Source organism: Pararhizobium polonicum (assembly GCF_001687365.1).
Lineage (GTDB): Bacteria > Pseudomonadota > Alphaproteobacteria > Rhizobiales > Rhizobiaceae > Pararhizobium > Pararhizobium polonicum.
In genome coordinates this window covers 114024-171694 of sequence record NZ_LGLV01000004.1, presented here as the reverse complement: position 1 = coordinate 171694, position 57671 = coordinate 114024, and the positions used below count along the sequence as shown (strand labels likewise).

The window sequence follows — 57671 nt, the reverse complement described above, 5'->3', positions numbered from 1 at the left end:
GATGGAAGCATGGCGCATCGCCGAGCCGGTTATTGATGATGAGAAGTGATTTTCGACGGCCTTTTTCTCGGAGGCGGATCGACGAAGGCACCGGGTTGATTGACCGAACGATTGTGTAGTCTTTCGGCAATCGCATCCGCGCCGGCATCCGTGCCGGCAGCCGAATAGAAATTTCCCCTGACCTGGATTGCTGCGGCGAGCAAGCGGAAGAAGGCCGCGCGGACCGATTTCTCCGGCGGTGTTGGATGACTCCAGAATTGGTCGAGCCCGGCCTGGTCGCTGAGGCCCGCGATATCGAAGATCGCGGCTCCCAGCACCTTCACGGGCGTGTCCAGCTGCAAGGCATGCAGCCCCACGGTGGAATTGACAGTAACAACGCCCGCCCCTTTGTTGAGCAAGGCGTTGAGGTCGCCACCGTCGAGAAACCGCAGGCGTTGGCTTATATCGAGCCGAGTGGCCAGATTCTCGACAACGGTGCGCCAATTGATCAGACCGTTGTCGAGAGGATGTATCTTGACGACGAGATCGGCCTCGCGCGGTGCGTGGCTGGCAAACGAGGTTAGAATCTGGCGGATCGCCTCGCGCTGGTCGTCGTAGGGTGAGTGCGCGCGCAGTTGAAAATCGGTTTGCAGTTGCAGCGGGAAAACGAAAAACGGGGCATTCCCCGCCAGCAATTCGTCGATGAGGGCTGTTGCGGCCGCGTTCCTTTTCCTGCTGCCTGCCAGGCGCATCACCCAGCCGGCATATTCGGCCAGCGGGTGGAACAGGGCATGGCGGCGGTAATGCGGAAAGAGGAACCACAGAAAGACGTTCGGCAGATTGTAGAGGAGGTCATAGGCGGCTTCGGCGGTAAAGCTCTGCGTGTAGTGCCTGTTCCAGTCCGGTTCAGGGAGTGTACGCGCCGCGTCGACAATCTGCCCGGGATCGGTGGGAAAATGCGAATTGGATGACATGCCATCGCGTTCGATGGTCAGCCAGTCCGGCCGCAGATACCCCATCTCGACAACCGAAACGGTCACATTGCGGTCCCTGGCGACCTCGATCGCAATCTGATGGTAAGGCCGTTCCTCGCCCAGCAGAATGAGGTCGGTGACGGTATGCCTGTCCATGAAAGAGGCGGCATAGTTGCGCCAGTTGTCTCCGCCACGGCCACGATAATTGTATCCGCCCCTGCGCCGCCAGAAGATCTGGTCGCCCGGATTGAGGTTGATCCTGAGGCAGCGGTGGCCCTTTGCCTCCAGCCGGTCGGCGATCTTGGCAAAGATCGGGGAGGATGGTCCCTGTAGAAAAAGGAAGACGCGCCGCTCCGGCCTGTTTTGCAAAGCCATCGTCACAGACCCTCAAGGAACAGCGCAGTCACTATCGCAAGTCGTCCTTTTGCAGGTTGGCATGCTTGAGCATCGCTTCCAGCAGTTTCCAGGGCTCCTCGTTGCGTGGAAAAACGGGGCCATGGTGCGGCTTGCGGGCCGCAGCCAGGGGCACGATGAAATAATCGGTGCGAGGATCGGGGAAGGGGTCGGCGAAGGATTTCAGCAGAGGTGCATGGTCGCCATAGAATACCAGCCACACGGGGCGATCGAGCTTGTTCAGATGGTCCACAAGTGTGCCGAGAGCTTTGTCGGACCGCTGCAGGATTTCGAGATAGATCGATACGGGATCGGTCATTCCCTCGACACGGTTGGGCTCCCAGGGGCCATGGTTGGCCATCGACGCGACAAAGAGAAAACTGCCCTTGGTATCCGTCTGGCTTTCCACATCGGCGATGACCCTGCGGGTCAATGCGGCGTCCGAGACATAGGGGCCGTTGCGTGTCGGATCGTGACCGAATTCGTCGAGCATGGTCATCTTCTCGAAGCCGAGCTGCGGCATGGCCTTGTGGCGCAGGAAGAATGTCCGGTCGTAAGGATGCATGAAATGCGTACTCCAGCCCGCATTCTTCAGCTTCGTCGGCCAGACCACATTGGTGTAATGGCTCGCCCGCAGATAGGGATAGCTCGCATCGATGTGGAGATCGTCGGGAACAAGTCCGCTCAACACCGCGAATTCCGTTCGCAGCGTATAGCCGCCCTCGAAGACTGTTGCGAGGCGTCCCCATTGCACGGCAAGTTTCTGCAGCCGATCGATCGTTGGTAGCTTCACGTCGTTCACGCCGCAATGGCGCATGTCGATAAAGGATTCCGACTGCCAAACGATGACGAGCGGTGCCTTGTTGTCGGCATCATGGCCGATCAGGTCCTTCACCGCGGCGAAAAAGCGCCCGGACAGTTCTGCAACGATTTTCTCGCGCCGGCGGCCGAGCCAGAGAATGAAATGGAAGACCACGGACGCGAAGGTGCCGAAGCGGATTGTGCTCACCTTGACGTTCGGCTTGCCGACAAGCTGTTGCACTGCGTCCGCGACCGGCCTGTTGACCGGGCCGTAGAACAGGAGAATCCAGGGAAGATCGGCCACCATGAGCATGACGGCGATCCAGAAGAGCTTGTCGCGCGACGGCAGGATGCTCGGTTCGAAATACATGTAGAGAGCCGAGACGCCGAACACATACAGGAATGCGACGATCCAGAAGACGATGTTGAGCGAGTTCGCGTAGAAGATCGATTTGTATTTGAAGACATCGGCCACCAGGGCGATGTCGGAAAACACCAGAGGTTCGCGAATGAACTTGTACTTCGCCCGCGATATGCCGGTGAAGATGATGAAGAAGCTCATCGATCCGGCGCCGGCATAGAGCGGACGCCAGGAGATCGAAAAGAAACCCGCAAAGACCAGGGCAATGATCGGAAGCCGCGCCACAATATCCACGGCGGCCCGCCTGCGGCTGAATGGAGGCCGGTTTTTCCGTTGCTCACGCTTGGGCAGCGCAAATCTGTCCGTGAACAAAATGACCGAGCAGGCCAAGGCGTAGCAGAAGACGGTCAGCGGCACGGGATGGTCATGGATGTTGAGTGACGTCAACGCCAAACGGATACCTTCACGATCTTTGGTCTGCCGACGGCCCTTATGGACGACCGCGACTGAGCGACACTTAAATCCTATTGGCGGCGGATACAAGCAGACTATGCCCGTTCAGGGGTGGCGGCTGATCCGCTGGATGGCACGGTCGAACCACCAGTTGAGAAAGGGCTTCACGGTCGAGCCGAAACGCCCCAGCGCACGCAGCGTCCAGCCGAAAAACACCTCGAATTCGCCCCCATCAATGGCACGAACGATGCGGCTTGCGACGGCATCGGCAGGCCAGGGAGCGACACGTCCCATGATGACCGCCGCTTCGGGCGGACGGTGCTCCAGTTCGCGGGTGAACTGCGGTGTTTCGGTATCGGGCGGAAAGCAGACGGAGATGCGGATGCCGTGCGGCCTGGCTTCCGAGCGTAGCGCTTCGGCAAAGCCATGCAGGGCGAATTTCGAGGCGCAATAGGCGGTATAGCCGTGAATGCCGATGAGCCCGGCGCCGGAGGAAACCAGCATGATCCTGCCGGAACGCCGCGCCTTCATGCCGGCATAGACAGCGCGGACGGCATGAATACTGCCGGAAAAATTTGTCTGGAGCTGGCGGTCGAATGCATCCGATGAAAGTGCCTCGAACAGGCCGGGTTCGACAACGCCGGCGCAGGTGATCAGGATATCACAGGGGCCGAAGGCCTCTTCGCACCTGTGGATTGCCGCCACAGTCTGGCTTTCGTCGGCAACGTCGGTGCTTTCGATGCGGACAGTGCTTGCGCCATGGTCTTTGGCAAGTTCGCCTTGCACGGCCTCAAGGACCGACAGCGTTCGTGCAAGAAGCGAGATACGGGCACCCCGGCCGGCATAGATCCGGGCGAGTGCCAGACCGATCCCGCTTGAGCCGCCGGTAATGATCACATGAGTCATGCCGCAAGACCGGTTCGGTTCATGGAAATTTGCCTGGCTGCTTCAGGATTATCGATTTATCGGGAGGCGAGCATCTTCATCATCTGCTGGACATCGATCGATGCGAGACCGAAATTCCGCTCGGTGAGGTCTTTCAGTTTTTCCGCCGTCATCGCCATGGTCTGACGGATCTGCTCTTCGGTATGCTCGCTGGTGATGAAGAACCGCAAACGCGCCATGCCTTCCGGTACCGCCGGGTGAATGATCGGCAGGGCGTTGATGCCGGCGGCAAGAAGATCGTTCGACAGCTGAACGGCGCGCAGCGAATCCCCGACCAGCACCGGAACAACCGAGAAGCCGGCGCTCAAACCCGTATCGAGCCCAGCTTCCTGGGCAAGCTTCAGGAACAGCGCCCCATTGCGCTTCAATGCCGCTACCCGTTCCGGTTCGCTTTCCAGAATGTCGAGGCTCGCGATCGCCGACGCCGTCAGCACCGGAGCAAGGCCGACGCTGTAGACGAAGCCGCCGGCAGTTGCCTTGAGAACCGCAGCCAGTGCAGCGCTGCCGGCAATATAGCCGCCGCAACTCGACGTCGTCTTGGAGAGCGTTCCCATCCAGATATCGACCTGGCGCGGATCGATGCCGAAATGCTCGAACGTGCCTTTGCCGCGCCTTCCAAGAATGCCAAGGGCATGGGCTTCGTCGACCATCAGCCAGAAACCGTATTCGGCCTTCAGCTTCACGATCGCCGGCAGGTTGGCGATGTCGCCGTCCATCGAATAGACGCCTTCGACGATCACGAGGATACGGCGGTAGTCACCGGCCACGGTGCGCAGCACATGCTCCAGATCGTTCGCATCATTGTGCTTGAAGAGGCGCCGCGTCGCCCCGGACAGCTTGATGCCGGCCAGTGCGCTGTTGTGGATGAACTCGTCATGCACCACCAGGTCTTTCGGACCCATGAGGCAGCTGATCGCCGCGACATTGGTCAGGTAGCCGCTGACGAAGCAGACGGAAGCATCGACGCCGTAGAAGGCGGCGATGCGCTCTTCCAGTTCGGCATGTGCGGGGCGCTCGCCCGCCACCAGCCGGCTGGCGGATGCCGAGATGCCGAAGGTGTTGATGGTGTCGCGCGCCTGGGCAAGCACATGCGGATGCCGGTTGAGGCCGAGATAGTCATAGGAGGCAAAGTTGATCAGCTTGCGTCCGTCGATGACGGTCGTCGCACCGGCTGCCGTCTGGTGGGCCCGGTAGAAGGGGTTGGCGATGCCCAGCTGTTCGCTCGCGATTTGCTGTGTCTGGACCTGCTTGTATTCCGGCAGATCCTCGAACCTGGTCTGCTTGCGTCTGACCGGAGGAGGAACGTCACGCTCGGAGCGAGCCATGCGGTTTCGCTCTGAAGACTGATGCGCGTTGCGCATCCGGTCCAGCAGATTTTCCTTCAGGCTGCTGTTCATCTTCGAAACGCTGTGACGCTCGTCGTCCTTGCTCATTGGCTGGCTGCCTTCTCCGTGCCGGTGTGGCGCTGGGTGAGCTCGGTGACGATCTTGTTGTCGGCTGGCTCGCAGTCTTCTTCGCTGCCGTGATCCCGCTTGCTGACCTTGTCGTAAAGCTTGCGGGCGACATCGCCGACGGTCGTATTGTCGGCAACCCCGCTCAACGGCATGTCGAAGCCGGTATTCTGCTGGAAACTGATCCCGAGTTCCACCGCCATCAGGCTGTCGAGACCGATTTCCTTGAGAATCTTGTTGCGTGAAACCGTGTCCTTCGACACGCGCAGGATAGCGGCAATTTCGCCGGCCACCAGATCATAGAGGATGTCTTCGGCCTCCTGCGGCGATTTTCCATCGATCATCGCCACGAGGTTCATGGTCTTGCCGTCGCTGCCTGGCGAATGCTGGTCAGCCGTTCGCAGGATAACCTCGAACAGGGCATTGCGAACGACCGGCAGATTGCGCGCCGCCGCCCAGTCGAGTTCCGAGATCATGGCCACCGCGGCATCGACCGTGCCCGGATCGGATCGGATGTAGCTCTCGACCTGATTGAGGGCGGACTGTGCCTTCAGCGCAGTCTTGCCGATACGCTTGGAGAGCAGGTCGTTGACGTCGGTGTTCTGCGCCAGATAGCCCTTGTCGGCGATAGCGCCGAAGCCGATCGCGAGACCCGGCAGGCCTTCCAGCCGGCGTGCCCGGGCAAGTCCTTCGAGATAGCCGTTGGCGGCCACGTAGTTGGCCTGACCCGGATTGCCGACCAGCGTCGTCGCCGACGAGAACATGATGAAATGTTCGAGTGTATCCGCGCGCGTCAGCCGATCGAGGACGGCGGCACCCTGGACCTTTACGTCGATGACCGGACGGTTGCGTTCGCGGCTAAGATTGTTGATCAGCGCGTCATCGAGAACCATGGCCGCGTGAATGACGGTTTTCAGCGGGCCGACCTGCCGGAGCGTTTCCAGCAGCTTGCCGGTTGCGGCTTCGTCGGTCACGTCGCAGGCATGAACGGTCGCCGAGACGCCTCTGTTCTCCCAACGCTTGATGGCCTCGAGGGTCTCGATATCGGCAATGCCGCGGCGCGTGGCAAGCGCGATGTTACGCGCGCCCTTGTCCACCAGCCAGTTGGCCGCTGCAAGACCAAAGCCGCCGATACCGCCGACGACTAGGTGAACGCCGAGGCTATCGATCGTCATGCGGCCGGTTGGCCGGTTGGCGACTTCATCGCGTCCGGAAACGGGCGGCAAGACGACGATCTTGCCGATGTGGCCGGCATTCTGCATCAGGCGGAAGGCGTTGCCGATTTCGTCGAAGCCGAAGGCGCGGTAGGGCAGGGGCACAAGCTTGCCCTCTTCGAACAGCGCGCCGATCTCGGTGAAAATCCGTTTTGTCAGATCCGGGGCGTTGACCAGCAGCTGGTCGGCATCGATGCCGAAGTAGCTGATGTTGCGGCGGAACGGGCGAAGGCCGATCTTGCTGTCGGCATAGTAGTCGCGTTTTCCCAGTTCCAGGAAACGGCCGAACGGCTTCACCAGCGACAGGCTCTGCTCCATGGCTTCCGCAAACAGTGAGTTGAGGACAAGGTCCACGCCTTCGCCGCCGGTGACGCCAAGAATGTCGTTGACGAAGGCCAGTGAGCGGGAATCAAAGACGTGATCGGCTCCGAGCATCTTCAGGAAGCGGCGTTTCTCGTGCGTTCCTGCGGTGGCGATGACTTTGGCACCAGCAAGTTTTGCAACCTGCAGGGCTGCCAGACCGACACCGCCGGCAGCGCCATGGATGAGGATCGTTTCACCGGCGCGAATGCGGCCAAGTTCCACCATCGCGTAATAGGCGGTGAGGAAGGCAACCGGGACAGTCGCCGCGGCAACCGGGCTGACGGTTTCCGGCAGTCTGGCAACGCCCGACCGCGAAACGACGGCATGGGTGGAGAACGCCGCCGGCGCAATCGCCATCACCGCGTCGCCGACCGAAAGGTCCTTGACGCCGCTGCCGATGGCCACGACATGACCGGAAAGCTCCATGCCGATCGTCGCTCCGGCAAAGCCGTCTTCCAGCGCTTCTTCCGGCAGAAGGCCCATTGCCCACATGACATCGCGGAAGTTCAAGCCGGTCGCGGCAACCGCAACGACAACGTCATCGGGGCCAGCCTGCGGAATCTCGGATGCTTCCCAGGCAATACTCCCGACCTGGGAGCTGACGCGCTGGCGGATGGTTGCAGCCCTGAATTCGGTGGTCTTGCGCAGGCCATGATCGACCGGACCGGGAACGGCACGAATTTCCGAGAGGATGCCGCTCGTTCCGTCGAGCAGCCATTCGCGGTTTGCATTTTCGTCGCCGAGTATCGAGATCGCCGCAGCAAGCTGGTTGCCGGCGCCGGCCTTCGGACCGGTGAAATCGAGCGAATGGATATCGAGGATATCATATTCATTCTGCAGCACGCGGGCGAACGCCCACAGACCGCTGTTGATGCTGGAGCCCGGCGCATCCTTGCTGCGCGTTCCCGCCGTCACCGGAGCACCGCCCGGCGCTGCGATCACAAGGCGTGGACGATGATCGGCTGCCGGCTCGCCATTGGAATAATACTGGCGCAGGGCCTCGGCAAAGGCACTCAGCGAGAGCACGCGATTTTGCAACACAGCCGAATCCTGGCCGCGGTCGGCGGAGGTTACGGATGACAGATAGACTGCGCGTACCGGTTTCTCGTTGAGCCCTCCGATAGCCTCGGCAATCTTTTCCTTGTCAGTATCGAAATCGCCGGTCAGTTGAACCGGGACAAGGGGCGCCTGGATGGCATCCTTGCCCGAAGGCAAGACGTTGTGCAGGCTTGAAGCACTGCCTTCGTGCAGGACAAGAACCGGGTTCGAGATGTCAGAAGGCTGTATGTCTGCCGCTTGCGCAGTATCGGTAAACTGGCCACCCTGCGCTTCGACCGTGATGATATTGCCGTGCGACAGTTCGCGGTCTTCGACAGAAATATGGCGCAAACCGAGATCGGTCAGGTCCTTCTGCCATTGCGTGACGGTCGCGAGCTTGCCGATCGGGAATTCGACGGCCTGGGTGCGGGCAAACCAGCCCTCGGTCAATCCGAAGGCAAAGTCGCTGAATACGGTCGGTGCATTGGTGGCGGCAACAAGAGCGCCATTTTCCTGCAGGCAGACGCGCAGCGCGTTGCGGATAGCTCCATCTTCGTCGATCAGCGTGAAAATCGTATCGGAAGCGCTGACGACGAGATCGAAAGCCGGAAGGGTTGCGAAAGTATCCTTCTTCAGGACACGCACATGGGCATCTTCCTCGAAGGCGATTTCGAGATTGCGCTGGGCGTTTTCGCGCGGTTCGACGACGATCAGGCTGGCATTGTGTTTCGCAGCCAGCGTCGCGAGCTTCCGGGTGAAGCCGGGAGATACCGTGCCGGCCTCGACGATCCGAAGATCGGCTTTTCTATCGTCGCTTGTCAGCGCCTTTTCAACCGCGGCCAGCACCAGGTCCATTCTTTGGCGCGTCGATTCGGAATGAACGGTCTGATGGTCGAGCGTTGCGTCGCTGATGAAGCCTTGCGGTTTGGCTGCTGCTTCAGTCTCGTTGCCCGAGATTTCGGAGGCAAAGAGAGTGTCGATGCGATTGAGCGCTTCCGCGTAGGAGTTGTTGATCAGCACGGCTTCGACGGCGCGCTCGGCGCGTTCGCCGTAGAGTTCCTTGAGGATATCGCCGACGGGAGGAAGCGAAAACTCGGTTGCGATTTTCCAGCTGCCGGCCTTGTGTTCGCACAGGCCCGCATCTTCCAGGACGTAGAGGCAGTTGGCCAGGAAGCATCGGAAGGCGAAATCGCCGGGAAGCGACCGTGTATCGATCCTGGCGGTTCCCTTGCCGAGCTTGAGCGCGATTTCATGGCAGGCACGATAGATCGCCGCGTTGAACAGAAGCGTCGTGTTGTCGATGCCATTCTCTTCCGTGATGGCAATCAGCGGCAGTGGCAGTGCACGTGCGTGCGCCACTGCGGCGAGTGGCGCGGCACGGTCGGACGGGACGGCCTCGTAGTGGAAGGACAGCATGTCCAGCGTCTTGTGCTGGCGCAGATAGGTCCGGCGGAAACGACAGTCGTCGAAGGCGGCGATGACCTCGCCACCCTTGCCGAAGAAGCGGAATTTCGCCTTGATCGAATTGGCGCTGATGCGTTCGATCTCGACCAGTGCCCGCTTGACGGTCATTCCTGAATTGGTGACGCGCACCGATCCGAAGCGCACGGGGATATAGGGTGCGCCGCCGGCTTCGCCGGTAAAGCGGTCGAACAGGGCAACCAGTCCATGGAAGGTCGCATCCACGGAAATCGGATTGAGGCTGTAGGCAACGAAGGGATTGCCCGCCTGTTCGGGGTCTTTCAGCTCGACTTCGATGAACCGGTCGCCATAGGAGACGGCCTTGGACATCAGCTGGAAGCGCGGACCGTAGTCGAGGCCGAATTGACGCGCAGTCTCATAGGCTTTCGCCGGGGTCGCCGTTGCCGTTTTTTCAAGGCCGGCGAAGAAATTGCCGGAGAGAGTCTCGGCTGCGGGGACAGGTTTGCGGCTGCGTGCCACCGCATGCACGGCCCAGTCGTCTTCGGAGAGACGCTCACGCGAGCGGATCTCGATATCGCCGGTTTCGGGCGACAGGATGGTCGAAAGTTCCATCATCCTGTTGTCGGCAAGCTCCAGCGGTCGCACGATCTCCAGGTTGGTGATGTCGACCTCGGTGGTGCCGTAATATTGCTGGGCGGCGCAGATGGCGATTTCGATGAAACCGCTGCCGGGCAAGATGGCCTTGCCATCGACGACATGTTCCGCCAGATCGGGGAAGAGATGTGCGTCGATATGGTTCTTCCAGCTGCCGCTATTGAGGTCAGAGCGCCAGCCCGTCAGGGTATAAGGCGTCTTGGCGCCGCGGCCGAACAGATCGGTCGCATCGCTGGTCGATGGCGGGCGCAGTTCGCTCTGCTCGAATGGCAGGTTCGGCAGGCGAACGAAAGCGTTGCGCTTGCCGAACAGGCGCGCTTCGTCGAAGGCAGCCCCATGAGCAATAGCACGCGCCATGGCGCGCGAGATGGGATCCTGGCCCTTGTCGCCGGTATCGCGCAGCAAGGTCGGAACGACCATGCCGGGGATGGATGCCTGCTTGACCGTTTCCTTCAGGTAGGACGACAGGATCGGGCGAGGCGAAATTTCAATGAACAGGCTGCAGCCGAGTTCGATGGCGGCCTCTGTGGCGGCCTGGAAGCGGACCGGTTCGCGGACGTTCTTCCACCAGTAGTCCGGATCGAGCTGCGTGCCATCCATCCGTTCGCCGGTGACGGTGGACAGATAGGCGAGTTCGGATTTGCGCGGCGCAATGTCCGGGATGTCAGCGAGGAAAGCCTTCTTGGCCCGGTCGATGATCGGGTGATGGAACGGATAATTGATGTCGAGAATCTGGACGGGAATTTTCGCCCTGCGCGCGGCGTCGCGGAAGGCGGAAACCTCGTGCGCCGGGCCCGAAATCGTCACCGAGTTATGCGCGTTGATAGCCGCGACGCAGATCTGTTCGAGACCACGGGCTTTGGCAAAAGCGTTTGCCGCCTCTTCGCTGAGCATGGCCGCAGCCATCGTGCCCTGTCCGGCCAGCAAATCCTGATGCAGCGAACGCTTGGCGACGATCGAAACCGCGTCGACGAGCGAAAGGGCGCCGGCAGCATAGGCGGCGGCGATTTCGCCGACGGAATGGCCGAAGACCGCCGTCGGCTTGATGCCCATGGCAACGAGTGAATCCGACAGGGCTGCCTGAACGGCAAACAGCAGCGGCTGGGCAAACTTGGTATCGGAAAGCTTCTTGTCCAGATCGGGATCGGTGAGCAGGTCCGTCAGCACGATATCCGAGTGGAACTTGAACAGTGCGCTGACCGACGTGAAACACTGGCGGAAATGCAGGTTCTCGCGGAAGGCCTCGACACCCATGCCGGCCCATTGCGAGCCGTTTCCGGAGAAGACGAAGGCAACCTTTGCGTCCTTGGTCACCGCTTCGCCGGTTTCACCGATATCGGACGCCGGCTTTTCGAGATGGCTGGCAATGGCGCGGATGATGTCTTCGGGATGGTCGCTGCGCGCGGCAAAGCGGTGGCGCATCTGCGTGCGGTTGGCGCCGGAAGCGGCAATCACGGCCCGCGCTTCATCCTTGGAAGCCTTGGCGAAGGTCGACTTGTACGACTTCAGCAGCTCTTCAAGGCTGCTGACCGTATGGGCGCTGGCCATGAAGACATGGCCGGTGGCGTTGTTGCGGTTACGCTCGTCCTGAACGGGGTCCGGATCGCTGATGACGACATGGGCATTGGCACCGCCGAAGCCGAAGGAGTTGATGCCGGCAAGGCGCGCGCGCTTGCCGCGCAAGAGTTCGATCGGGTTCGCGGTGACGCGGACGTTCAGCCCGTCGAAATCGATGTTCTCATTCGGCGTGTCGAAATGCAGCGATGCCGGCAGGTAGTTGTTCTCAAGCGCCATGACGGCCTTGAGCATGCCGAACAGGCCGGACGCCGGCTCCGTATGGCCGATATTCGACTTGATCGAACCGATCGGGACCGGTGCGCGGCGGTTGGCGCCGATGACCGTGCCGATCGACCAGACTTCGGAAGGGTCGCCCACTTTGGTGCCGGTGCCGTGGCCTTCGACGAAGGCAACCTGGTTGGAATCGATATTGTTGCCTTCATAGATCGAGCGCAGCAGATTGGCCTGGGCCTCGCGCGAAGGCAGCGAAATGCCGTTGGTGCGCCCGGCTGAATTGACGCCGGTCGCGACAATCTTGGCGTAGCTGCGGTCCTTCTCCTGGCGTGCCCTGTCAGAGCGGCGCAGGACGAAAACGACGCCGCCTTCGGCACGCACGTACCCGGCTCCATCATTGTCATAGGCGCGGCACAGGCCTTCCGGCGAGAGCATGCGCGCCTGGGCGAAGCCGACGAAGGGGAGCGGATGCGCAAGGATATTGACACCGCCGACGATGGCCGTGTCGATTTCACCGGCGTTCAGTGCGCGCATCGCCTGATCGAGGGCGACCAGCGATGAGGAGCAGGCGGTATCGACCGTCATGCTTGGGCCGCTCAGGCCGAAAATATGGGAAATGCGGTTGGAAACGATCGAAAGCGTATTTCCGGTCATGAAATACGGGCCTGCCGCGGCCGGATCCTCGACGGTCAGGTTGGCATGGTCGAGGCTTGAGGCGCCGACGTAGACGCCGACATTTTCCCCATGCAGTGACGGGATGGAAATATTCGCATCCTCAAGCGCGCGCCAGGCCAGCTGCAGGAGAACGCGCTGCTGCGGATCCATGTACATGGCTTCGCGTTGCGACATGCCGAAGACGGCCGGGTCGAAATCATAGATACTGTCGAGCACGCCGGCGGCAAAGGAATAGGTCTTGCCCGGGTTGCCAATGACAGGATGCCAAAAGCGAGCAAGGTCCCAACGATCCGAAGGTATGCGTGTGACGGTGCATTTGCCTTGGCGTAGAATTCGAAACAACGCCTGCGGCGAATTCGCCCCGGGGGCCTGACATGCGCGCCCTATGATTTCAACTGTCATGTTTATTCGAACGCTCTAAACTGCTTTGAGTTGTCTTGCTGATTGCACTTGATACGCGAAAAAAGCAATCGGAACCTCATTTTTCCCGATCTATGAGATCACCTCGTCCCAACGTTGACGCCGGTATATTAGCGTCCTTTTAACCCATGTTCACTAGCTTTCAACCCTATTGGCGAACATACACGGGGTGTGTGGCTGTCCAAAACACTTATGGAAACACGCCGTAACCCTTGTGGAGAACCTATTGCCGGAAAGGCGCACTGCAAATTATTTGAGCGGATGTGACCTTGAATGGCTTGTTGTGGGACAATGATTGTGCTTTTCAAGGGCGATCGGGATTCCGGTTACTAGAATGCAGCGGCACCGATGGTATTGCAAATACCATTATGCGCCGATTTCGGAGTGCTTTAATTGAACCGTTTGAATGCAGTCCTGATATGCGCCCTACTGACGGGATGTCAGGCAGTTCCGGGCGAAGGCCCGCTCTCTTCGACGATCACCAAGGACGCAGGCCTTTCAGGGCAGGAGCTCGGCCGGAAGAACACGGTCGCCTATGATATCATCGACGTCGATGCGCGCTCGGCGCGTCTTGTTTCCGACTATGTGGCAACCGCGCTCAATCGGCGGTTCGGAATCGGCGGCGGCGGCGTTGGCCGGGTCGTTATCGGTGTCGGTGACGCGTTGAAGGTCACGATCTTCGAAGCCGGCAGCGACGGACTGTTTTCCACAACAGATTCCAAGCAGACCAACCTGGAGCTCGTGGTTCAACCCAACGGCAAGGCCTCGATTCCCTATGTCGGCTCGGTCCAGTTTGCCGGCAAGACCCTGGAGCAGGCACGTCAGACTATTCTCGATGCACTCGTCAAGAAGGCCGTCGAACCGGATGTAATCGTCACCAGCATGGCGACCGCATCACGCAACGTTACTGTTTCTGGTGCCGTCGGCCACTCTTCCGTCGTGCCTCTCAGCCTGGTCAGCGAAACCATCAACGAGGTGATCGCCAAGGCCGGCGGCCCGTCGGCGCAGCCATACGAGACCTATGTCACGCTGGTTCGCGGCAAGAAGACCGGCACCGCGTTGTTGAAGTCGATCATCGAAAACCCGTCGGAAAACGTCAACGTCCAGCCCGGCGACCAGATTTTCGTGACCCGCGACCCGCGCACCTTCACCGTTCTGGGGTCGACCAAGCTCAACAAGCGGGTCGATTTCGGTGCGAACGATCTAAACTTGCTTGAGGCTGTGGCGCTTGCCGGTGGCGGCAATGACAACACGATCGACGCGAAGGGCTATTTCGTCTTCCGCTACGAAGAGCCTGATGTCGTTATGAGCCTGCTTGGCAATCAACGTTTCAACGCCATGCTGAACAAGGGCATGGCCCCGGACAGGCAGGGACGTTACCCGATCGTCTACCGTCTCGACATGACCCACCCGGACAGCCTGATCGTCGGTCAGACCTTCCCGGTCAAGAGCCGCGACGTCATCTACGCGTCGCGCCATCCATCCGTCGATTTCGTCAAGTTCCTGTCGATCGTCGCACGCCCGATCGGTGCGGCAAGCAGCGCAGCGAGCGCGGCACGCAATATCGAACGGCTCGGCGAGTAATCCTTCGACAGCGCAACGCCTTGCGGCGGTGCCCAATACGCATCGAAAAGCCAGCATCCGAAAGGAGCGCTGGCTTTTTCTTTTTGCCTGCTCAGAAGGAGAGATCGAGGACGCGGTCTTCGAAGAGGCGATTGCGGGAGCCCTCGAGATGAAGCCGCATGGCCTTCTGCGCATCCTCGGCGCGGCCATCCGCGATCGCCTGATAAATGGCGTTGTGTTCTTCGAAGACCTTTTCCAGCCCAAGCCGAGGTCCCATCAGCGACAGGCCATGCAGATGCATGCCGACGGCGATGTGTGGCTTCAGCGCCTCGATGGAGGCGGTGTAGTAGTGGTTGTTGGCCGCTTCGGTGACGCATCTGTGGAACACGAAATCGGCGTCGGTACGGTGAAGCTGGTGGCTGGTCGCCTCGCGCAGATCGGCAAGGGCGGCAGCGATCTTCTGGATGGCGGCATCGTCGCGTCGCTGCGCGGCAAAGAAGGCCGCAACCGGCTCGATCGTCAGGCGGAATTCGTAGCAGCGCTGGATATCGGCGATGGTCTTGACCGGGGAATAGGCAAGATGAGTGGCAGGCGATGCCTGAGCGCTGACGAAAGTGCCTGCTCCCTGCCGGGAATAGACCATGCCTTCTTCACGCAGGCGGCCAAGCGCATCGCGCACGATGGGGCGGGAGACGCCCATGATCGATGCCAGCTCATGTTCGCCCGGCAGGCGGGAGTCCGGCGGATAATTGCCGGAACGGATGCGTTCGCGCAGCTGATCGAAAACGCGATCGACCAGTCTCACCGATTTGACGCGCTCTGGTTTGGCGCCCGGGCCGGGCTCTCCGATTGAGGGGGCGTCTTGCGCCATTTTCTTCACCACGCCTGTTTTTCGATCCTTGTCCTGTTGGACGTCGTTTGACTTAGCAGATTCTCAGGAACGAGTTTTAGCAAAGAATCGACATTGCCGAAGCCCCCCGATTTGACGGCGCAGCAGAACGTCCTGCCATCAGCGTCTTCAATCTCGAACCAGGGAATGCCGGCCTCGATTTCACCGCCCGGGATCAGGACGTTCACTCCCAGCTGTTGCAGAATAGCCAGGGCCGTGTCGCCGCCGCCCATCATCACGATGTCCGGCCGGGTTTGCTTTACCGCCTGGCGAATGCCCTCTGCGAAACGGGCAGCGACCCGTTCCGGCCGGGCCGTCTCCTCGCCGGTGCATCGCGCCACTGCGGGAAGCTTTGCGATGGAGTGTGCCGGAAGATCGCCGGCGGCCGCATCCACGAGGGTAGCGATGTGCCGGTTCTCGCGGAGATGCTGGATCTGGGCCATCGTGATGGGATCGCGCGATCCGAAAGCCAAGAGGGTCTCCGTCGAGGGCGAGAAGGCCGGGCGAGCGGTTACGGACCGTGCCAGCGAACGGGCAAAGGCACTGCCGAGGCCGCGTGCGCCAACGGCAATCACTTCCGGCCAATCGGTGGTACGGACCAGATCGTCCAGCTCGGCATCGGTGCAGGCGTCGTAAACATTGATCGGCACGGCGGTCGCCGGAAACAGGGCCCGGATAGGCAATGGGATGTCCACGCCGCGGCCGGTGACGGCGCCATTGACGGTAAAGCGCTGCTGATCGGGAATGGCGGGAGCGACGATGATCCGGTTGCGGTCCGCAGCCTTGGCAAGCGCCATGCTCTCTGCTGCGATATTGCCCTTGAGCCGGGAATCGATCTTCTTGAACAGAATGCGCGGCCTTGCCGGTCCGAGTATGGCAAGAGCCGCCTCGACCCGTTCCGCCGCCTCATCAGCGGAAAGCGCCCGTGACGCGGTGTTGACCACGACGACATCAGGATCGCGTGCGAGCGCCTCGGTCAGTGCCTCCACGTCGATTGCCACCGCCACCGTCAGGCCGGCTTCCACGAAAGGGGTGCCGGTATCGAGCGCGCCCGTCAGGTCGTCGGCGATGATGGCGGCTTGCAATGTCATCCGGGCAGGCCCTCGGTCACGGCGTGACAGGCGACCATGTGTCCGGGCCGTGCCTCGCGCCATTCCGGTACGACCTTGGAGCAGACGCCCATGGCGATCGGGCAGCGGGTGTGGAAGCGGCAGCCGGAGGGGGGTGACAGCGGGCTCGGTACGTCACCCTGCAGGATCTGCCGCTTGCGGCTGCGCTCGTGCGCGGGATCGGCTTCCGGCACGGCGGAGAGCAGCGCCTTGGTATAGGGATGCAAAGGATGCTCGAACAGCTCCTCGCGCGTGGCAAGCTCCGCCAGGCGGCCGAGATACATGACACCGACGCGGTCGCTGATATGGCGCACCACTGCAAGGTCATGGGCGATAAACAGATAGGTCAGTCCGTATTTCTGCTGCAGGTCGAGCAGCAGATTGATGATCTGTGCCTGCACCGAAACGTCGAGTGCCGAGATCGCCTCGTCGCAGACGATGAACTTCGGCTGGCAGGCGAGCGCCCGGGCAATCGCCACGCGCTGGCGCTGGCCGCCGGACAGCTCATGCGGATAGCGCGAGGCAAAGCGCGGCGGCAGGCCGACATCGGCGAGCAGCTCGGAAATCTTCTGGGGTAGCTCCGCCTTGGTCGCAAGTTTGTGGAACAGGATCGGCTCACCGACGGCCTCGCCGATGGTCATGCGCGGATTGAGCGTCGAATAGGGGTCCTGAAAGACGATCTGCAATTGGCGCCGATAGGGCCGCATTGCCTTTTCGTCGAGCTCGACGATGTTCTTGCCCTGATAGATCACCTTGCCTTCGGTCGCCCGGTGCAGGTTGAGAATGGTGAAGCCGGTGGTGGACTTGCCGCACCCGGATTCACCGACCAGGCTGAGAGTTTCGCCTTCGAAAATATCGAAATTGACGTCATCCAGCGCGTGTACGGTGGCGGCACGCTCGCCAAAGGCGCCGAGCCGGACGTGAAAATGCTTGACCAGATTTTCGATGCGCATCAGCGGTTGGGCACCCATCACGCAGCCTCCAGTTTTCGTTGCGCGACAAAACAGGCGACACGGTGTGCACCGTCCTGATGGAGACCTTCGAGCGAGGGAACGCGTTCGTGGCAGATGGATTCCGCCAGTGGACAACGCGGCGCGAAAGGACAGCCCTTCGGGCGGCGGCCGGGTTCCGGCGGCGTGCCGCCGATCGAGCTGAGGCGCGATGAGCGTTCGTCGGAGAGTTTCGGGATCGAGGCGAGAAGTCCCCGGGTGTAGGGATGGCTCGGATTGGCAAACAGCGCATCGACCGGCGCATCCTCGACGACGGTGCCGGCGTAGAGCACATTGATGCGATCGACGAGGCCGGCGATCAGTGCCAGATCATGGGTGATCCAGACGACGGACATGCCGAGCTTGTTGCGCAGGTCCTTTACCAGATCGACGATCTGCGCCTGGATTGTCACGTCGAGCGCGGTCGTCGGTTCATCGGCAATCAGAAGCTGCGGATTGCAGGCAAGGCCGATGGCGATCATCACGCGCTGGCGCATGCCGCCCGACAATTCGTGCGGATAGGCGTCGAGACGATCTTCGGCGCCGGGAATGCCGACCAGCTTTAGCAGTTCACCGGCCCGCTTGCGGGCGTCAGCCTTTGACATGCCGCGATGATAGATCAGCGGCTCGGCCAGTTGCTGGCCGATGCGCATCACCGGGTTGAGTGAGGTCATTGGATCCTGGAAGATGAAGCCGACCTCGCCGCCGCGCACCTTGCGCAACTCCGAGTTCGACATTTTCTGCAGGTCGCGGCCGGCAAAGTTGGCCTCGCCCTTGGTGACGCGGATCTTGTTGGGCAGGAGCCGCATCATGCTGAGCATTGTCAGGCTCTTGCCGCAGCCGGATTCGCCAACGATGCCGAGGGTTTCGCCCTTGTCGACATGCAGGTCGATACCATCGACGATGGTGGCCGGACCGTTGCGGGTCTCGATCTCGATCGTCAGGCCCTTGACGTCAAGCAGGCGCTCGCGGGTCTTGGGCGTCGGTTCAGGACGGATGTCGTTGGCCATCATCATCACTTGGCTCCGCGCGGATTGAGGGCATCGTTGAGACCGTCGCCGAGAAACGAGAAGGCGACGGAGGCAAGGCCGAGAACGGCGGCGGGGGCGGCCAGGAGATGCGGATAATGCTGCCAGACGCGCAGGCCGTCGGAGATCATGTTGCCCCAGCTTGGCGTCGGCGGATTGACCCCGACGCCGAGGAACGAGAAGGCGCTTTCCAGCACCATGGCGGTGCCGAGGCCGGCGCTGACAGCGACGATCAGCGGGCCCAGCGCATTCGGCACGACATAGCGCATCAGGATGATGCGGTTGGTCAGCCCCAGCGCCTGTGCCGCGGTGATATAGGGCCGCGAGCGGATGGACAGCACCTGCGCGCGGACGAGACGCGCATAGGGCGGCCAGGAGATCAGCGCCATCGAGCCGAAGACCAGCAGGAAATCCACCCAGATGGTTTCGCGGTAGAACGGGTTGAGTGTTGCCAGATAGCGGCTCTCCATCCACATCGAGATCGGTGACTTGAGCGAAGCGTTGATGACGACGACGAGCAGAAGGTTCGGGATCGACATCGTCATGTCGGTCAGCCACATGACGATCCGGTCGAGCCAGCCGCCGAAGAAACCGGCCAGGGCGCCGAGCGTCACGCCGATCAGGACGGCGATGAAGGTGACGACGATGGCGACGAGGAAAGCGGTGCGTGTGCCGTAGATCACGCGGCTGAACACATCGCGGCCAAGGTCGTCGGTGCCGAAGAGATGCGACAGCGATGGCGCCAGGTTACGCGAATTGAGATCCTGGCTGAGGAAGTCATAGGGCGTCAGGTAGGGTCCGAAGACGGCGGTGAAGGCAAGGATGACGGCGACGGCAAGGCCGAAGACGGCAAGCCTGTTGCGGCGCAGCCGATGCCAGGCATCGCGCCACAGGCTGACGGGCGGCTCGATTTCGAGGGGAGTGGTGATGGGAACGACGGACACGGTCAGCGGCTCCTTCTGGTGTCGTTGGCACGCGGGTCGAGCAGCGGATAGAGCACATCGACCAGCAGATTGGAGATCATCACCAGGAACGAGCCGATCAGCGTGATGGCAAGGATGACGGGGTAGTCGGTGTTGATCAGTGCCTGCACCGTCAGGCGCCCAAGGCCGGGCAGGCCAAAGACCAGCTCGACGAAGATGGCGCCGTTGACGATGGTGATCATGATCAGGCCGAGCTGGGTGACCACGGGCGTCAGCACCGGGCGCAGGATATGGCGCAGCGCGACAATCACCTCCGGCACACCCTTGGCCCGCGCCGTGCGGACGAAATCTTCCGACAACACCTCGATGACGGCCGCGCGTGTCTGGCGCACGATCAGCGCGATCGGCTGGAAGGAAAGCACGAAGAGGGGCAGCAGGATGCGCACGTCGAAAACGCCACCCCAGCCATAAGGCACGGCCGAACCGGGCAAGATCATGATGAGCAAGACCATCAGCATCGGGCCGGCGACATAGGCAGGGATCGCCCAGAGAAACAGGGCCGAGCCGAGGATGGCATAATCGGTGCGGGTATTCTGGTTCAGCGCTGCGATCAATCCCAGGGGAATGGCGACGACGGCGGTGAGGATGACGGAACAGAGTGCCAGCTTGAAAGAAACGGGGGCTGCGGCGGAAATCATCGCCCAGACCGAGCGGCCGGAACTCAGCGAGTTGCCGAAATTGCCGTGCAGCAGGTTCCAGATATAGCTGCCGAACTGGATGAGGAACGGCCTGTTGAGGCCCGCACTTTCACGGATAGCCTCGATGCGCTCAGGATTGTAGGCGACGTCGCCCGGCGCACGCAGGAAGATCAGTTTGATCGGGTCGCCGGCGCCGTAATAGGCCAGGGCATAGACGCCGAGCATGACGAGCAGGACGGATGGGATCCAGACAAGGAAACGGGTCGTTATGTAACGCAGCATGGCAGTCTCCCACCCATAGTTTCAGAAGATGATGCTTCGAGCTTTGCCCTGCGGCAAAGATCCGCAATCATACTCCAGCATTGGCAATCCGTGCGAAGCGTTTCGGCCCCGCACGGAGTTGGTTGTCGTGTCGGCTCAGGCGACCGAGATGTCCCAGGGGGCGACAACCTGCCAGTCGAGGTTCTTGTCCATCCCGGACACCTTGTCGGTGGCCCAGCGGGACATGGCCTGGGCGTACCAGGGGATGAAGCTCCAGTCCTCGCGGAAGGCCTTCTGGGCTTCCAGAGCAAGCGCCACGCGCTGCGGATCGTCCGCCGCCTTCGTCGCTGCCTCTGCCAGCAGGCTGTCAACCTTGTCGTTCTTGTATCCGCCAAGCTTGTTCTGTGCGTTCGACGATGTGGACGCGATGGAGCCGGCGAGGTAGGACACGGCATCCGGAACACGCGTGCCGACGTCGTCGCGGAAGATCTGCACCGCGTTCTGGTCGGGGCCGGCATAGGCATCCTGCTGCGGCTTCATGTCGACGGCGGTGATGCCGAGGTTCTGGCGCCACTGCTCGGCGATAAACTGTGCCGCAGCCTCGATCGCCGGGCCGGAAACGCCGACGAAGAGGAGCTTAGGCAGACGTTCCGGACCGCCATAGCTCGATTCGGCCAGCAATTTCTTGGCGCCTTCCGGATCATACGGATAGGGCTCGAAGCCGGACTTGTCGGCACCGGGAACGGAGTTGATGACCTGGTCGGTCTTCTTGTGCGGGCCATCCGGGAAGGAGGCCTTCATCAGGCCTTCGCGGTCGACGGCCATGATCAGCGCCTGGCGAACCTTGGGGTCATCCATTGGCGCGCGGGCGGCATTGAACCAGAAATGCTGGCTGGTCGGGATCAGCGGGCCTTCGGCAAAGCTGGTGCCGAGATCCTGCACGATGGTCGAGGTGACAAGCTCGGTATGGGCGTTGTACTCGCCGGATTTCAGCAGCGATGTCGCGGTGACGTTGTCCTCGATCGAGTCGATTTCGATGCGGGCCAGCTTCGGCTTCGGACCAAAGAAGTTCTCGTTGGGCTCGAACACCAGCTTGCCGGCGTCAAGGTCGATGCTGGTCAGCTTGAAGGGGCCGGAATAGACGGCGTTGCTCGCCGGTGTGTACCAGTCGGCGACCTCCTCGCCATCTTCGCCTCGCGACTGCGAGGCTTTGGTGATCGGGGCGATATGATTGCCCAGCCGCATGAAGAAGATCGGATCGGCTTCCGACAGGGTGACAACGACGGTGCCTTCGTCCGGTGTTGCGATGCCGGAGATTTCCTTGGCCTTGCCGGCGCTGACATCGGCGTAGCCGGCGACCTTGCTCAGGACCTGATCGGCGCGCTGGTTCTTGGTGTTCGGCATCGCCGAAACGTTCCAGGAGCCCTTGACGTCCTCCGCGGTGATCTTGCTGCCATCCGAGAAGACGGCCTTCGGGTCGATCTTGAAGGTCCAAGTCTTGTTGTCGGCATCATGCTCCCAGCTTGTAAAGACGTAAGGGTGCAATTCGCCTTTGCTGTCGAAATACATCGGCGATGCCCACCAGGCGGAATTCCAGCGATACGGTACGCCGCCGCCGCGCAACGGCGACCAATCCTGGTTAAAGGCGGGGTTCGCGACTTTGAGTACCTGGCCCTCCTCGGCCATGACGATGCGAGCGTTCAGGCCGAACAGGCCAAGGGCCACACTCGTGCCGAGGCCAAGTTTCAGGGCGTTGCGGCGTGTCATCTGCGGCTGCGACGAGCCGGATACGTTGTTCTGATTAGACATCTGATCCTCCCAAAGATGCTGTCATCGCGCCCTCCGTCTGTCCGGTTCCTGACAGGTTGCCGCGCCATGATGAGAGCGGACACTGGATCGATATTGTAAATATGTCAACATTAAATCTTTGGCGCATTCTCGGGCGTGGGGCTTCGTAGAATAAAGATCATATTTATCAATGGGATATTTTATTGCCGAAATTCCACCTGCTGATTTTTTCTTGACAACTTGTCATGATTGAGGAAAAAGCGGGAAACGGTGGTGGCATCAGTCGCCGGCCGGCGGCGGGAGGAGTTCGCAGAATGACGATTCACAGGATAACCGGCGTTTACAGCGCCGCCACGACGCCGCTCAATGCCGACGACAGCCCGGATCTCGGCCTGTTTACGGCCCATTGCCAGCGTCTTCTCGATGAGGGATGCCACGGTGTGGCGCTGCTCGGTACGACGGGCGAGGCGAACTCGTTTTCATCGACCGAACGCCGCGGCATTCTGGAGGCTGCTTTGAAGGCCGGCATCGCGCCGGATCAGTTGATGCCGGGGACGGGTGTTGCGGCCATTCCGGATACCGTCGAGCTGACGCGGCATGCGCTATCTGTTGGCGTCACCCGCGTCGTCATGCTGCCGCCCTTCTACTACAAGGGCGTATCGGACGATGGCCTGTTTTCGGCCTATGCGCGGATCATCGAGACGATCGCCGACGACCGGCTGCGCGTCGTCCTCTATCATATTCCGCAGGTTTCCGGCATTCCGCTGACCCTGCCGCTGATCGGCCGGTTGATCGCGGCGTTTCCGGATACGGTGGTCGGCATCAAGGATTCCGCCGGCGATTTTGCCAATATGCAGGCGCTTTTGGCTGCTTTCCCGGGCTTTTCCGTGCTTGCAGGCGCCGATCCGCTGCTGCTGCCGCTGATCAAGGCGGGTGGCGCGGGCTGCATCACAGCAACGTCCAATCTGGTCGCCGATTCCCTGCGCACCGTCTACGATCATGCCAGCGATCCGACCCGTGCGGCCGAGGTTGACGCAGCGCAGGCGCGTATCAACGCCTACCGATCGCTGTCCAATTCTTACGTCCAGATCCCGACGATCAAGGCAATGGTCGGATTGAAGAATGGCAATTCCGCTTGGGCGCGGCCTCGCCCGCCGCTGATGGCGCTGAGTGCGGCCGATCAGGCGGATCTGGCGGTCAAGTTTGCGCAGCTGCCGTGAGGGTGTGAGCCATGACATTCGGTTCCGGGCTGAAACCTGAGGAAATTCCGCCGCTTATGAGCGGTGTTATCCTGTCGCACGGCACGGAAAAGCAGCGTTTCGATGCCTTTCTGCCGTCGCCCTGCGTACAGAACCACGCCGCCAATCTCGCCTTTCTGCCCGATGGTGCGCTGGCCTGTGTCTGGTTCGGCGGCACGATGGAGGGCATGGGCGATATCTCGATTTACATGTCGCGGCTGGCGCCCGGTTCCACGCAATGGTCGGAGCCGGAAAAAATGTCGGACGATCCGCAGAAATCGGAACAGAACCCGCTTCTCTTCACCGCGCCGAATGGCAAGGTCTGGCTGATCTTCACGTCACAGACATCGGGCAATCAGGACGGCGCCGTCGTCAAGCGGCGGATCTCCGCGGATGGCGGGCGCACATTCGGCGCGGTCGAGATTCTCTGCGATATCCCGGGCACATTCGTACGCCAGCCCATCGTCGTCAACCGGTCGGGACATTGGCTGCTGCCGGTGTTTCGCTGTGTCGGCGAACCCGGTCTGCGCTGGACCGGCGATGTCGATACGGCGGCGGTCCTGCTGTCGCGCGACGCCGGCGCCAGCTGGCAGATGGTCGATGTACCGGATAGTGTCGGTGCCGTGCACATGAACATTGTTGCTCGGAATAAGGGGCGGATGGTGGCCTTCTTCCGCAACCGGTTCGCCACGCAGATACTGCGTAGCGTTTCGCTTGATGACGGGATGAGCTGGAGTGCGCCCGAACCCACCGCGCTGCCGAACAACAATTCGTCGATCCAGGCGACCGCGCTCTCGGATGGCCGGATTGCAATAATCTACAATCATTCCAATGCCCTGACGTCCAGCGACCGGCGCCATTCGCTCTATGACGAGATCGAGGCGGAGGAGGGTGCGCAGGTGCCGCCGTCCGAGGTCGAAGCCGCGTTGCCGGATGGCCGCCCCAAGGCCATATGGGGTGTTCCGCGTGCGCCGATGAGCCTGGTTTTTTCCGGCGACGGCGGAGAAAGCTTTGCCGCTTCCCGCAATCTCGAGACCGGCGACGGCTATTGCCTGACCAACAATTCCAAGGACGCGCTCAACCGGGAATATTCCTACCCATCGATCATTGAAGGTCCGGATGGCGCCCTGCATGTCGCCTATACCTATTATCGCCGCGCCATCAAATATGTGCGGCTGGAGCCCGGCTGCGCGGCTTGAATGCCGGCGGGACGGTCTGGCGGTTTTTACAAGTGGATGAGTGGGCTGCTGATGGGGTCAGTTTTTGACAAATTGGCGCCAATTGCGTGCTAATCAGGTCGTTGCGTGTCGATTTGGTTTAGATTTATACAAGTCGTGATCGAGGCGCATTCGCTGTTTTTCATCCGTCCTTCAGTCGAGATCTTCTGGAAAGGGCCACGGGTGGAAAAAAATATAGCAATATATTCAAATATATACACGAATTGTGCTCGTGATTCCGCTTGTTTTAAACGTCCGAAGATCAGAAAAGGGGAATAGGTATGGCCTTCGCTCTTGCCAAGATAAGTGGATTTATGTAACAAATTTACATGTTTGCTGCGGCCGGCTACGGATGCAGGAGCGGAAACGATGAGGACATGTCCATGACCAGCTTGAGCGCACCCATCACGATCGTCCGTCCGGAGATCATCGAGTTCGGCGTCGGCGTGGCCGGCAGGCTGGGAAAATGGGCGGCGGGCCAGGGATTTGCGCGCGTCCTTGTGGTGTCCGATGCCTTCAATGCGTCGCGCGTCGGCATTCTCGAATTGCCGGGTGAGGTCACTGTTTTTTCGCAGGTAAAGCCTGAGCCGGATACGGACAATCTCGATCTGGTGCTGGAGGCAGCCGATGCGGCGCAGGCCGATCTGATCGTCGGCTTCGGTGGCGGCAGCGCCATGGATCTGGCCAAGCTCGCCTCCGTTCTTTCCGGTTCAGCGCAGACATTGCGCGATGTCGTTGGTGCGGGCAAGGTTGCCCATCGCCGCCGGGCGGGGCTTGCGCAGGTGCCGACGACGTCCGGCACCGGAAGCGAGGCTGGTATCCGCGCGCTGGTCACCGACCCGCTCACGCAGGCCAAGCTCGCGGTCGAAAGCATCCATATGCTCGCCGACATCGCCGTCATCGATCCCGGCCTGACCTTCACCGTTCCGGCCGCAACCACGGCTGCGACGGGCGTCGATGCCATGGCCCATTGCGTCGAGGCCTTCACCAATCGCAAGGCCCATCCGATGATCGATCTCTATGCGATCGAAGGCGTCCGGCTGGTCGGCCGTTATCTCGCCCGCGCTGTCGCCGATGGTGCCGATGCCGAAGCGCGGGCAGGGCTGTCGCTCGCCTCGCTCTATGGCGGCTTCTGCCTCGGCCCGGTCAATACCGCCGGCGGCCATGCGCTTGCCTATCCGCTGGGGACGCGCTGGCATGTGGCGCATGGCGCCGCCAACGCGCTGATCTTTCCGCATGTGCTGGCCTTCAATACCCCCGCCGTCACGCAAAAGACCACGCAGGTGATCGAGGCGCTCAATCTCAAGGCCGGTGCCGACCAGGCTTCCGTATTCGACGCGACATTCGGCTTCTGCGCCGGGCTTGGCATCGAGATGCGCCTTTCGGCCCTCGGTGTGCCCGAAACCGATCTCGGTGTGATGGCCGACGACGCCTTCGCCATCCGCCGTCTTCTCGACAACAATCCGCGCGACCTTGGCCGGGGCGATATTCTTTCGATCTACCAAGCCGCATATTGACTGGAACAGGCCTGCGGCTATGCCACCTGACCGCAGGAGAGGCCGCAAGGCCGCCACGGAGGACAACAAGCCATGAGCACATCGCGCGTAGCCGTCACGCTGGGAGATCCCGCCGGCGTCGGCCCGGAAGTCATCGTCAAGGCTCTGGCGGCATTGCCGCAAGCCGACAGGGCGAATTTTGTCATCGTCGGCAATGTCGAAGCGCTGGAGCGGGCAAACCGGATGACGGGAACGGAATTGCGGTTTTCGGCAACGCCGGTTGCAGGCGCCATTGCTGTCGATGAGGTGGCCATCGATGGCAGCCTGCCCGAGATCGGCAAGGTCAGCCCCGTCGCCGGCGATGCCTCGGTGCGCTATATCAAGCGTGCGGTCGAACTGGCCATGTCCGGCGCTGTCGATTGCATCGTCACGGCCCCGATCAACAAGGAGGCGATGAACCTCGCCGGTCATCATTTTGACGGCCATACCGGTCTTCTCGCCCATCTGACCGGATCGAAAAGCTCCTTCATGCTGCTGGCATCCGAGCGGCTGAACACCATCCATGTGTCCACGCATGTGTCACTGCGCACGGCGATCGACCGGGCAACCGTCGAGCGGGTGCTGGCGACCATCGAGGCCGGGCACAGGCATTTCCTGCGCCTTGGCCGCAAGGCGCGCATCGCGGTTGCCGGCATCAATCCGCATTGCGGCGAGGGTGGCCTGTTCGGCGACGAGGATACCAAGTTTCTGGCCCCGGCCGTCGAGCTGGCACGGGCGAAGGGGATCGACGTGGTCGGCCCGATTTCCGCCGATACGGTCTATGCCCGCGCCTATGGCGGTGCCTTCGATCTGGTGGTGGCGCAATATCACGACCAGGGACATATCCCGATCAAGCTGGTCGCCTTCGAGACCGCCGTCAACGTCTCGCTCGGATTGCCGATCGACCGTGTTTCGGTCGATCACGGCACGGCGTTCGATATTGCCGGCACGGGCAAGGCCAACCACGCCAACATGCTGTCGGCGATCGACTACGCACGGATGGTTGCCGCGGCGCCAAGAAACGTGGCCGCCTGACCAACAGGCGCCCGGCTAGTTCTGATCGAAAAAGTCGCTGCGGATATCGCGCCGGACAAGCTTTAGCGAGCGGTCCGGCTGGAGGATGTAGGTCTCATAGGCAACGCCGGTAACGGTGCGGAACGAATTGTGCACGACACTGCCGATCGGCGACTTCATCAGCCTGGTTCGCGGCTGGCCGCCATAGGTGATGCTGCCGGGGATCGGCTCGACCTCCGGCGTGGTGCAGGATGCAAGCATCAAGGCCGCGGCACTGAGGACAACAAAAGATTTCATCGGGGTTTACTCCGCAAGGACGCGTATCTGAAGCATTTAGCGTGACCGGTGGCGCGTTCAAGGCTGCGCCAGCGTGCGGCCCCTGCCATTGTCTTATGATCGGCAGATCGGTGAACCCGCCGAGAGAATTCACTTCGATTCGGCATCCTGCTGGAAATGCTTGACGCTGAGCGCGGCAATGCAGAGCGCCAGGGCAGGCGTGGTGGCCGTGAAATAGGGGCCGTCGTCGATCCTGGCCGTTCCACCGCGCGAATCCCAGCTGACGCCGCCGACGCAGCCCGGTACCAGGCTTTGAGCGAGGAAATAGGCATCGTCGAGCTTGGCCGTAAAAGCGGGCAGGCTGCTTTCGTTACCATTGTTGGGATAGAGCCAGACGACCTTCCGTTCCTTCTGGCTGCCGTCTTCCTTTTCCACGGTCTTCACATGACGCTTGTAGCCCATGACGATCCCGATGGAGATATCGAGTTCCTTGCTGGGTTCTTTGGCGTGCTGGAGTTGCAGGATCAGATCGGAAATTGCCATTATCGGAACTCGGAGTCTCGTTTCAATGCGGCCTAAGTAAACCGCCACAGGCGCGCAATCAACACCGATGCACCATATCATGGGTGTCTCGCGCAAGTAGCGCCGCGGTTTGCTCCGATGCAACCCCGGTTCAGGCTGCAAGAAACGTCACGTGGCCCTTCTTGCGGCAGGGCGAGGGGCGCGGGATGGTGCCACGCAACGACGACCCTTTAGTGCTTGGCGCTGTCGGAGCTGGAAGAGGGAAACACGAAGTGAAGCTGGCCGGACTTGATCGAGGCGCGCTCGATCAGAGCCTTGTGCTCTTCCCGCATGGCCTGCGAGCGCTCCCGGAACGCTCTTGAACGTGCCAGAATTGCCTGCGTCCGCGCGGTAATTTCATCAACATGGCTCATGTCTTACCTCAAAGGTTGGGCGGCGGAGTGATCGTGTCGTTACGGATACAAAGGCTTTTCCGGCCTGTATTGTTCCATTTGTTCACTTTATGTTCTTGTTTTGATGAAAAGTCAAGAGCCCGAAGGGCCGGATGCTGTCATCCGGTTCGGAGCAGATTAAATTACATGCGGGGAATAAAATGGTGCTGCTAGAGAGATTTGAACTCTCGGCCTCTCCCTTACCAAGGGAGTGCTCTACCCCTGAGCTATAGCAGCATCGTGCGGCACGGATCGTTGTTTGTCCGGCGCGAGCGAGGGCCTATTGCCATAGCTTGTTGCGGAGCGCAAGCCGCAAATCGAAGTTTTCGTTGGACGGCGTGCCGGAAAGACGAGTGACCCTTCCGGACAGCGCGGTTTTGCGGTATTTGAGCCTCCATGCAAGATGAGAACGATCAGACAGGGAAAGAGGCTGCGGCGCATGCTGCGTCCGGCAGGCTTGAGCCGGGGGGCGAGGCGGCGCGGCAGGCCGAAGCCCGCAGGGAGCGGGCGGCAAAGACCCTGCGCGACAATCTTTTGCGGCGCAAGCAGCAGGGGCGGGCGCGGCGTGCGGGTGCTGCAGATGAAACATCCGGCCTGCCTGCCGCAAAAACGGACGAATCAGCAGAGTAATCTGTGGCAGCACCATCGATCGGATCCGGGGGCGGGTCGCACATGGTTGACAACGTCATCGTTTCACGTTCGCTGTCTTGATCCAGAGTGATGGGTGGGGTTGCGGCGAGCCATCAGTCGGATTGCGCCGGCGTTCTCCTCCCTCATCCGGATGCGCGTCGTCGGTCATTGTTCAATTTGCTTCTCATTTCACGGTGCATCCTTTATGGAGGCGCCAATCTCTTAAAGTCCGGACTATCAGGAAAGGCGGGCGGCGCCCGTAAGGTACCCTATGGATCGCATCAGAATTACCGGCGGCAACGAGCTTCGCGGCATCATCCCGATTTCCGGCGCCAAGAATGCGGCCCTGCCGCTCATGATCGCGTCGCTTTTGACGGACGATACCCTGACGCTGGAAAATGTGCCGCATCTGGCCGATGTCGAGCAGCTGATCCGCATTCTCGGCAATCATGGCGCCGACATCTCCGTCAACGGCCGCCGCGAGCGCCAGGGCGAGGGCTATTCGCGCACCATCCATTTCACCTCGCGCAATATCGTCGATACCACGGCGCCCTATGAGCTGGTCTCCAAGATGCGCGCCAGCTTCTGGGTCATCGCGCCGCTTCTGGCGCGTGAGGGCAAGGCCCGCGTCTCGCTGCCGGGCGGCTGCGCCATCGGCACGCGGCCGGTCGACCTGTTCATCGAAGGCCTGACGGCGCTCGGCGCCACGATCGAGATCGACAGCGGCTATATCAATGCGACGGCCCCCAAGGGCGGCCTGGTCGGCGCGCGCTATGTTTTCCCGAAAGTTTCGGTCGGCGCCACCCATGTGATGATGATGGCGGCAACGCTTGCCAACGGCACGACGGTGATCGGCAATGCCGCGCGTGAGCCGGAAGTGGTCGATCTGGCCAACTGCCTCAATGCCATGGGCGCCAAGGTCAGCGGTGCCGGCACTTCGACGATCACCATCGAAGGTGTCACCTCGCTCTCGGGTGCGCGCCACCGTGTCCTGCCTGACCGGATCGAGACCGGCACCTATGCCATGGCCGTTGCCATGACCGGCGGCGACGTCGTGCTCGAAGGCACGAATGCCAAGCTGCTCGACACCGCCATCGAGGCGATCCGCCGCGCCGGTGCCGAAATCACCGAAACCGAAAGCGGCCTGCGCGTCGTGCGCAACGGCGGCGGCATCAAGCCGGTGGATGTGGTGACCGATCCTTTCCCGGGCTTCCCGACCGATCTGCAGGCACAGTTCATGGGCCTGATGACCAAATCATCCGGGGTTTCGCACATCACCGAAACGATCTTCGAAAACCGCTTCATGCACGTGCAGGAATTGGCCCGCCTTGGCGCCAAGATTACGCTGTCCGGCCAGACGGCCAAGATCGAAGGCGTCGAGCGGCTGAAGGGTGCACCGGTCATGGCGACCGACCTGCGTGCCTCGGTATCGCTTGTCATCGCCGGTCTGGTGGCCGAAGGCGAGACCATGGTGTCGCGTGTCTATCACCTCGATCGCGGTTTTGAGCGGCTGGAAGAAAAGCTGAACAATTGCGGCGCCAATGTCGAGCGCGTCAGCGACTGACGAATGGCCCGCCGCAGCGCTACGGTTGCGGATTCGATGCCGGCGTCCTATGTCCTTTGTCATGATGACGGCAGCCCCTTTGGCTGCCGCAGGCAAGGGATGGATGGCATGGACGCATTGAAGCTGATGGCGCTGGACAGCCAGGACCTGGAGATCGTCTCCGCTCATGTGCAGGACGCGGTCTTCAAGGTTTCCGGCCTCGACTATGCGCCGCGTGTCCGGCAATTGTCGCTGGTTATCAACCGTTTCGTCTGGGAGACGGCCGAAGGGCGGGGCAAGTCTTTCGAGCGCCGCCGCAGCCTGCTTGCTTTCAAGCGCGTCAATTCCGTCCGATCTATCGGCTTTGACCGGAAGGACGATGAAAAGGTGCTATCGCTGCTGGCGATCCAGTTCGAGCAGAACGGCGAGGGACCGGACGGAACCGTCGAGTTCGTGCTGTCAGGCGGCGCCTCAATCATGCTCGATGTGGAATGTATAGAGGTTCAGCTTGCAGATACCGGTGGCGCATGGGAAACCGGCTTCAAGCCCCGCCACCCCGCTGGCGCCTGACTGTCTGACCGCTGGCCTTTGCGGCCATGCGCTTTTGCCGATTACCGATAAGGACGTTTTCCATTGGCCATCCGTCTGGACTATCTCACCCCCGGCTTCGAAGAAGCGTTTGCAGCCTTTCTGACGACCAAGCGGGAAGTTTCCGAAGATGTGAACGCAGTGGTGCGCCAGATCATCGATGACGTGCGCCAGCGCGGCGATGTGGCGCTGGCCGAGTATACCCGGAAATTCGACGGCCTTGATTTTTCGGTCACCGGCATGGCTGTCACGGCAGACGAGATCGACGCGGCGATCGAAGCGGTGCCGTCCGAAGTGCTCGGCGCGCTGAAAGTCGCCGCCGTGCGTATCGAGGCGCATCATGCCCGCCAGCGCCCGAAAGACGATATCTACGAGGATTCGATGGGCGTCGGCCTCGGCTCGCGCTGGACGGCAATCGATGCCGTCGGCCTCTATGTGCCGGGCGGTACAGCGAGCTATCCAAGCTCGGTGCTGATGAATGCGCTGCCGGCCAAGGTGGCCGGTGTCGAGCGGATCGTCATGGTCGTGCCGGCCAATGGCGGCGTCATCAATCCGGCGGTTCTGGCCGCCGCGCGCATGGCGGGCGTCGAGGAGATTTACCGCATCGGCGGCGCCCAGGCGATCGCCGCTTTGGCCTATGGCACCGCAACGATCGCGCCTGTTGCCAAGATCATGGGGCCGGGCAATGCCTATGTCGCCGCCGCCAAGCGCCAGGTGTTCGGCACTGTCGGCATCGACATGATCGCTGGCCCCTCCGAAGTGCTCGTCATCGCCGACCGCGACAACGATCCGGACTGGATCGCCGCCGATCTCCTGGCCCAGGCCGAACATGACGTCGGTGCTCAGTCGATCCTGATCACCGATGATGCGGCCTTTGCTGCTGCGGTCGAGGCGGCCGTCGAGCGTCAGCTGCGGACCTTGCCACGGGCAGAAACGGCCAGCGCCAGCTGGCGCGATTTCGGCGCGGTCATTCTCGTGCCCGATTTTGACGTGGCTGTACCGCTGGCCAACCGCATCGCCGCCGAACATCTGGAACTGGCCCTTGCCGATGCCGATGCGATGATCCCGAAGATCCGCAATGCCGGCGCCATCTTCGTCGGCCGCCACACACCGGAAGTCATCGGCGATTATGTCGGCGGCTCCAACCATGTGCTGCCGACGGCGCGCTCCGCCCGGTTTTCCTCCGGCCTCGGCGTGCTCGACTATATGAAGCGCACCTCGATCCTGCGCCTTGGTGCCGATCAGCTGCGCGATCTGGGGCCTGCCGCCATCGCACTTGCACGCTCAGAAGGTCTTGAGGCGCATGCGCGCTCGGTCGCCATCCGCCTCAATCTCGGGGGCGAGGGATGACGAACGGCTACCGCCTCTGCGATGTCGTGCTGGATGAGACCATCGGCCGCTCGACGCCCGATGTCGAGCACGAGCGGGCGGTGGCGATCTTCGATCTGATCGAGGAGAATTTTTTCGAACCGTCCGGCCATGCCGGCGGCCCCTACAGGCTCAATCTGTCGCTGATCGATTCGAAACTGGTCTTTGTCATCACCACGGAAGCGGGCGTGGGCGTTGCCACCCATATTCTGTCGCTGACGCCGTTCCGGCGGATCGTCAAGGATTACTTCCTGATCTGCGAAAGCTATTACGAGGCGATCCGCTCCTCGACGCCGAGCCAGATCGAGGCGATCGACATGGGACGGCGCGGCATCCACAACGAGGGTTCGCAGACGTTGATGGACAGGCTTTCGGGCAAGATCAAGCTCGATTTCGATACGGCGCGGCGTCTGTTCACGCTGGTCTGCGTTCTCTATTGGCGGGGATGAGCGTGGCGGTCGCGGCTTCTCCCAACCTGCCGCAGCGGACCGGGCAATCGCCGCGGTCGGTGCTGTTCATGTGCGGGATGAACGCGATCCGCTCGCCGATGGCCGAGGTTCTGGCAAGGGCGATGCTGCCGCCCGGCACCTATGTCGCTTCGGCCGGGGTGAGGCCCGGGGAGCGCGATCCCTTCGTCGATGTGGTGCTGGAAGAAATCGGGCTGACGGCGGGGCGGCATCAGCCGCATACGCTGGATGAGCTGGAAGACGATTATTTCGACCTGATCGTGACCTTGGCGCCGGAGGCCCATCACGCGGCCCTGGAGCTGACACGGTCGATGGCGATCGACGTGGTCTATTGGCCGACGCCGGACCCGACGGTCGCGACCGGCACGCGCGAACAGATCGTTTCGGCCTATCGCGAGGTTCGAAATCACATTGCAAGCCTGCTTGAGCATCGTTTGCTTGGACAAATGCCGGATAAGATGGCATAGGGCCCTGACAAAACCGGAAAATGTGGCAAAACCGGAAAATGAAGTCGCTGCTGTTCACAAAACCGCGGCGATTGTGTAGTTTCCGCCAAATTTTTAAAAGACGCGACACGCGCCTCTACCGAAACACAGAAAGACATACCCTACATGGCGAAAGAAGAAGTCCTCGAATTCCCGGGCGTCGTTACCGAATTGCTGCCGAATGCGACATTCCGCGTCCAGCTTGAAAATCAGCATGAAATCATTGCCCACACGGCAGGCCGCATGCGCAAGAACCGGATCCGCGTTCTCGCAGGCGACAAGGTGCTTGTCGAAATGACGCCGTACGACCTGACCAAGGGCCGTATCACCTATCGCTTCAAGTAAGCGTTGCGGCGCGTTCCGCTGCAAAACTCGAGATCGATGGCCTTGTTGCGATGGCACTGACACATAAGCTGATCCTGGCCTCCGGTTCGCCGCGGCGTGTCGAGCTGCTCGCGCAGGCGGGCATCGAACCGGCGCGCCTGATGCCGATGGATCTCGACGAGACGCCGAAGCGCACCGAGCATCCGCGCTCGCTGGCCTGGCGGCTATCCGCCGAAAAGGCCCGCGCGGCGCTTGCGGCCATCAAGGGAGAACCCGGCTGGGAGGGAAGCTATATCCTTGCGGCCGATACCGTCGTCTCCGTCGGCCGCCGTATCCTCGGCAAACCGGAACTGGTGAGCGAAGCCTCAAGCGCGCTGCATCTCCTGTCCGGCCGCAGCCACCGTGTCTATACCGGCGTCTGCCTGATCACGCCCGATCGCACGGTGCGCCAGAAGGTCGTCGACACCAAGGTGCGTTTCAAGCGCCTCTCCAGCCACGATATCGACAGCTACCTTGCGTCCGGCCAGTGGCGGGGCAAGGCGGGCGCCTATGGCATCCAGGGCATTGCCGGCAGCTTCGTGGTCAAGCTGGTGGGTTCCTACACCAATGTCGTCGGACTGCCGCTGTACGAGACCGTGAGCCTGCTGGCCGGCGAGGGCTATGACGTGCATGACAGCTGGACAAAGGGCTGACCATGAGTTCGGAAGACAACAAGGGCGCATCCAACGTGGCGCCGCTGCGCAAGACTGTGCCGTGCCCCGAGTGCAAGCGCCCGTCGCACCGCGAGCATTACCCCTTCTGCTCGGACCGTTGCCGCAACGTCGATCTCAACAGATGGCTGACCGGTTCCTATGCCATTCCGGTGGCGGATGACGAATCGAAGGCGGACGACGAGGATTGATTGCCTCTGATTTTCACGGATATCCGTTGTTTTTCAGATATTTGCGTTGATTGACATTTTCCTGTCGAAAAAACGTCATTTGGTGCTGGACACCGCCGAACAAGATGTTATAACCCCGCTCGCTTCCGGGGCGCAACCAACCGCCCCACGGTTCTTCAAACGGAACCACCGCCTAACGGCAAGGATGCCCGGATAGCTCAGTTGGTAGAGCAGCGGATTGAAAATCCGCGTGTCGGTGGTTCAAATCCGCCTCCGGGCACCATTAACTTCTACTTCTTCCCTTTAAAGCTCGTCGTGTTTGCGTTGGTTGCAGATTGGCGCAGCCAGCCTCAGACCCCAGCCATCGCATGCGCGCGCATCGTGTGGAACGGGTCGGCGCGGGCTTCCATGCCGATCTTGTGCGCGCTGCGTCTATATTCCGATGGCGTGCGGTGGCAGATCTTGAAGAACTGCCGGTTGAAATTGGCAATGTTGTTGAAGCCGACCTCGAAGCAGATGTCGGTGATCGGACGATAGGTCTGGGTGAGCAGCGAGCATGCCGCGTAGATGCGTGCTAAAATCACATACCTGCCGAACGTGTGCCCCGTATGGCGCTTGAAAAAGCGGGAAAAGGCCTGTGGCTCCATTCCGCAAAGGGCCGCCACCAGGGTGATGTCGATCTGGTCGTTGTAGTGCTCCAGGACATAGCGCATGGCGGCATCCAGTTCGCTTGGAAGCGGTGCCGGTTCGCTGGTGGGCGCCAGCCTGGACAAAGTCCGGCGCTCGGCCGGATTGCGCGACAGTGTGATCATCAGCTGCAGGAAAAGAACGATGCGATCCGCCCCCTGTGCCTCGCCGATCTGGCCCAGCAGCCGCGTGCCCGCAGCCGCCGTCACGCCGGAAAATTCCACGCCGTAGATGGCATCGTCGAACAGCGGCTTGATCGTGCCGAGCTCGGAGCAGAGCCCGGTCACGCGGTCGGCCCATTCCGGGCTGAACTGGATCAGCATGTCGCGGTTGCGGATCAGCTTTCCCGGCTCGATGTCGCTGACCCAGTTGTGCGGCACATTGGGACCGGCCAGCACCAGGCAGCCCGGGCTGAACTCGCCGATATAGTCGCCGACCATCATCATGCCGCTGGTCGATCGGGTCAGGTGCAGTTCATATTCAGGATGATAGTGCCATTTCGCGCCGAAAAAGGGATAGTCATGCGTGTTCCAGCGGAAGGACTCCGCCGGCGGGCAAATAATCATCTCGAAATCGGGTACGATTTTCAAATCGGCCTTCATCGAATTTTCCTCCTCCCAAAGGTGCGGCCCTGCCGCAGAGTCTGCGTTCTCCATTTCCTTGTGTTGACGGCGTGAGCTCCTCAACCCGTGCCGCTGAAACCCTATACTTTACACGCCAGCGGCCCTTACGCCACTGTCTCCATCGGCAGTGAAAACGACGAAAGCATCCTTGATGCTTTCGCCCGCCGGCGTTCATGCGTGATGGATGCGGACCGGGCCGCGGTCCTGCCGGATCATCCGGCCATCAGGACCTTTTCCGTCACCTCGCTGTCCTTTGCCAGATCGCGGATCGGCGTGATGCCGTTCTTCTGCAGCGCGCCGTGATAGGCCTTGACCGCCTCGGCGGGCTGCAGCGTACCGTTGGCGACTTCGCGCATGAAGGAGACCATGGCCAGCGGATCTTCCGCCAGATTGATCTTGCGGCCGAACAGGGCAACGCGCGCGCCGTAGCGTTCGGCTTGGGAAAGCAGCTCGAAGCAGTCACGCGTCGTTCCCGCTCCGCCGCCAAGCACGCCGACGATCACCGAGGGATCATAGGAGGCAAGCTCCTCGAGCGCCCTGGGGCCGTTATAGGCGATCTTCAGGAACTGCGGCCGATCAGCCTTCATGACGCCGGCGAGCGAGCGCATCATGCTGTCGTTGATATAGTGCGGCAGCACGTCCGCCTCGACGCCGCAGGGCACGTTCGGATTGAAGACTTCGAGGAAATATTTGAAATTGTTGCGGGCCGCGTCGTCGCGGAAGTCCGCGAAGGCATCGAGTGCCGCATAGTCATGGTCGATGTCGTTGTTGAAAGTGATCGAGTAGAGGCCAAGGTCGGTGCCGGTGATCGGCGCGCCGGGGGCGGGATCGATGGTGCCGGTGGCGACGCGCGACAGCGATGCGGTGCGGAAGGCGCGCGAGGGATGCTTGACATAGGTTGCGCCGCGGCCGACCCAGACGTCCGTCGTATCGTTGGCGCGGATCGCCGGCTTGACCGCGCTGTTGCGGTAGACGCCCATCTCGATCAGCGCCTCCATGTTCGACGCCGATGTCAGCATGATGTCGACGATGTCCTGTTCGACGACGGCGCGAATATTCTCGAGAAATTCGGGGCGGGTGTAATAGCGCTCCCAGCTTCCGTTCTTTGCCCGTTTCGGGCCGCAGGATGTGATGCTCGGCCCCATGTCGCCGTCCTTTGCATCGGCGATGATGAAATCGCTGCGGGTATATTGGCCGGCGCGGATACGGGCGAGTTTCTGGTCAAGACGGTACATGATGGTCTCCATTGTCAAAAAATGATCCCGGCCAAGGCCGGCGTTCGAAATTCAGGCCTGTGCCGCACCGGTCATGATGGCGACGACATCGGCCATGGAATGGGTTTTGGGAGTGACGACCGCAGCCCGGCGGCCAAGCCGCATGATATGGATGCGATCGGCCAGTTCGAAGACGTTCGGCATGTTGTGGCTGATCAGCACGACCGGCAGGCCGCGCTCGCGGATCGTGCGGATCAGTTCGAGCACCTGGCCGGTCTCGCGCACGCCGAGCGCTGCCGTCGGTTCGTCCATGATCGCCAGTTTCTTGGCAAAAAGCGCTGCCCGTGCCACCGCCACGCCCTGACGCTGTCCGCCCGACAGCGTCTCGACCGCGCTGGTGATCGACGGCAGACGGAACTTGAGCTCGGCCATGCTGCGCTCGGCCTCTTCGCGCATGCCCTTCTTGTCGAGGCGGCGGAACAGGCTGCCCATGATGCCGGCCCGCCGGCGCTCGCGGCCGAGGAAGAGATTGCTGGCAATGTCGAGCGCGGGTGCCACAGCCAGATCCTGATAGACCGTCTCGATGCCGAGATGGCGGGCGTCGAGCGGCCCCTTGAAGTGAACGGGCTTGCCATCCAGCAGGATCTCGCCGCTGTCGGGCCGCACAGCCCCGGTCAGGGCCTTGATGAGCGAACTCTTGCCCGCGCCGTTGTCGCCGACGACGGCGAGGATTTCGCCGGCGCGCAATTCGAAATCGACACCGTCGAGGGCGGTCACGTGCCCGTAATGCTTGATAAGGTTTCGCGCCTCGAGCACCGGGGGCTGGGCTGCGGTCATTGGAGTGTCCACCGGCATCAGCGTCTCCTCCGCGACAATTGATCGAGCGCTACGGCAACGATGACGAGAACCCCGGTGACCAGATCCTGCCAGAGCGGATCGATGCCGGCGAGCGTCAGCCCGTTGCGCAATACACCGACGATCAGCGCGCCGATCAGGGTGCCGACGAGGCCGCCGCGACCGCCGAACAGGCTGGTGCCACCGATGACGACAGCGGTGATGGAATCGAGATTGGCGGTCTGCAGCGCGTTGGGATCGGCATTGGGAATGCGCCCGAGCGCCAGCCAGGCGGCAATGCCATAAATGAACCCGGCCAGTAGATAGACTGACATCAGATGACGGCGCACGGGAATGCCGACCAGCCGCGCGGCTTCCGGATTGTTGCCCGTGGCATAGACGTGCCGGCCCCATTTGGTCTCGTTCAGGAGATACCAGACGACGACGTAGAGCAGCAGCATGATGACGACGCCGAAGGTCAGCACGAAACCGCCGAGCTTGAAGGTATTGCCGGTCCATCCGAGAAACGCGTCGCGCACCGGAAAGGCGCCGCCCTGGGAAATCAGCCGGAGGGCCGCGGTCAAGATACCGAGAATGCCGAGCGTGACGATGAAGGGCGGCAGCCGCAGACCGCTGATGAGGCCGCCGGCGGCAAAGCCTGCGATGGTGCAGACGAGCACGGCGAAGGCCATCGAGAGAACCGGATCATAGCCGAGATTCACCAGCTTTCCGGCCAGGATCGTGCCCAAAACGCAGATCGCGCCGACGGCAAGGTCGATGCCGGCCGTCAGGATCACCAGCGTCTGGCCGATGGCCAGGGTACCGATGATCACGGTCTGCTGAAGAATGATGGATATGTTGTGGGTCGCCAGGAAGCGCGGGTTCGTCAGCGAAAAGATCACGCAGAACGCAATCAGGACAAGCAAGGGCCCGGCCGATGGCGTGCCGATGATTTTCAGGGCGATCCCTGACCGTGTCGCGGGCGCGGAAACAGGAGGTGCACTCATCTGAGCCTCTAAAACTGCGTGGACTTACAAGTCGAAGCCTTCCCGACAGCCTCGCCGCCTGAAAGACCGCATTTTCGGCGATCCTTCGAGGGTGGGCTATTCCGCCGGGACGGTGGACCGGCAGAGCCCCCGGGCTTCCATCGCCCGGGAACTCGCGCCGTCTTGTAAAAGGGGTGGTACCGTCACATTGCGTCCGTCAGGACGCCTTGCGCATCAATCACCCCAGCAGTTTTCCAGACCCCAGGCAGTATCCTTGGAATCGATGCCGTCAACCGGCTTGTCGGTGATCAGGAACGACCCGGTGTTGACGAAACCGCTCGGCTTCTTGCCGCTCGCGGCATATTCCGCCACCGCATCGACGCCCATTGCGGCCATCTTGTAGGGGAACTGCATGACGGTCGCGGCGATCTTGCCGTCCTTCACGTCGCGCACGCCGGCGCAGCCGCCGTCGATCGACGTCAGCATGACATCGCTTTCCTTGCCGAAGGATTTGAGCGCGGCATAGGCGCCCGCTGCCGCCGGTTCGTTGATGGTGTAGACGGCGTTGATGTCGCCATTCTTGGAGAGAAGGTTCTCCATGCCGATCTGGCCCTTGTCCTGCGCGCCGTTGGTGATGGCGGCCCCGGCAATCGCCGGATCGCCTTCGGCGATGCCGAAGCCCTTCAGGTAACCGTCATGGCGGAAGGTATCGACCGTGCCGCCCGGCGTTCCATCAAGCATGGCAACGATCGGCGCCTTGTCGCCCATCGCCTTGCGGGCATAGGCACCTTGCTGGACGCCGGCCTCGAAGTTGTCGGTGGCGAATGTTGCATCGACCGCATCGGCCGGATCGGTGGCGGTATCGAGCGCGATCACCAGAACGCCCGCATCGCGCGCCTTCTTGATGATGGTCAGCATGCCCGACGAGTTGTTCGGCGTGACCAGAATACCCTTGGCGCCGGCGCTGATCAGATCCTCGATCGCCGAGACCTGACCCTCGTTGTCACCGTCGAACTTGCCGGCGCGCGCGATCAACTTCACGCCCTTTGCCTTGGCCTGTTCCTCGGCCGCCTGGCGCATCTTGACGAAAAACGGATTGACTTCGGTCTTGGTCACGAGGCCGACGATGACCTCTTCCGCCGAAGCGGTATTGGCCATGCCAAGGCCGGCCACGCTGAGCGCCAATGCGAGCGTGACGGATTTCAGGCTCGCGCCGGCTCCCGCAGGCATGAGATTGCGACGATAATGTAAGAACATGTTTCCTCCTCCTAGGAATATCCCGTCCACGACAGAACCCCGCGCAATGCTCTCTCCCACGCGCCGGGTTCATGTTTTCAGTAAATAATACTGTAAAAACAAACGGTTGTTTTTTTATCCACCCGAACAGGTTATGAGACTTATGAGGGGACCGCCACGCGCGGTTTAAGGTTGACATGTACTTTTTCGCCATGCCTCGTTGGCCCACCCTCTTCTTCGGCGGTGTCCTGGCCCGGCTTTGAGCATGGCACGTTTGAGAGCTTGAGAATCACAGCCGGCGAAAAAGTATGGATCGGTTGAAATGCGCGCGTAGCGCAGCCATCCGGAGCCGCATAGTCTTCGCCGACGGTCATCGGAATTGGCCGGAGGAACCAGACCATAAGTCTTCATGAGACGTGAAACCGGCGGCGCGGAGGAGAGCTTCGCTGCCGGGATCGGGAGGCGCTGGCATGTCATGTCAGCGCAATGGGAGCGGCTTGCCGGCATTCGGCCGCGGGCCAGTGTTCATCGAGGGAGGAAGTGACATGTTCAGGAAGCGTACAATCGGCATGGCCGCGCTTGCGGTCAGCCTTATGGCCGGCACCATGCCGGCGCGGGCCGACTTCTGGTCCGATGCGGGTGCCAAGCTCAACGGCGCGACGATCCGCGGCATTTCGGAAAGCTCGCCGCCGTCGCAATATGTCCGCGACGTTCTGGCCCCGGCCTTCTCGAAAGCGACCGGCGTCAAGGTCGAATTCGAGGCCACATCCTGGGACCAGATGTATGACAAGGCGATCAAGGACATGGAGGCGAATACCGGCGTCTATGACTTCGTCTATATCGAGCAGGACATTATCTACAGCTACCTTGCCCGCAATTTTCTGGTCGACATCACCAAGACGCTGGTCGACAAGCCGGATCTGAAAGCGCCGAACTTCGACACCAGCAAATTCACCAGCTTCATCGATAATTTCAAGGGCTCGGACGGCGACCTTTTCGGCGTGCCGATGGAGGCCTTCATCAAGGTCTATCTCTACCGCAAGGACCTGTTTGAGGACGAAGCCAACAAGGCCGCGTTCAAGGCCAAGTACAGCTACGATCTGGCGCCGGCGACGACCCATCAGCAATATCGCGATATCGCCGAGTTCTTCACCGATCTCGGCAAGGAAAAGGGTATCGAGCTCTGGGGCACGACGGTGCAGGGCAATACCGGTCATCCGTCGTCCTTTTACGAGTTCGTCGAGACGGTCGCTCCGACATTCGGGGTCTATAACTGGGGTATCGATCTCAAGACCTATGCCGCTACGGTCGAAAACGGTGGCCGGATGAACAGCCCCGAAGCCAAAACGGCCCTGAAGTGGTGGATCGACAATCTGGCTTACGCGCCGCCGGAATCCACCAGCAGCACATGGGACGAGGTGGCTGCGACCTTTGCGGCCGGACGCGCCGCGCAGGGCTTTGTCTACGGTGAAAATGCCGCCTGGATCGCCACCGAACCGTCCAAATCGGCGGTGGTCGGCAAGGTGGGCGTGACGTTGCCGCCGGTCGAGGACGGTGTCATGCAGGCTGCGGAAAAGGGTGACGGGTACATCGGTTATTACGATGGCGGCGCTTTCGGCGTGCCGACTTCTTCGAAGAACCAGGCCGCAGCCCTTCTGTTCCTGCAGTATATCGCCCAGGAAGATGTCCAGCCCGACTGGGCCGTGGCGGGGGCTCGCATCACGCACACCTCCACCTATGACGACCCGAAGGTGCGGGCGCAGGATGCCAAGGTCAGTGGCTATTACACGCTGATGAAGGACAAGGGCTATCTCTTCCGCGGAGCGCCTCCGTTCCCCTTCCACAACCAGGTACGTGAAGTGGCTGCTCCTTTCATCTACCAGGCCCTGATCGGCGAAATCACGCCGGATGAGGCGCTTGATCAGGCCGCTGCCGCCACCGACAGCGAACTGAAGACCCTCGGCTACCGCAAGTAGCTCCGGAGCTGCCCAGTCTGAGGACCGTCGCACGCAACCGTGTGCGGCGGTCGCAGGAAGACCCACGTCACCGCCCGCCCGTTTTGGCCGGATATCCGGAGTACGCGTGGTCTTGCATGATCGGTATTTGGAGAACCTCTATGCGATCCTCGACGATAGGCTGGCTGATGCTGGCGCCGACACTCGTCATCCTGTTTGTCTTCGGCGTGTTGCCATTCATCTACGTGATGGTGATCGCGTTCAGCCAGTGGAACAGTTTTGCCGCCGATCCGACGATGCAATTCAACGGGGTGGAGAATTTCCGGCGCCTTGTCTTCGATCCCCAGTTCCTGAAGTCGCTTTGGGTCACGCTGAAGTTTGCCCTGTTCGCCGTGTCGAGCCAGATCATCCTCGGTTATCTGCTGGCACAGCTTTTCATGCGGGACTTTCCCGGCAAGGGCCTGTTCCGCACCATTCATACCCTGCCGCTGGTCGTTGCTCCGATTGCCGTCGGCGCCACCTGGCGGCTGCTGATCACGCCCGGCCTCGGCCCGGTGCCGTATCTGCTGCGATCCTGGTTCGGCATCGATTTCAACATCGGCCGCTACGCCGATCATGCCTTCTATGCCACGGTCGTCATGGACATCTGGCATTGGACGCCGCTGGTGACGCTGACGATGCTTGCCGCCCTGTCATCCCTGCCCAAGGAACCGTTCGAGCAGGCGCAGATCGATGGCGCAAACCGCCTGCAGATGTTCTGGCATGTCACGTTGCCGATGCTGAAGCCGACCATTCTGGCCACGCTTTTCATCCGGCTGATGGATGCGCTGAGAACCGTGGACGAGATCTGGATGCTGACGGGTGGCGGCCCCGGTGCCGCCACCCGCTATATCGGCCTGCACATCTGGCGCGTGGTCTTTCCGAAGACGGATTACGGCTACGGCGGCGCCATGTCGGTCCTCGTTCTCTACCTCACCATCGTCATGTGCTGGGCGCTCTATGCCGGTCTGGTGGCAAGGCGCGATCTGCGGAGGTCAAACTGATGTTCAAGCAACGTCCCGTTCTGTCGATCCTGTTCTGGCTGGCAGCGAGCCTGATCACGCTGTTTCCGATCTACTGGATGTTCCTGATCTCGGCCAAAAGCCGTGCCGAGCTCTTCGGCATGCCCAGCCTGATCATGAGCTCGTTCTATGCCGAGAACTACACGGCATCACTGTTCAACCCGATGTTCCAGAAGTTCATGTTGAACTCGATCATCATCGCCACATCCAATGCGCTGATCGTCACCACGCTCGGGTTTCTCGCCACCTATGCCCTGTCGCGCTACAAGCTCGTCGGCAAGGAGAACATCTTCTTCTGGACGATCACCAACCGGATGGCCCCCCCGGCGGTGTTCCTGCTGCCGCTGTTCCTGCTCTATACCCAGGTCTTTGCCGTCGGCAGCTGGCGGATGCTCGATACGAAGATCGGCCTGATCCTGCTGTATTGCGTGTTCAATCTGCCGTTCGCCATCTGGACGCTGCGCTCGATCGTCGACGCCATCCCGATCGAGCTTGACGAGGCAGCGACCGTCGATGGCGCCAATACGTTTCAGGTGCTGACGAAGGTGGTGCTGCCGCTGGCCAGCCCCGGCCTTGCGGTCACCATGATCCTGACCTGGATCTTCGCGTGGAACGAATACCTCTTCGCGGCGACGCTGACGAGCATCGAGGCGCGAACCATCACCACGGTGCTGGCCGAATTCGTCACGGTCACGGGGACGAACTGGGGCCAGCTCGCCGCCACGTCGATGCTCACGCTGATACCGGCCTTCATCGTTCTCGGCGTCGTCCAGCGTCACATCGTTGCCGGCCTGACCTTTGGCGCCGTGAAGGAGTGAAGCGATGAAGCCGTTGATCGATATCGAGGAACTGGACGACGAGGCAAAAGTCGTCGAGACGCCGCGCGAAGGGTTTCTGCCCATTCACACCAACGGCTTCGACCGTGGCTTCATCGGCGTCATCCTCTTCATCGCCATTCATCTTTTCTGGCTGCGTTTCGTCGAATGGGCGCTGCCGCTGCCGGTTGCCACCGTCCTGTCCGTGGTCCTGGCCATCTACATCATCGCGCGCGGTTGAACCGTGCAGACACACATTCTGGAAACGGTGTTTCCACAGGCAAGGAGCAGTTCCGTGAAAGCGTTGGTACTCGAAGAAAAGCATCGTCTGTCGCTGCGCGATTTTCCTATCGAAGAAACGATGGGACCGCTCGACGTGCGGGTGAAACTGCACACGGTCGGGATCTGCGGTTCTGACGTGCATTATTATACCCATGGCGGCAGCGGCATCTTTCAGGTCAAGGCGCCGATGATCCTGGGGCACGAAGCCTCCGGCACGGTGATCGAGACCGGTTCTGCCGTAAAGACCCTGAAGGCCGGCGACCGGGTGTGCATGGAGCCCGGCATTCCGGACCCCAACAGCCGGGCAAGCCGCCTCGGGCTTTACAACATCGATCCCGCCGTGCGCTTCTGGGCGACGCCACCCGTTCATGGCGTGTTGCGCCCGACCGTCGTGCATCCCGAAGCCTTCACCTTCAAGCTGCCGGACAATGTCTCCTTTGCCGCGGCCGCGATGGTCGAGCCACTTGCTGTCGGCGTGCACGGCGCGACCAAGGCAAAAATCAAGCCCGGCGATATCGGTCTGGTCATCGGTGCGGGCCCGATCGGCCTGGTGACGGCACTTGCCGCGCTTGGCGGCGGCTGTGCCCGGGTGATCGTTGCCGATGTGGACGATACGAAACTCGCAATCGCAGCCGGCCTCGGCGCCATCACCACGGTCAATGTGCGTGCCCGCGACCTGACGGAAGCCGTGATGAAGGAGACCGACGGCTGGGGTGTCGATGTCGTCTTCGAGTGCTCGGGCAATGAAAAGGCTGCGGCCGGCATTTTCGATGCGCTCTGCCCCGGCGGCTGCGTGGTCTATATCGGCGCGTCCGGTGAGGTCATTCCCTACAATCTCGGCAAGGCGATGGTGCGTGAGGCGCGTGTCGAGCATGTGTTCCGCTATGCGCACGTGTTCCCGCGCTGCGTGGCCATGCTCTCGTCCGGTGCCATCAATGTCGATCCGCTGATCACCCGGACGTTCTCGTTCGAGGAGAGCGTCGAGGCTTTCGAGATCGCGGCCACGTCGCCGAGCGGTCAGGTCAAGATGCAAATCGCAATGCCGGAATAAGGGGCGCGTTATGGCCGAAGTCACAGTCCGCAATGTTGTCAAGAAATACGGTGCCCTGCAGGTCATCCATGGCGTTTCGGTGGATATTGCCGATGGCGAGTTTGTCATTCTCGTCGGGCCGTCCGGCTGCGGAAAGTCTACGCTGCTGCGCATGATCGCGGGCCTGGAGGAAATCTCCGGCGGCGAGGTGATGATCGGCGGCAAGGTGGTCAACAACACCCGGCCGAAGGATCGCGACATCGCCATGGTGTTCCAGAACTACGCGCTCTATCCGCATATGAAGGTTGCCGACAATATGAGCTTTTCGCTGCGCCTGAAGGGGGCTCCGAAGGAGGAGATCGACCGGAAGGTGCGCAAGGCGGCCGAAATCCTCGATCTCGGCAAGCTGCTCGACCGGTTCCCCAAGCAGCTTTCGGGCGGTCAGCGCCAGCGCGTTGCCATGGGCCGGGCCATCGTGCGCGATCCGCAGGTGTTTCTGTTCGACGAGCCGCTGTCCAATCTGGATGCCAAGCTGCGTGTGGCGATGCGCGTCGAGATCAAGGAGCTGCATCAGCGGCTGAAGACGACGACCATCTACGTGACCCACGATCAGGTGGAGGCCATGACCATGGCCGACAAGATCGTGGTGATGCGCGACGGGCGGGTGGAGCAGATCGGTGCGCCCCTGACCCTTTATGACGAGCCCGCCAATATCTTCGTCGCCGGTTTCATCGGCTCGCCGTCGATGAATTTCATCGAGGGGCGGATCGAGACGCGTGATGGACGCCCGGTGTTTGTCAGCACGCATGGCGCGGTCTTTGCCTGCCCGAAGGCGGCGGCCGAGGAAGGCCAGTCCGTGGTCTACGGGGTTCGCCCCGAACATGTGGAGATCAGCCCGGCCGGCGTTCCGGCAACGATTTCGATTCTCGAGCCGACTGGTGCCGAGACGCAGATTTTCGCCCGTATCGGCGAGGACCCGATCGTCGCGATCGTCAAGGATCGTATCCACAACAGGCCCGGCGAGCAGATTTCGCTGAAGGTCGACGATACCCGGGCGCATCTTTTCGACAGGGCCAGCGGCCGGCGCCTGTGATCTATAGCAAGGGAGAAAACGAGATGTTTTTCGAAAAGTTCAGACTGGACGGCAAGGTCGCCGTCATCACCGGTGGCGGTCGCGGCATTGGTCTGTCCTGTGCCGAAGCATTGGCGGAGGCCGGTGCGACCATCGTCCTTCTCGATCTGGATGCTGGCATTACCGAGGCCGGGCGCGCGGCATTGGCCGCCAAGGGGTATCGCGCCGATACGATGGTCGTCGACGTGACAGCGCCGGCCGCGGTCACGGCTGTGGCGGACGAGATCGCCGGGAAGTTCGGCCGGATCGATATTCTGGTCGCCAATGCCGGTATCGGGCGAACCGGCACGGCGGCGGAGGATACGCCCGACGAGCTTTGGCTGAATGTGAACGACGTCAACTACAACGGCGTCTTCTGGTGCAACCGCGCCTTCGGCCGCCATATGCTGAAAGCCGGCAGTGGGGCGATCGTCAATATCGGCTCGATGTCCGGCTATATCGTCAACCGGCCGCTAAAGCAGACCTATTACAATGCCTCCAAAGCCGCCGTTCACCACCTGACGGCGTCACTGGCGGCCGAATGGGCCGATCGCGGCGTGCGCGTCAATGCGGTGGCGCCGACCTATATCGAAACGGAAATGACCAAGTCCGCCGGGCTCGACCAGGCCGTGCTGGATATCTGGCTGCGCGATACGCCGATGGGGCGCATGGGTCAGCCGCATGAAATCGCCTCCGTGGTGCATTTCCTCGCTTCGGACGCATCCAGCCTTGTGACGGGAGCGACCGTCAAGGCGGATGCCGGATTTACGTGCTGGTAGGAGGGCATCGTCTATGGATTTTTCAGGCAAGACCGTCATCGTTACGGGTGCCGGCAAGGGTATCGGCCGGGCCACGGCCCTGATGCTGGTGCGGCGGGGAGCCAAGGTTGTCGCTCTCTCCCGTTCACCTGCCGATCTGGAGGCGCTGGCGGCGGAAACCGGCTGTGCAACGATCACGGTCGATCTAGCCGACGCGCAGGCGACGCGGGCAGCGGCGCTTGCAGCCCTGCCTGCCGATTATCTGATCAATTGCGCCGGGACCACCGAGCTTCAGTCCTTTCTCGACGTGTCGGTGGAGAATTTCGATCTTCTCTACGCCGTCAATGCCCGCGCGCCGATGATCGTGGCGCAGGAATATGCGCGCGACCGGGTCAAGCGTGGCGCAAAGGGAGCGATCGTGAATATCTCGAGCGTGGCGTCCTTCGTCGGTATTCCCGACCACGCCGCCTATTGCGCCTCCAAGGGCGCGCTCGACGGCCTGTCGCGTGTGATGGCCACCGAGCTTGGCGCGATGGGCATCCGCATCAATGGCGTCCACCCGATCGTGACGGCGACGCCGATGGCGGTGAAGGCCTGGAGTGATCCGGAAAAGGCAGCCGGCATGCTGTCGCGCATTCCCGTCGGCCGCTTTGCCGAGCCCGACGACATCGCGGAGGTGATCCTGTTCCTGCTGTCCGACGCGGCTGCGATGGTGAACGGGCTTTCGATGCCGGTGGATGGCGGTTTCATGATCGCCTGACAGTCGCTTCACGCGGGCGGGACGCGCTCGCGCCGGTGGCGAAAGTGATGAGGAGTGCTCCTCGAGAGGTAGGGGAGCGGGAGGAGAAAAGATGTCTGAGAAACGGAGACGCGGTTTCGTCACGGGCGGAACCTGGTGCCTTGATCGCAACAGGAAGATCGATGCCTGGCCGCGTGAAGACAGCGTCGCGGTGACCTGGGGACTTGAAGAGCGGGGAGGCGGTTCGGCCTGCAATCTCGGGATCGATATGCGCCGCCTCGATCCGTCGATGCCGGTGGAAACCATTGGCGTGGTGGGGGGCGACGCGGCCGGCCGCCGGCTTTTGGCCGAGGCCGACGAAGCCGGCATCGACCGGCGCCAGATGGCGGTCGATCCGAGTGTGCCCACCCATATCACCGAGGCCTTCATCTCGCAGGAAAGCGGGTTGCGCACGCATGTGACCGATTTCGGCTCCAGCGTCTGCCTGACGCCGGATCATTTCGATTTTGCGGCGACGACGGGACGTTTCATGCATCTGGGACTGCCCGGCGTTCATCCGAAGATGGATGGCCGCTGGGGCGACGATCCCAGCGGATGGGTCACCGTGCTGAAGGCCGCGCGGGCCGCCGGCCTCAAAACGAATCTGGAGCTTTGCACTCTGTCTCCGCAAAGACTGCGGGAACTGATCATTCCCTGCCTTCCCCATCTCGATACGCTGGTCGTCAATGACAGCGAGATCGGCGCGCTTGCCGAAATCGAAACGGTGAAGGATGGAAAGTCGGATCTGGAGGCAAGCCGGAGGGCGGCAAAACTGGTGCTGATGCGCGGATCGATGTGGCTGGTCGCGGTGCATTTCCCAAACGGAGCTTTCACCCTGACACGGGACGGATCGAGCGAATTCGTTCCTTCCGTCTCGGTTCCCAAGGAGGCTATCGTCGGTCCGAATGGTGCCGGCGATGCGTTCGCGGCCGGCTTTCTCTATGGGCTGCACGAGGATTGGCCGCTGGAAGACAGCCTTTGGCTGGGCCATGCGGCGGCCGCATGCTCGTTGCGGACGGCCGGAACCACGGATGGGCTGGAAGGCTGGCGCAGCTGCATCGCCATTGCCGAGGCGTTCGGCAGGAGAGCGATGCCTTCCCTATGACGAAAGCAGGCCGCAATCCGGGCCAGCGTTTTGGTCACAGCCTGCCATTTCGTCATTTCCATTGGAATGGCTCTGCCCGGCCGTGAGTTCGGCCGGGCAGAGCCGTCATGGGTTACTGCGCCCTTGTCAGGCTCGCCGGCAGCGACGAAATGAAGTCCGTCAGCTGATCGCCGAGAAGCTGGACATGTTCGCTCGCAGCCTTTTGCGCGCCTTCGGAATCGCCGGCGTCGATCGCATCCATGATCCGCACATGCTCGCTCAATGTTCCGAACATGCGGCCGGGCTGATAGGTGACACGCAGGCGATAGACCCCGATACGGCGGCGGAGCTGCAGCGTCTGCTCGGCGATGAAATGCGTGTGCCCTGCCGCGTAAAGCAGGTCGTGGAATTGCAGGTTGATCGCATAAAAGGCTTCCGGATCGCCCGTTTTGTAGGCCTGGATCAGGTCCTCGTGTATCCGGCGCATTTGGGCGCGCTGCTCGACTGTCGCGCGCCGGGCGGCAAGCTTGGCACAGAGCCCTTCGAGAGACGCCATAAGATCGAACATCTCGATCAGGGCGGGGATCGAAAGCAGCGTGACATGGGTGCCCTGTCTGCCGCGTATTTCCACTAGGCCCGTGGCCAGCAAGGACTTGATGGCTTCACGCACGGGCGTGCGCGACAGGCCGAAGCGGCGTGCCAGATCCATTTCGTCAAGCCGTTCGCCAGGGGCCAGGCGGCCGTCGAGAATCATCTGCTCGAGCTGGTCGCGCAGTTCGTCTGAACGGGTTGGCGCTCTGAGCGCCCCGGTGGGGGGCGATAGGCGGGTGTCATCCTGGCTCAAATCACACGTCCTCTTGCGTGATCCACGTCGTTTTTAATGGAATTGATTCTTGTCATGTATACTCTTTTCAGGAAATCGCATTCACACAATTCCCACCCTTGGTGCAAGACTGTTGATGCAAGAGATGATCTTGCTGACGATCATCTCCGGCGCTTCGATCATCGGAAAATGCCCGGATTCATAGGTTTCGATCGGTGTCGCGGCGAAACATGCCATCGGCTCCGGATGGGCAAGCCGCGCAACATAACGCGAATTCAGCAGCATTCCGCGGCATTGGATCAAGGGCCAGCGCTCTTCCGCGTTCCAGGCAAACAGATCGTCCTTGATGTCAAGGGCGAACGCCGGCACGGCCGCTGCGATCATGGCGTCGGAAATGGCAGCGCGCATGTCTTCACCGGTCGTCGGGTGAACGATATTGTCCACCATGATGCGCATGCAGGCCGGGTAATCGACGAGGAAATCACGATGCCGCCGGGCAATCTCTTCATCCGCGACACGGCCGTAATAATCGCGGTCGCTGAGCGTATCCAGCCCGAGAACGGCATTGACGCGGCCCGGTGCGGCGATAGCCGTTTCGGTGGCGATCGGGCCGCCCATGGAATGGCCGATCAGCGTGATATTCGAAATGTCCAGATGGTCGAGAACATGAGCGACCGCGGTGCCCATGGCCCGGATCGTCTGGCCCGCCGGCGGCGGGGGCGCCATGCCGCCAAAACCCGGATGCGAGACGACGAGGACGCGATAGTCCTTTGCCAGGATAGGGCCGATAATATCCCAATGTTCGGCACTGCCGCACCAGCCGTGGATGAGGGCGATCCAGTCGCCCTGTGTGCCGAAGACATGGTAGCCGATCTGACCGCCGGAAGGAGCGTCGAGCCTTAAAAGCACCGTCATGCCGAAATCCCCAGGGTGTTGCGCAATGTTCCAGCCGGATAGGCCGTGCGAAAAAGGCCGCGTTCTTGCAGCAGCGGTACCACCAGCTCGGTAAAGTCGGTAAAGCCGTCCATGAACCAGGGCGGCATGACGTTGAAGCCGTCGGCGGCCTGCGACCGGAACCAGTCTTCCAGCGTATCGGCGACGAATTCCGCCGAGCCGCACAACACCCAGTGCCCCCGGGCCGCCGCGACCAGATTGTAGAGATCGCGAAGGCTCATATTCTCGCGCCGGGCCTTGCCGAGCATGGCCGAGGCAAATGCGTGATAGGCTTGGTTCTCGCCGAGATCGGGAACGGGACCGTCGAGATCATAGCCGCTCATATCGCGGTTGAAGCGTTCAGACAGCATGCCGAGCGCCGTCTTTTCGTCAACAAATCCCTGGAGGGCCGCAAGTTTGGCATGTGCCTCGTCGTGGGTGCGGCCGACCACCGGCATCACGCCGGGCAGGATCACCATATCCTGTGGCCTGCGGCCGAATTTTTCGAGCCGTCCTTTGAGGTTGCGGTAGAAGGCTTGCGCTTCGCTTTTATCCTGGGTGACGGTGAACACCACGTCCGCGTGTTCGGCGGCCAGTTCCTGACCGGCATCGGAGCCGCCTGCCTGCAGGATCACCGGGCGGCCTTGCGGCGAACGGGTGATGTTCAGCGGCCCTTTGACCTTGAAGAAGTCGCCGTCATGATCGATGGCGGCGATCTTCGACGGATCGAAATAGAGGCCGGTGCTGCGATCTTTCGGTGCCGCGCCGGGCTGCCACGCATCCCAGAGCTTCTTGACCACAGCGATGAATTCCGCGGCCATTTCGTAACGCCGGGCATGGTCGGGATGGACCTTGCCGAAATTGGCCGCGGCCTGCGGATTTGCGGTTGTGACCGAGTTCCAGGCAGCGCGGCCGTTGGAGATATGATCGAGCGACGAAAAAACCCGCGCCAGCGACCACGGGTCGCCATAGGTGGTCGATGACGTCGCCCCCAGGCCGATATGGCTGGTCGCCATGGCAATGGCAGACAGCATCGTCAAAGGCTCGAGGCGGGAGCAATAGGACGGATGTGCACCCGGATCGGCGTTGAGATTGTCGCCGACAAAGATCAGGTCGAAAAGCGACCGTTCGGCTTGCCGTGCGATGGACAGCATCGCGGACAGGTCCTCGAAGCTGTCGACCGCGCCGGGCATGCGCCAGCCGGAAATATGGCTGCCCGTGCCGATCAGGAAAAGACCCAGATGCATTTCGCGGGACATGTCAGCTCCGGTAGCTGGGATCATGGCGATCGAGTTCGCGCAGGAAACCGGGCCATTCGCGCTCGCCGGGGCGCAGGATATCGCCCTTCATGGTCCAAAACTGGCGCGCGGCCTTTTCGGACACATCGGGATGCGGGAAGACCAGCGGAACGCCGGATGCCGTGGCAGCCTGCATGGAGAGCTGGATGCGGGCTGCCCGCTCGAAATAATAAAGCAGCATGAACGCTTCGCCCGGCGTGTGGCCGACGGTGAGGATACCGTGATTGCGCATCAGCATGACAGGATTGCTGCCGAGATGGGCTACGAGGCGCTCCTGTTCGGCAAGGTCGATCGCGACGCCTTCGTATTCATGAAAACTCTGGCGGTTGTAAAAACGCATGGCGAACTGCGACAGTGGCAGCAGCCCTTCCGGCTGGCCGGAAACCGCCGTCGATGCATCGGAATGGGTGTGAAGGACGCAATGGGCATCCGGTCGGGCGGTGTGAACCGCGGCATGGATGACGAAGGCGGCGACGTTGACGGTATGGGGCGTGTCTTCGAGCGTGTTGCCCCTGGTATCGATCTTGACCAGCGAGGAGGCGGTGATTTCAGAGAAGAACAGGCCGTAGGGATTGATCAGGAACTGATCCTCGGTGCCGGGAATGCGCAGCGAGATATGATTGTAGATGAGGTCGTCGAGGCCGAGTTTGGCAACGAGACGATAGGCCGCCGCCAGACTGACGCGGGCCCGCCACTCCGCATCGGAATAAAGCAGGGGTTTTGGGTATTGGGCGTCGATATCCATGAATGTCTTCCTTCTGAAGGATCAGCCTTTGATGCCGCTGGTGGCCATGCCCTGGGTGAAGTATTTCTGCAGCAGCAGGAAAAGCAGTATCAATGGTAGGGTCGCAACCGTTGCGCCGGCAAAGGTTTCGCCCCAGTTCGGCAGCTGTGTCGGAGACCCCTGCTGCGCGATCGCCACCTGAATGATCTGGTTGGCCGGGCTCTGGACGATGACCAGCGGCCACAGGAAGCTGTTCCAGGAAAACAGGAAGGTGATCAGCCCCAGGGTCAGCATCGGGACCTTCACGTTCGGCAGCACGATCGATACGAAGATACGGAAATGGCCGGCGCCGTCGATGCGGGCTGCGTCTTCAAGCTCGACCGGCAGCTCCTCGAACGCCTGTTTCAGCATGAAGAGGCCAAAGGGACTGGCGATCCATGGGATCATGATGCCGAGCAGAGTATTCGAAAGCCCGAGCCCCGAAACGACCTGGTAAAGCGGCACCATCAGCGCCTCGATCGGCAGAAGAAAGGTGAGGAGAATAAGGACGAAGACGATGTTGGCGCCGGGAAACTTGATCCGCGTCAGCGCGTAGGCGGCCATGGAGCACAGGATGAGCGTCAGGATGACCTGGCCGCCGGCGACGATCGCGGTGTTCAGGAGCGCGCGCAGGATGTTCGTCCGCTCGAACAGGGAGACATAGTTCTCGACCGTTGCTCCGACCGGCAGGAACGCCCGCCAGGAAAGCGGCGTGACGTCGCTGAACACGTTGAACTGGTTCTTGAACGAGGAGGAGACGACCCAGGCGTAGGGCGCCAGGAAACAGGCCGCGATCGCAGCAATGATCAGGACGACGGAGACGGTGCGGCGGAGATCCATGGTTCTCATGTCAGTAATTCCAGCGCGAGCGCAACAGGGCCATCTGCAGCATGGAGATGGCCAGCACGACCAGCAGCAGCGCCACGGAAAGGGCCGAGGCATATCCGGCCTGCTGCATGATGAATGCGGTGTTGTAGATGTGATAGACGATCAGGTTGGTGCTGTCCTGCGGCCCGCCCTGCGTCATGAGGAAGGCCGGTGCGAAGGCCTGGAGCGAAAATACCGTCATGATGACGACGACGAACAGTGTCGTGCGCGACAGCAGCGGTATGGTGATGTTCCACAATACCTGACCACGGGTCGCGCCGTCGATGCGGGCAGCTTCTCCCAATTCGCTCGGCAAGCCCTGCAGTCCCGCCAGAAACAGGATCGCGCCGAAACCGACCTGTTGCCACAGCGTCATCGCGACGATTGCCGGCAGCGCCTGGCTGGTGCTCGTCAGGAATGGAAGCGGCGCAACACCGAAGATTGCGAGTGCGCCGTTGATCAGGCCATTGGAGGGATCGAGCAGGAAGGACCACATGGTCGCAACCACCACCGACGAGGTGACGACCGGCAGCATGATCATGGTGCGCACGAGGCCGCGGGCGGGAAGCCTGGAATTCAGGAACAGCGCCAGTGCGAAGGCGACCGGAATGACGAAGATCACGACGCCCAGCGCAAACAGGAATGTCATTCCGAAGCTGGTGGCCGCATCGTCATAATCGATCATATCGGTGAAGTTGCGCAAGCCGACGAATTTTTCCGCCGCCGGATTGAGCAGCGAATAATCGTAGACGCTGTTGCGGGCCATGACCAGCAGAGGCACGTACTGGAAGATCAGCAGCAGGGTCATGAAGGGCGCGAGAAAGCCAAAGGCGACCAGGCGATCCCGCTTCTGCCGTTTCGTCACGACTTTGCGTGGTGGCTTCACGGCAGCAGCGGAGAGGGTAGGTTCGGAAATCGACATTCTCGCGTCCATCATATCGTTCTTAGCGGTCGAGTACGCGCTGAACTTTCTTCTCAGCATCCGCCATGATCGCCGCCGGGTCGCCGCCAAAGGCAACGGCACGCAGGGCGTCGGTGACGAGCTTGTCGTACTGGGCGAATTTCGGGCCCGGAGGACGCGGCTGACCCCATTCCTGCAACTGGTCGACGAACACTTTCATCGGATACTGGCTGTAGGCTTCGAAGCGCGGGAAAAGGCTCTTCAGGGTCGGCAGGTTGCCGCGCTGGCTGACATTCATGTAGGCATATTCGCCCCAGGACATGTCGACCACGAACTGGGCTGCGATTTCCGGATGCTTGGAGCGCGCCGTGGCCCCGATTGTCGTCGAACCGGTGTGCACGATCGGCGTCTTGAAATGCGGGATCGGCGTGATGCCCCATTCGATCGTCGGTTCCTTGATCAGCGCGTTGCCGGCGGCCGGCGTATCGATGTAGAAGCAGGCCTTCGCATCGAAGAAGGCATTGGGAATGCCGACCTTCGGCGCCACGCCTTCCGAATTGAACAGCGACTTGTAGAAGGTCAGCGCTTCGATCGCTTCCGGCGTGTTGAGATAGCCTTCAACACTCTTGCCATCGGGCGAAAGGGCCCAGAAGGTCTTGTAGGCGCTGCTGGACGGATCGGCCTTCGGATCACCTGCGGAACGCTGATAGATCAGATCCTGATAGACCAGACCCGGCTGGCCGTTGCCGAAGCGGGTCGGGCCAAGACCCCAGACCGTCGGAGCTCCGGCGGGACCCTGCTGGCACTTCTTGAAAGCCTCGAGCGCCTGGGGCCATGTCCATGCATCGGCAAGCGTCTGCGGCGGCTTGATGCCGGCGGCTTCGACCAGCGTCTTGTTGTAATACATGGCAACGGTGGTCTGCTCGATGCCCGGCGAATAGACTTCGCCGTTGTAGCTGTGCTCGGCTTTGGTTGCGGGCAGGATATCGTCGTCCCAGCCCTTGGGCAGGTATTTGGTGATCGGCAACAGGATGCCGGCGGCGGCGTATGACTGGGTGTTGGGGCCATCGTACACGATGATATCAGGCGGGTTCGCGCTTGCCGCCTGGACCGAGATCGTGTCGGCGAGCTGGGCGAACGGAACCTCGTTGATTTCGAACTGGACGCAGGGATGTTCCTTCTGCCAGGCGGCCACCGGCGCCGGATAGGGGTAGTTTCCAGGGGTACGCAGGATCCGCAGCGTTACGGTTTCGCCGCTGCATTGTGCCGTGTCCTGCGCCATGGCGCCGGTCGCCGACAGTGCCGTTGCCGATAGCAGGGCGGCAAACAAGAGGTGGTATGCCTTCATCAACTGTTCTCCTTTTTTATGTGTTGTTTGTCTTATATGCCTGCTGTTTTGGCCGATGCGTCAGATGGCGCGGCCGGTCTCCTGATCGAAAATGGACATCTTTTCGCTGGCGATCCGCAGCGCCTGCATGACACCTTCGGGCTGCGCGTGTTCGGGGGGCAGCATTGCGCCGCACAACGTATCGCCGAGAGTGAAATGCACGAGCGTGGTGGGCCCAAGCAGTTCGGCCATCTCCACCGGCGCGGTAAAATCCGCGCCGCCGGTTGCTGGCAGAAAATGCTCGGGCCGAAGGCCGATCTCCACGGAACGGCCGACATAGGATGTCAGTGCCTCGATGCGTGCCGCAGGAACCGCAAGAGCGATATCACCGAGCATCAACACCGGAACGCCGGACTGCAAGACCACCTCGGCCTTCAGGAAATTCATCGAAGGGCTGCCAATGAAACCGGCGACAAAACGCGTGACAGGTTTCTCGTAGAGTTCCTGCGGGCTGCCTTGCTGCTCGATCTTGCCCTGATTGAGAACCACGACCCGGTCGGCGAGCGTCATGGCCTCGACCTGATCGTGGGTCACGTAAATGGTGGTTGCCTTCAGGCGCTTGTGCAGCCTGCGGATCTCCGCCCGCATCTGGCCGCGAAGCTTCGCATCCAGATTGGACAGCGGTTCATCGAACAGGAACACGGCGGGGTCCCGCACCATTGCGCGCCCCATCGCCACCCGCTGGCGCTGGCCACCGGAGAGCTGTTTGGGTCGGCGGTCGAGCAGGGCGGCGATATCCAGCATTTTGGCTGCCTCTTCAACGCGCCGGCGAATCTCCGCCTTGTTCATCCCGGCGAGGCGCAGGCCGAAGCTCATGTTCTGCGCGACAGTCATATGCGGATAGAGCGCATAGTTCTGAAACACCATGGCGATATTGCGCTCGCGCGGATCGAGGCCATCGACCCTGCGGTCGCCGATCCAAATCTCGCCGCTGGTTGCCTCTTCAAGGCCTGCAACCATGCGCAACGTCGTTGATTTCCCGCATCCGGAGGGGCCGACCAGCACGACAAATTCCTGCGCGCGGATGTGAAGATCCAGCCCCTCGATCGTGGTCGCGGAGGCGTTTTCGTAGGTCTTGCCAACATTTTTGAGTTGAACGTCTGCCATGCGGGCATTCCGGCCTTTCTGAAACTGACACATGGGAAGAGTGCCGTCCGGCCGCCTTCCAGATGCAACATTGATGACAAAACAGTATCCGCGCAAGCGATAAATGTATACCGATTGAGAAAATATGAGCGAGAGTCATTTTTGCTTATTATATGGGCACTCTTCAGCCGATTTCCGATTAAATAAGATGCATATTCCATAATTTTGCGTTGTTGAAAAAAATTATCCCAAAAAATCCGGAATTTTAACGCCGGAAGGGTGGACATGATTTTCAAAAGGAGTATTCAGAAATGAATAATTTGTATCCAAAAAAATAGGAGTGATCGGTGCAACTCGATCTTGCTGGAAAAACCGCGTTGATAACCGGCGCCTCTCAGGGAATTGGCCATGCGCTGGCCAAGGTTCTTGCTGCGGAAGGGTGCCATCTCCATCTGGCTG

General features: G+C 61.3%; 53 protein-coding genes and 2 tRNA genes (2 of these 55 cut by a window edge). 26 read left to right on the top strand and 29 right to left on the bottom strand.

The window, feature by feature from the left end:
- Positions 1–49: the 3' portion of an acyltransferase gene (locus ADU59_RS02530; RefSeq protein WP_068951369.1), read on the top strand. It extends 668 nt beyond the left edge of the window; 49 of the gene's 717 nt are visible here — the last part of the coding sequence; the start codon falls outside the window, past its left edge; its stop codon occupies positions 47–49.
- Here the strand turns inward: ADU59_RS02530 and ADU59_RS02525 are convergent.
- From ADU59_RS02525 to ADU59_RS02505, 5 genes are all read right to left on the bottom strand, one after another.
- Positions 30–1328, bottom strand: a complete 1299-nt coding sequence (locus ADU59_RS02525; protein ID WP_068951367.1) for a capsule biosynthesis protein — start codon at positions 1326–1328, stop codon at positions 30–32. The two genes, ADU59_RS02530 and ADU59_RS02525, sit on opposite strands and share 20 nt — an antisense overlap.
- 31 nt (positions 1329–1359) lie before the next feature.
- Positions 1360–2940, bottom strand: coding sequence for an LTA synthase family protein (locus tag ADU59_RS02520; RefSeq protein WP_099050748.1), 1581 nt, complete (start codon positions 2938–2940; stop codon positions 1360–1362).
- Between the two features lie 126 nt (positions 2941–3066).
- Positions 3067–3867, bottom strand: coding sequence for an SDR family oxidoreductase (locus ADU59_RS02515; protein ID WP_068951363.1), 801 nt, complete (start codon positions 3865–3867; stop codon positions 3067–3069).
- A gap of 56 nt (positions 3868–3923) precedes the next feature.
- Positions 3924–5339, bottom strand: a complete 1416-nt coding sequence (locus ADU59_RS02510; RefSeq protein ID WP_068951361.1) for an aminotransferase class I/II-fold pyridoxal phosphate-dependent enzyme — start codon at positions 5337–5339, stop codon at positions 3924–3926.
- Complete coding sequence (locus tag ADU59_RS02505; protein WP_068951359.1) at positions 5336–12916, bottom strand: type I polyketide synthase; 7581 nt, start codon at positions 12914–12916, stop codon at positions 5336–5338. Before ADU59_RS02505 ends, ADU59_RS02510 begins: the two co-directional genes overlap by 4 nt.
- 411 nt (positions 12917–13327) lie before the next feature.
- Between ADU59_RS02505 and ADU59_RS02500 the strand changes: the two genes are divergently transcribed.
- The gene (locus tag ADU59_RS02500) at positions 13328–14518 is read left to right on the top strand and encodes a polysaccharide biosynthesis/export family protein (RefSeq protein WP_068951357.1); all 1191 of its coding nucleotides are present in this window, start codon (positions 13328–13330) and stop codon (positions 14516–14518) included.
- Between the two features lie 91 nt (positions 14519–14609).
- On the opposite strand, the gene ADU59_RS02495 is transcribed toward ADU59_RS02500, so the two are convergent.
- From ADU59_RS02495 to ADU59_RS02465, 7 genes are all read right to left on the bottom strand, one after another.
- The gene (locus ADU59_RS02495; RefSeq protein ID WP_068952513.1) at positions 14610–15368 is read right to left on the bottom strand and encodes a FadR/GntR family transcriptional regulator; all 759 of its coding nucleotides are present in this window, start codon (positions 15366–15368) and stop codon (positions 14610–14612) included.
- 5 nt (positions 15369–15373) lie between these two features.
- Positions 15374–16477: a four-carbon acid sugar kinase family protein gene (locus tag ADU59_RS02490; RefSeq protein WP_068951355.1), complete on the bottom strand. Its 1104-nt coding sequence runs from the start codon at positions 16475–16477 to the stop codon at positions 15374–15376.
- The gene (locus ADU59_RS02485; protein ID WP_068951354.1) at positions 16474–17466 is read right to left on the bottom strand and encodes an ABC transporter ATP-binding protein; all 993 of its coding nucleotides are present in this window, start codon (positions 17464–17466) and stop codon (positions 16474–16476) included. The genes ADU59_RS02490 and ADU59_RS02485 overlap by 4 nt, the downstream gene beginning before the upstream one ends.
- Positions 17466–18500 (bottom strand): ABC transporter ATP-binding protein, encoded by a 1035-nt coding sequence (locus tag ADU59_RS02480; RefSeq protein ID WP_193427062.1) that lies wholly within the window; start codon positions 18498–18500, stop codon positions 17466–17468. The genes ADU59_RS02485 and ADU59_RS02480 overlap by 1 nt, the downstream gene beginning before the upstream one ends.
- Positions 18500–19456 carry an ABC transporter permease gene (locus ADU59_RS02475; RefSeq protein WP_068951352.1) on the bottom strand — a complete coding sequence of 319 codons (957 nt, stop codon included), beginning with the start codon at positions 19454–19456 and terminating at the stop codon, positions 18500–18502. The genes ADU59_RS02480 and ADU59_RS02475 overlap by 1 nt, the downstream gene beginning before the upstream one ends.
- Before the next feature lie 2 nt (positions 19457–19458).
- A complete protein-coding gene (locus ADU59_RS02470) occupies positions 19459–20415 on the bottom strand; it encodes an ABC transporter permease (RefSeq protein WP_068951350.1) in 957 nt (318 codons plus the stop codon).
- A 135-nt stretch (positions 20416–20550) separates the two neighbouring features.
- Positions 20551–22203 (bottom strand): ABC transporter substrate-binding protein, encoded by a 1653-nt coding sequence (locus ADU59_RS02465; protein ID WP_068951348.1) that lies wholly within the window; start codon positions 22201–22203, stop codon positions 20551–20553.
- 293 nt (positions 22204–22496) lie between these two features.
- On the opposite strand from ADU59_RS02465, the gene ADU59_RS02460 reads away from it, so the two are divergent.
- The 4 genes from ADU59_RS02460 to pdxA all read left to right on the top strand — a co-directional run bounded on the left by ADU59_RS02460 (position 22497) and on the right by pdxA (position 27207).
- Positions 22497–23402, top strand: a complete 906-nt coding sequence (locus tag ADU59_RS02460) for a dihydrodipicolinate synthase family protein (protein WP_068951346.1) — start codon at positions 22497–22499, stop codon at positions 23400–23402.
- 11 nt (positions 23403–23413) lie between these two features.
- Positions 23414–24619, top strand: a complete 1206-nt coding sequence (locus ADU59_RS02455; protein ID WP_068951344.1) for a sialidase family protein — start codon at positions 23414–23416, stop codon at positions 24617–24619.
- A 401-nt stretch (positions 24620–25020) separates the two neighbouring features.
- Positions 25021–26154, top strand: coding sequence for an iron-containing alcohol dehydrogenase (locus tag ADU59_RS02450; RefSeq protein ID WP_068952508.1), 1134 nt, complete (start codon positions 25021–25023; stop codon positions 26152–26154).
- A 72-nt stretch (positions 26155–26226) separates the two neighbouring features.
- Positions 26227–27207: a 4-hydroxythreonine-4-phosphate dehydrogenase PdxA gene (pdxA, locus tag ADU59_RS02445; protein WP_068951341.1), complete on the top strand. Its 981-nt coding sequence runs from the start codon at positions 26227–26229 to the stop codon at positions 27205–27207.
- A 15-nt stretch (positions 27208–27222) separates the two neighbouring features.
- Here the strand turns inward: pdxA and ADU59_RS02440 are convergent, their stop codons facing one another.
- The 4 genes from ADU59_RS02440 to ADU59_RS02425 form a co-directional block, all read right to left on the bottom strand.
- Positions 27223–27483 (bottom strand): hypothetical protein, encoded by a 261-nt coding sequence (locus ADU59_RS02440; protein WP_068951339.1) that lies wholly within the window; start codon positions 27481–27483, stop codon positions 27223–27225.
- A 129-nt stretch (positions 27484–27612) separates the two neighbouring features.
- Positions 27613–28005: a hypothetical protein gene (locus ADU59_RS02435; RefSeq protein WP_068951337.1), complete on the bottom strand. Its 393-nt coding sequence runs from the start codon at positions 28003–28005 to the stop codon at positions 27613–27615.
- A 209-nt stretch (positions 28006–28214) separates the two neighbouring features.
- Positions 28215–28397, bottom strand: a complete 183-nt coding sequence (locus ADU59_RS02430) for a hypothetical protein (RefSeq protein ID WP_068951335.1) — start codon at positions 28395–28397, stop codon at positions 28215–28217.
- Between the two features lie 180 nt (positions 28398–28577).
- Positions 28578–28652 (bottom strand) — tRNA-Thr (locus tag ADU59_RS02425).
- A gap of 159 nt (positions 28653–28811) precedes the next feature.
- On the opposite strand from ADU59_RS02425, the gene ADU59_RS02420 reads away from it, so the two are divergent.
- The 10 genes from ADU59_RS02420 (at position 28812) to ADU59_RS02375 (ending at position 34983) form a co-directional block, all read left to right on the top strand.
- Entirely contained in the window at positions 28812–29045 is a 234-nt protein-coding gene (locus tag ADU59_RS02420; RefSeq protein ID WP_068951332.1) for a hypothetical protein, read from the top strand.
- Positions 29046–29316: 271 nt separating this feature from the next.
- Complete coding sequence (murA, locus tag ADU59_RS02415; RefSeq protein ID WP_068951330.1) at positions 29317–30609, top strand: UDP-N-acetylglucosamine 1-carboxyvinyltransferase; 1293 nt, start codon at positions 29317–29319, stop codon at positions 30607–30609.
- A gap of 108 nt (positions 30610–30717) precedes the next feature.
- Positions 30718–31158 carry a DUF2948 family protein gene (locus ADU59_RS02410; RefSeq protein WP_068952506.1) on the top strand — a complete coding sequence of 147 codons (441 nt, stop codon included), beginning with the start codon at positions 30718–30720 and terminating at the stop codon, positions 31156–31158.
- A 63-nt stretch (positions 31159–31221) separates the two neighbouring features.
- The gene (hisD, locus tag ADU59_RS02405; RefSeq protein WP_068951328.1) at positions 31222–32526 is read left to right on the top strand and encodes a histidinol dehydrogenase; all 1305 of its coding nucleotides are present in this window, start codon (positions 31222–31224) and stop codon (positions 32524–32526) included.
- Entirely contained in the window at positions 32523–32993 is a 471-nt protein-coding gene (locus tag ADU59_RS02400) for a UPF0262 family protein (RefSeq protein ID WP_068951326.1), read from the top strand. The genes hisD and ADU59_RS02400 overlap by 4 nt, the downstream gene beginning before the upstream one ends.
- The gene (locus ADU59_RS02395; RefSeq protein WP_068951324.1) at positions 32990–33478 is read left to right on the top strand and encodes an arsenate-mycothiol transferase ArsC; all 489 of its coding nucleotides are present in this window, start codon (positions 32990–32992) and stop codon (positions 33476–33478) included. Before ADU59_RS02400 ends, ADU59_RS02395 begins: the two co-directional genes overlap by 4 nt.
- A gap of 144 nt (positions 33479–33622) precedes the next feature.
- Positions 33623–33841: a translation initiation factor IF-1 gene (infA, locus tag ADU59_RS02390; RefSeq protein WP_037105236.1), complete on the top strand. Its 219-nt coding sequence runs from the start codon at positions 33623–33625 to the stop codon at positions 33839–33841.
- 50 nt (positions 33842–33891) lie between these two features.
- Positions 33892–34512, top strand: a complete 621-nt coding sequence (locus tag ADU59_RS02385) for a Maf-like protein (RefSeq protein ID WP_068951322.1) — start codon at positions 33892–33894, stop codon at positions 34510–34512.
- A 2-nt stretch (positions 34513–34514) separates the two neighbouring features.
- Positions 34515–34721, top strand: a complete 207-nt coding sequence (gene yacG, locus ADU59_RS02380) for a DNA gyrase inhibitor YacG (protein ID WP_068951320.1) — start codon at positions 34515–34517, stop codon at positions 34719–34721.
- 186 nt (positions 34722–34907) lie between these two features.
- A tRNA-Phe gene (locus tag ADU59_RS02375) sits at positions 34908–34983 on the top strand.
- 67 nt (positions 34984–35050) lie between these two features.
- On the opposite strand, the gene ADU59_RS02370 is transcribed toward ADU59_RS02375, so the two are convergent.
- The 5 genes from ADU59_RS02370 to ADU59_RS02350 form a co-directional block, all read right to left on the bottom strand.
- Positions 35051–35989 carry a helix-turn-helix domain-containing protein gene (locus ADU59_RS02370; protein ID WP_068951318.1) on the bottom strand — a complete coding sequence of 313 codons (939 nt, stop codon included), beginning with the start codon at positions 35987–35989 and terminating at the stop codon, positions 35051–35053.
- Between the two features lie 233 nt (positions 35990–36222).
- The gene (locus tag ADU59_RS02365) at positions 36223–37245 is read right to left on the bottom strand and encodes a hypothetical protein (protein ID WP_068951317.1); all 1023 of its coding nucleotides are present in this window, start codon (positions 37243–37245) and stop codon (positions 36223–36225) included.
- Between the two features lie 51 nt (positions 37246–37296).
- Positions 37297–38079 carry an ATP-binding cassette domain-containing protein gene (locus ADU59_RS02360; RefSeq protein ID WP_068951315.1) on the bottom strand — a complete coding sequence of 261 codons (783 nt, stop codon included), beginning with the start codon at positions 38077–38079 and terminating at the stop codon, positions 37297–37299.
- Positions 38079–39065: an ABC transporter permease gene (locus ADU59_RS02355; protein WP_068951313.1), complete on the bottom strand. Its 987-nt coding sequence runs from the start codon at positions 39063–39065 to the stop codon at positions 38079–38081. The genes ADU59_RS02360 and ADU59_RS02355 overlap by 1 nt, the downstream gene beginning before the upstream one ends.
- Positions 39066–39278: 213 nt before the next feature.
- The gene (locus tag ADU59_RS02350) at positions 39279–40301 is read right to left on the bottom strand and encodes a substrate-binding domain-containing protein (RefSeq protein WP_068951311.1); all 1023 of its coding nucleotides are present in this window, start codon (positions 40299–40301) and stop codon (positions 39279–39281) included.
- 524 nt (positions 40302–40825) lie between these two features.
- On the opposite strand from ADU59_RS02350, the gene ADU59_RS02345 reads away from it, so the two are divergent.
- The 9 genes from ADU59_RS02345 (at position 40826) to ADU59_RS02305 (ending at position 49175) form a co-directional block, all read left to right on the top strand.
- Positions 40826–42256, top strand: coding sequence for an extracellular solute-binding protein (locus ADU59_RS02345; RefSeq protein WP_068951309.1), 1431 nt, complete (start codon positions 40826–40828; stop codon positions 42254–42256).
- Positions 42257–42396: 140 nt separating this feature from the next.
- Positions 42397–43278, top strand: a complete 882-nt coding sequence (locus ADU59_RS02340; protein ID WP_068951307.1) for a carbohydrate ABC transporter permease — start codon at positions 42397–42399, stop codon at positions 43276–43278.
- Positions 43278–44114 (top strand): carbohydrate ABC transporter permease, encoded by an 837-nt coding sequence (locus ADU59_RS02335; RefSeq protein ID WP_068951305.1) that lies wholly within the window; start codon positions 43278–43280, stop codon positions 44112–44114. Before ADU59_RS02340 ends, ADU59_RS02335 begins: the two co-directional genes overlap by 1 nt.
- A 4-nt stretch (positions 44115–44118) precedes the next feature.
- Positions 44119–44352: a DUF2160 family membrane protein gene (locus ADU59_RS02330; RefSeq protein ID WP_068951303.1), complete on the top strand. Its 234-nt coding sequence runs from the start codon at positions 44119–44121 to the stop codon at positions 44350–44352.
- 54 nt (positions 44353–44406) lie between these two features.
- On the top strand, positions 44407–45444 hold the full coding sequence (locus tag ADU59_RS02325; RefSeq protein WP_068951301.1) for an NAD(P)-dependent alcohol dehydrogenase: 1038 nt from the start codon (positions 44407–44409) through the stop codon (positions 45442–45444).
- Between the two features lie 10 nt (positions 45445–45454).
- Positions 45455–46516, top strand: a complete 1062-nt coding sequence (locus ADU59_RS02320) for an ABC transporter ATP-binding protein (protein WP_068951299.1) — start codon at positions 45455–45457, stop codon at positions 46514–46516.
- A 23-nt stretch (positions 46517–46539) separates the two neighbouring features.
- Positions 46540–47313: an SDR family NAD(P)-dependent oxidoreductase gene (locus tag ADU59_RS02315; RefSeq protein WP_068951297.1), complete on the top strand. Its 774-nt coding sequence runs from the start codon at positions 46540–46542 to the stop codon at positions 47311–47313.
- Between the two features lie 13 nt (positions 47314–47326).
- On the top strand, positions 47327–48052 hold the full coding sequence (locus ADU59_RS02310; protein ID WP_068951296.1) for an SDR family oxidoreductase: 726 nt from the start codon (positions 47327–47329) through the stop codon (positions 48050–48052).
- A 91-nt stretch (positions 48053–48143) separates the two neighbouring features.
- Positions 48144–49175: a carbohydrate kinase family protein gene (locus ADU59_RS02305; RefSeq protein ID WP_068951294.1), complete on the top strand. Its 1032-nt coding sequence runs from the start codon at positions 48144–48146 to the stop codon at positions 49173–49175.
- Positions 49176–49287: 112 nt separating this feature from the next.
- On the opposite strand, the gene ADU59_RS02300 is transcribed toward ADU59_RS02305, so the two are convergent.
- The 8 genes from ADU59_RS02300 to ADU59_RS02265 form a co-directional block, all read right to left on the bottom strand.
- A complete protein-coding gene (locus tag ADU59_RS02300; RefSeq protein ID WP_068951292.1) occupies positions 49288–49998 on the bottom strand; it encodes a GntR family transcriptional regulator in 711 nt (236 codons plus the stop codon).
- Between the two features lie 81 nt (positions 49999–50079).
- Positions 50080–50892 (bottom strand): alpha/beta fold hydrolase, encoded by an 813-nt coding sequence (locus tag ADU59_RS02295; RefSeq protein ID WP_068951290.1) that lies wholly within the window; start codon positions 50890–50892, stop codon positions 50080–50082.
- Entirely contained in the window at positions 50889–52169 is a 1281-nt protein-coding gene (locus tag ADU59_RS02290) for an LLM class flavin-dependent oxidoreductase (protein ID WP_068951289.1), read from the bottom strand. Before ADU59_RS02290 ends, ADU59_RS02295 begins: the two co-directional genes overlap by 4 nt.
- Position 52170: 1 nt before the next feature.
- Complete coding sequence (locus ADU59_RS02285; RefSeq protein WP_068951287.1) at positions 52171–52953, bottom strand: class II aldolase/adducin family protein; 783 nt, start codon at positions 52951–52953, stop codon at positions 52171–52173.
- A gap of 21 nt (positions 52954–52974) precedes the next feature.
- Positions 52975–53820 (bottom strand): carbohydrate ABC transporter permease, encoded by an 846-nt coding sequence (locus ADU59_RS02280; RefSeq protein ID WP_158515692.1) that lies wholly within the window; start codon positions 53818–53820, stop codon positions 52975–52977.
- Between the two features lies 1 nt (position 53821).
- Complete coding sequence (locus ADU59_RS02275; protein WP_068951283.1) at positions 53822–54760, bottom strand: carbohydrate ABC transporter permease; 939 nt, start codon at positions 54758–54760, stop codon at positions 53822–53824.
- 22 nt (positions 54761–54782) lie between these two features.
- Complete coding sequence (locus ADU59_RS02270) at positions 54783–56087, bottom strand: extracellular solute-binding protein (RefSeq protein WP_068951281.1); 1305 nt, start codon at positions 56085–56087, stop codon at positions 54783–54785.
- 60 nt (positions 56088–56147) lie between these two features.
- The gene (locus ADU59_RS02265; RefSeq protein WP_068951279.1) at positions 56148–57233 is read right to left on the bottom strand and encodes an ABC transporter ATP-binding protein; all 1086 of its coding nucleotides are present in this window, start codon (positions 57231–57233) and stop codon (positions 56148–56150) included.
- A 326-nt stretch (positions 57234–57559) separates the two neighbouring features.
- On the opposite strand from ADU59_RS02265, the gene ADU59_RS02260 reads away from it, so the two are divergent.
- Positions 57560–57671: the beginning of an SDR family oxidoreductase gene (locus ADU59_RS02260; protein WP_068951277.1), read on the top strand. 668 nt of this gene lie beyond the right edge of the window; the window shows 112 of its 780 coding nt (coding positions 1–112); the start codon lies at positions 57560–57562; its stop codon lies off the right edge, out of view.

Excerpts from the sequence above, each read along its gene's own strand:
- yacG (WP_068951320.1), top strand. The coding sequence starts at position 34,515 with ATGAGTTCGGAAGACAACAAGGGCGCATCCAACGTGGCGCCGCTGCGC.
- ADU59_RS02435 (WP_068951337.1), bottom strand. The coding sequence starts at position 28,005 with ATGGCAATTTCCGATCTGATCCTGCAACTCCAGCACGCCAAAGAACCC.
- ADU59_RS02440 (WP_068951339.1), bottom strand. The coding sequence starts at position 27,483 with ATGAAATCTTTTGTTGTCCTCAGTGCCGCGGCCTTGATGCTTGCATCC.
- ADU59_RS02450 (WP_068952508.1), top strand. The coding sequence starts at position 25,021 with ATGACCAGCTTGAGCGCACCCATCACGATCGTCCGTCCGGAGATCATC.
- ADU59_RS02360 (WP_068951315.1), bottom strand. The coding sequence starts at position 38,079 with ATGCCGGTGGACACTCCAATGACCGCAGCCCAGCCCCCGGTGCTCGAG.
- ADU59_RS02345 (WP_068951309.1), top strand. The coding sequence starts at position 40,826 with ATGTTCAGGAAGCGTACAATCGGCATGGCCGCGCTTGCGGTCAGCCTT.
- ADU59_RS02485 (WP_068951354.1), bottom strand. The coding sequence starts at position 17,466 with ATGGGTGCCCAACCGCTGATGCGCATCGAAAATCTGGTCAAGCATTTT.
- ADU59_RS02365 (WP_068951317.1), bottom strand. The coding sequence starts at position 37,245 with ATGTACCGTCTTGACCAGAAACTCGCCCGTATCCGCGCCGGCCAATAT.
- ADU59_RS02355 (WP_068951313.1), bottom strand. The coding sequence starts at position 39,065 with ATGAGTGCACCTCCTGTTTCCGCGCCCGCGACACGGTCAGGGATCGCC.
- ADU59_RS02470 (WP_068951350.1), bottom strand. The coding sequence starts at position 20,415 with ATGCTGCGTTACATAACGACCCGTTTCCTTGTCTGGATCCCATCCGTC.
- ADU59_RS02400 (WP_068951326.1), top strand. The coding sequence starts at position 32,523 with ATGACGAACGGCTACCGCCTCTGCGATGTCGTGCTGGATGAGACCATC.
- ADU59_RS02385 (WP_068951322.1), top strand. The coding sequence starts at position 33,892 with ATGGCACTGACACATAAGCTGATCCTGGCCTCCGGTTCGCCGCGGCGT.
- ADU59_RS02370 (WP_068951318.1), bottom strand. The coding sequence starts at position 35,989 with ATGAAGGCCGATTTGAAAATCGTACCCGATTTCGAGATGATTATTTGC.
- ADU59_RS02505 (WP_068951359.1), bottom strand. The coding sequence starts at position 12,916 with ATGACAGTTGAAATCATAGGGCGCGCATGTCAGGCCCCCGGGGCGAAT.
- ADU59_RS02285 (WP_068951287.1), bottom strand. The coding sequence starts at position 52,953 with ATGGATATCGACGCCCAATACCCAAAACCCCTGCTTTATTCCGATGCG.
- ADU59_RS02280 (WP_158515692.1), bottom strand. The coding sequence starts at position 53,820 with ATGAGAACCATGGATCTCCGCCGCACCGTCTCCGTCGTCCTGATCATT.
- infA (WP_037105236.1), top strand. The coding sequence starts at position 33,623 with ATGGCGAAAGAAGAAGTCCTCGAATTCCCGGGCGTCGTTACCGAATTG.
- ADU59_RS02460 (WP_068951346.1), top strand. The coding sequence starts at position 22,497 with ATGACGATTCACAGGATAACCGGCGTTTACAGCGCCGCCACGACGCCG.
- ADU59_RS02490 (WP_068951355.1), bottom strand. The coding sequence starts at position 16,477 with ATGACATTGCAAGCCGCCATCATCGCCGACGACCTGACGGGCGCGCTC.
- ADU59_RS02305 (WP_068951294.1), top strand. The coding sequence starts at position 48,144 with ATGTCTGAGAAACGGAGACGCGGTTTCGTCACGGGCGGAACCTGGTGC.
- ADU59_RS02315 (WP_068951297.1), top strand. The coding sequence starts at position 46,540 with ATGTTTTTCGAAAAGTTCAGACTGGACGGCAAGGTCGCCGTCATCACC.
- ADU59_RS02335 (WP_068951305.1), top strand. The coding sequence starts at position 43,278 with ATGTTCAAGCAACGTCCCGTTCTGTCGATCCTGTTCTGGCTGGCAGCG.
- ADU59_RS02295 (WP_068951290.1), bottom strand. The coding sequence starts at position 50,892 with ATGACGGTGCTTTTAAGGCTCGACGCTCCTTCCGGCGGTCAGATCGGC.
- pdxA (WP_068951341.1), top strand. The coding sequence starts at position 26,227 with ATGAGCACATCGCGCGTAGCCGTCACGCTGGGAGATCCCGCCGGCGTC.
- ADU59_RS02340 (WP_068951307.1), top strand. The coding sequence starts at position 42,397 with ATGCGATCCTCGACGATAGGCTGGCTGATGCTGGCGCCGACACTCGTC.
- ADU59_RS02320 (WP_068951299.1), top strand. The coding sequence starts at position 45,455 with ATGGCCGAAGTCACAGTCCGCAATGTTGTCAAGAAATACGGTGCCCTG.
- ADU59_RS02480 (WP_193427062.1), bottom strand. The coding sequence starts at position 18,500 with ATGATGATGGCCAACGACATCCGTCCTGAACCGACGCCCAAGACCCGC.
- ADU59_RS02270 (WP_068951281.1), bottom strand. The coding sequence starts at position 56,087 with ATGAAGGCATACCACCTCTTGTTTGCCGCCCTGCTATCGGCAACGGCA.
- ADU59_RS02495 (WP_068952513.1), bottom strand. The coding sequence starts at position 15,368 with ATGGCGCAAGACGCCCCCTCAATCGGAGAGCCCGGCCCGGGCGCCAAA.
- ADU59_RS02330 (WP_068951303.1), top strand. The coding sequence starts at position 44,119 with ATGAAGCCGTTGATCGATATCGAGGAACTGGACGACGAGGCAAAAGTC.
- ADU59_RS02420 (WP_068951332.1), top strand. The coding sequence starts at position 28,812 with ATGCAAGATGAGAACGATCAGACAGGGAAAGAGGCTGCGGCGCATGCT.
- ADU59_RS02465 (WP_068951348.1), bottom strand. The coding sequence starts at position 22,203 with ATGTCTAATCAGAACAACGTATCCGGCTCGTCGCAGCCGCAGATGACA.
- ADU59_RS02455 (WP_068951344.1), top strand. The coding sequence starts at position 23,414 with ATGACATTCGGTTCCGGGCTGAAACCTGAGGAAATTCCGCCGCTTATG.
- ADU59_RS02310 (WP_068951296.1), top strand. The coding sequence starts at position 47,327 with ATGGATTTTTCAGGCAAGACCGTCATCGTTACGGGTGCCGGCAAGGGT.
- ADU59_RS02265 (WP_068951279.1), bottom strand. The coding sequence starts at position 57,233 with ATGGCAGACGTTCAACTCAAAAATGTTGGCAAGACCTACGAAAACGCC.
- ADU59_RS02430 (WP_068951335.1), bottom strand. The coding sequence starts at position 28,397 with ATGAGCCATGTTGATGAAATTACCGCGCGGACGCAGGCAATTCTGGCA.
- ADU59_RS02525 (WP_068951367.1), bottom strand. The coding sequence starts at position 1,328 with ATGGCTTTGCAAAACAGGCCGGAGCGGCGCGTCTTCCTTTTTCTACAG.
- ADU59_RS02275 (WP_068951283.1), bottom strand. The coding sequence starts at position 54,760 with ATGTCGATTTCCGAACCTACCCTCTCCGCTGCTGCCGTGAAGCCACCA.
- ADU59_RS02510 (WP_068951361.1), bottom strand. The coding sequence starts at position 5,339 with ATGAGCAAGGACGACGAGCGTCACAGCGTTTCGAAGATGAACAGCAGC.
- murA (WP_068951330.1), top strand. The coding sequence starts at position 29,317 with ATGGATCGCATCAGAATTACCGGCGGCAACGAGCTTCGCGGCATCATC.
- ADU59_RS02290 (WP_068951289.1), bottom strand. The coding sequence starts at position 52,169 with ATGTCCCGCGAAATGCATCTGGGTCTTTTCCTGATCGGCACGGGCAGC.
- ADU59_RS02350 (WP_068951311.1), bottom strand. The coding sequence starts at position 40,301 with ATGTTCTTACATTATCGTCGCAATCTCATGCCTGCGGGAGCCGGCGCG.
- ADU59_RS02395 (WP_068951324.1), top strand. The coding sequence starts at position 32,990 with ATGAGCGTGGCGGTCGCGGCTTCTCCCAACCTGCCGCAGCGGACCGGG.
- ADU59_RS02515 (WP_068951363.1), bottom strand. The coding sequence starts at position 3,867 with ATGACTCATGTGATCATTACCGGCGGCTCAAGCGGGATCGGTCTGGCA.
- ADU59_RS02410 (WP_068952506.1), top strand. The coding sequence starts at position 30,718 with ATGGACGCATTGAAGCTGATGGCGCTGGACAGCCAGGACCTGGAGATC.